Genomic DNA, 51,918 nt, shown 5'->3' with positions numbered 1-51,918 from the left:
CCCCGGTACAAAAAAGCCCAGCACCGAAGTGATCAACGCCGCCCACCCCAGCAGCTTGAAATGAATCATCAAACCCAGGTTCGAACGCACCTGGCATTCCCAGCGGCTGGCCTCATCAGCGCAGATGCCAACCCATTGCCCATCCTCCATGAAGCCATAGCGTGCGGCATAACTGGCGGCCAGCCATAACGGCAGGGCAATAAGCAGCAGGATCAACGGCAAACGACGGGACATGGGGCACTCCGATAGGCAAAAACGGCGCCCAGCTTAATCCCACGGCGGCCGTTAGCAAGGTGTTCGCACAGATATCTGTTCAACAAAGCATGGCAAAGTGTATCGTCTCGCTACTATTACCCCGATTCCGACGTTTTTTCCGACTTTTCGTGCCGAGTGCTGGCACTTCGGTGACAAGGCGGTGGTCATAGCCTGCGAACTTCATTCAGCCCGTTCCTCTTAGGGATTAAGTCATGCTCCGTTCCTTGCGCTGTGCTGCCTTGCTGGGCAGCCTATTTTTGAGTGCGTCAGCACTGGCCGTCGATATCGACCAAGCCAGCTATGGCTACCCTTTGACCAACCCGTTCGAAGCGACCATCGCCACCACACCTCCCGATCTGCGGCCAACCCTGCCGACCGATGACGAGATCACCCAGTCCGACTACACCCTGACGATGCGCCCCGAGCGCGAGTTCAGCCTGCCGGACAATTTCTGGGCGGTGAAGAAACTCACCTACCGCATTGCCAAGCAGGACCGTGCTGCGCCTTTGATCTTCCTGATCGCCGGCACCGGTGCACGCTTTGACAGCAGCATCAACGAATACCTGAAAAAGCTGTATTACCAGGCCGGCTACCATGTGGTGCAGCTGTCTTCGCCGACCAGCTTCGACTTCATCAGCGCCGCTTCGCGCTTCGCCACCCCGGGCATCACCCAGGAAGACGCCGAAGACATGTACCGCGTGATGCAAGCCGTACGCGCGCAGAACGCCTCGTTGCCCGTGACCGATTTCTACCTCACCGGCTACAGCCTGGGCGCCCTGGATGCGGCGTTTGTCAGCAAGCTGGATGAGACCCGCCGCAGCTTCAACTTCAAGAAAGTGCTGCTGCTCAACCCGCCGGTCAACCTCTACACCTCGATCACCAACCTCGACAAGCTGGTACAGACCGAGGTCAAGGGCATCAACAACAGCACCACCTTCTATGAGTTGGTGCTGAGCAAACTGACGCGTTACTTCCAGCAAAAAGGCTACATCGACCTCAACGATGCCCTGCTTTATGACTTCCAGCAGTCCAAGCAGCACCTGACCAACGAACAGATGGCCATGCTGATCGGCACCTCGTTCCGCTTCTCGGCCGCCGACATTGCCTTCACTTCGGACTTGATCAACCGACGTGGCCTGATTATTCCGCCCAAGTACCCGATTACCGAAGGCACCAGCCTCACGCCGTTCCTCAAGCGTGCCCTGCAGTGTGACTTCGACTGCTACCTCACCGAACAAGTGATCCCGATGTGGCGCGCGCGTTCCGATGGCGGCAGCCTGCTGCAACTGATCGACCAGGTCAGCCTCTACGCACTCAAGGACTACCTGCGCGACAGCCCGAAAATCGCCGTGATGCATAACGCCGACGACGTGATCCTCGGCCCTGGCGACCTGGGTTTCCTGCGTAAAACCTTCGGCGATCGCTTGACCGTCTACCCGCTGGGCGGCCACTGCGGCAACCTCAATTACCGCGTCAACGCCGACGCCATGCTGGAGTTCTTCCGTGGCTAAATATCTTCTGCTGCTCGCCGCACTGATGTGCGCGGGCGTGGCCAATGCCGACAACAGCAAGGCCCAAGAACCCGTCAAGGTCGATGCCGACGGCTTCAAGGAGCCGCTGACCAAGCTCAAGTTCAACCCAGGCTTGGACCAGCGCGAATTCGAGCGTTCCACGCTCACCGCGCTCAACGTCTACGACCCACTGGAGTCGTGGAACCGCCGCGTGTACCACTTCAACTATCGCTTCGACCAGTGGGTGTTCCTGCCGGTGGTGAACGGTTACCGCTATGTTACGCCGAGCTTTCTGCGCACCGGCGTGAGCAACTTCTTCAACAACCTGGGCGATGTGCCCAACCTGATGAACAGCTTGTTGCAGCTCAAGGGCCACCGCTCGCTGGAAACCACCGGGCGCCTGCTGGTCAACACCACCATTGGCATCGCGGGCCTGTGGGATCCGGCCACCGCCATGGGCCTGCCGCGCCAGAGCGAAGACTTCGGCCAGACCCTGGGCTTCTACGGTGTACCGGGTGGCGCCTACCTGATGCTGCCGATTTTCGGGCCGTCGAACCTGCGTGATACCGGCGGCCTGCTGGTGGACTACAGCGCCGAATCGCAGATCAACTTCCTCAACGTGTCTGAAGTCAGCTCCAACCATCCGGAAGTCTGGGCCCTGCGCGCCGTCGACAAGCGCTACCAGACCAGCTTCCGCTACGGCCAGATGAACTCGCCGTTCGAGTATGAGAAGGTGCGGTATATCTACACCGAATCGCGCAAGTTGCAGATCGCCGAGTAAACAGCAGCGATAAAAAAAAAGGCCATTCGATTGAATGGCCTTTTTTATGCCTGCGGTTTCACCCTCGCAGTGCTTTCCAACCTTTACCAGCCACGCTGACCACTGCCAGGACGACAGCGCCGGCAATGATCCCCGCCACCGCATTGAGCAGCGTTGGCATCAGCCACGCCAACGCGCCGGTGCTCTGGCTCACGGTTTCGATCCAGTGATGCACCACGGGCACGCCATGGGTGAGGATGCCACCACCGACCATGAACATCGCCGCCGTGCCGATCACCGACAAGCTCTTCATCATGTAGGGGGCCGCACTCAGAATCGCGCCGCCAATACTGCGCGCCACCTGGCCCGGCTTCTGCGTCAGCCACAGCCCCAGGTCGTCGAGCTTGACGATACCGGCCACCAATCCATATACGCCGATGGTCATGACAATGGCGATACCCGACAGCACGATCACCTGCTGCGTGAGCTGCGCGTCGGCGACGATGCCGAGGGTGATGGCAATGATTTCGGCGGAAAGAATAAAGTCGGTACGGATCGCGCCCTTGATCTTGTCTTTCTCGAACGCCACCAGATCGGTTGCCGGGTCGGCCACCGCTTCAGCCAACTGTGCGTGTTCGGCTTGATCTTCAGCCTTGCTGTGCAGGAATTTGTGCGCGAGTTTTTCGAAGCCCTCGAAACACAGGTAGGCGCCGCCGAGCATCAATAGCGGTATCACCGCCCAGGGTGCAAAGGCGCTGATCAACAGGGCCGTCGGCACCAGGATCAGCTTGTTGATAAACGAGCCCTTGGCCACCGCCCACACCACCGGGATTTCTCGCTCGGCGCGCACGCCGGAGACCTGCTGGGCGTTCAGTGCAAGGTCATCGCCCAGCACGCCCGATGTCTTCTTGGCGGCCATTTTGGTCATCAGCGCGACGTCATCGAGTACCGCCGCGATATCGTCAATCAACACCAACAAGCTGCTTCCTGCCATGAACCGGACTTCCGTTAGAGAGAGATGGCGCGAGCATAGCGCGGCGCAAGGCCTTGCGGGCAGATTGTTGAGGCTTGCGGATGGCCGGTGCTACCATGCGCAACCGCCTGTCATGGCAAGGAAACGTCTGGTTTATGAGCAGCATTCGCGAGCGCAACAAAGAAAAAATCCTGCGGGCGGCGAGCGAGGAGTTTGCCGACAAGGGCTTCGCCGCGACCAAAACCAGCGACATCGCCGCCAAGGCCGGGCTGCCCAAGCCCAACGTCTATTACTACTTCAAATCCAAGGACAACCTTTACCGCGAGGTGCTCGAAAGCATTATCGAGCCGATCCTGGCCGCCTCCACGCCGTTCAACCCCGAAGGCGAGCCCAAGGAAGTATTGAGCAACTATATCCGCTCCAAAATCCGCATCTCCCGCGACCTGCCGTTCGCCTCCAAGGTGTTCGCCAGCGAAATCATGCACGGCGCCCCACACCTGAGCACCGACCAGGTTGAACAGCTCAATGCCCAGGCCAAGCACAATATCGACTGCATCCAGAGCTGGGTTGACCGTGGCCTGATCGCAGCAATTGACCCCAACCACCTGATGTTCAGCATCTGGGCAGCCACCCAGACCTATGCCGATTTCGACTGGCAGATCTCGGCGGTAACCGGCAAGGCCAAGCTGGATGAGGCCGATTATGAGGCGGCGGCGCAGACGATTATTCGGTTGGTGCTCAAGGGGTGTGAGCCGGATTGATAGACCGCGGCGAGGCTATCGCAGGCAAGCCAGCTCCCACACGGATTTGCGCCGGACACAAAATGTAAAATGGTCACAATCCCCTGTGGGAGCGGGCTTGCCCGCGATAGCGCCCATCCAGACACATCCTGCTAAAAGCCCGCCGATCAGCCTTCGCCCCTCAGTCTAGCCTCTCAGAACACCATCTGAAGAGAGGCCACGGAATGCCTGATTTACCTGCTTCAAAACGCCTGCGCATCGGCCGCTATAACGAGTCCAACCGCATTTACCTGCTCACCACCAACACCCTTGAACGCGAGCCCATCTTCAGCGACTTCAGACTCGGCCGCCTGGTCGTACAACAATTCAGGATCGCCCAATATAAAGGGCTCGCAACATCATTGGCCTGGGTGGTAATGCCTGACCATTTCCATTGGCTTGTTTCTCTGGAGAAAGGTTCACTTGCCGACTTGATGCGACAAGTTAAATCCAAGAGCACCCGAGTGGTGAATGCGGTGGCTGGCCGTCAAGGTCGCCTCTGGCAACCGGACTTTCATGACTATGCCGTGCGTCGAGAGGAAAGCCTTGAGGGGATTGCACGTTACATCGTAGCCAGTCCACTCAGGGCCGGGCTGGTAAAGAAGTTTGGTGACTATCCGCTGTGGGATGCCATTTGGGTTTGACTGGAGACCGAGTCGACTGCATCGCAGGCAAGCCAGCTCCCACACTGATTGCACTCACACAGTTGAATTTGTGAACACCGCCAATGTGGGAGCTGGCTTGCCTGCGATAGCTTACTCACAGTCAGAACGATTCAAGCCGACACCCCCGCATCCGCCATCAACCCCACTCCTTCTATCGCCGTGATCGCACACTGCTCGTCAATATCGGACGTGTCCCCGCTGATCCCGATCGCGCCCAGCACCATGCCGCTCTGATCCCGAATCAATACCCCACCCGGCGCCGGCACGACGCTGCCCTGCCCCAGGCTGTTCAACGCCGCGATAAACGCCGGGCGCTGTTGGGCGTCCAGCGCCAGCAAACGTGAACCCTTGCCCAGGGCAATGGCGCCCCAGGCCTTGCCGATGGCGATTTGCGGGCGTAGCAGGCTGGCGCCGTCTTCGCGTTGCAGGGTGACCAGGTGGCCGCCGCTGTCGAGCACGGCGATGGTCAGTGGCGCAGCCGAAATGGTGCGGCCTGCAGTAAGGGCCTGGGTGGCCAGTTGGGTGGCGAGTTTCAAGGTTAAAGCGCTCATAGGTGCCGTCCTTATCTTGTTATGGGTAACGCGGTGAGGTCTGTTTGACCAGATGCTCGATCACACAAATAGAACACAATGATATTTGTTTTTGTATACAATATTTTCCAACAAAGGCTCCATACGTCGAAAAAAGCGCTTCCGACGAACGCAAAGGTCAGTTTACGAAAGGCATTGACCAACGCCGCTCGCCGTGAATACACTTTGGACAGACACCACTTGTATACAATTACAAAACGCAAGAGGCACCAAAACCATGAGCAAAATGAGAGCAATCGAAGCCGCCGTCCTGGTGATGCGCCGTGAAGGTGTGGATACCGCCTTCGGTATCCCAGGCGCCGCGATCAACCCGCTGTATTCGGCCTTGCAGAAGGTGGGTGGCATCGATCACGTCCTTGCTCGCCACGTTGAAGGCGCCTCGCACATGGCCGAGGGCTACACCCGCACCAAGGCCGGCAATATCGGCGTGTGCATCGGCACATCGGGCCCGGCGGGTACCGATATGGTCACCGGCCTGTACAGCGCCTCGGCCGACTCGATCCCGATCCTGTGCATTACCGGCCAAGCCCCCCGCGCCCGGATGCACAAGGAAGACTTCCAGGCCGTGGACATCACCAGCATCGTCAAGCCGGTGACCAAGTGGGCAACCACGGTGCTGGAACCCGGCCAAGTGCCCTACGCGTTCCAGAAAGCCTTCTATGAAATGCGCTCCGGCCGCCCCGGCCCGGTGTTGATCGACCTGCCGTTCGACGTACAGATGGCCGAGATCGAATTCGACATCGACGCCTACCAGCCGTTGCCTTTGGCCAAGCCGCTGGCGACCCGTGTGCAAGTGGAAAAAGCCCTGGCTCTGCTCGACGCAGCCGAACGCCCATTGCTGGTGAGCGGTGGCGGCGTGATCAACGCCGACGCCAGCGAGTTGCTGGTGGAGTTCGCTGAGCTGACCGGCATCCCGGTGATCCCGACCCTGATGGGCTGGGGCACTATCCCGGACGACCATCCGCTGATGGTGGGCATGGTCGGCCTGCAAACCTCGCACCGCTACGGCAACGCGACGATGCTCAAGTCAGACGTGGTGCTGGGCATCGGCAACCGCTGGGCCAACCGTCACACCGGTTCGGTAGAGGTGTACACCGAAGGCCGTAAATTCATTCATGTCGACATCGAACCGACCCAGATTGGCCGCGTGTTCACGCCGGACCTGGGCATCGTTTCCGACGCCGGCTCCGCGCTGACGATGTTCATTGAAGTGGCCCGCGAGTGGAAAGCCGCCGGCAAGCTCAAGGACCGCAGTGCCTGGTTGCATGACTGCCAACAACGCAAGGCCACCCTGCACCGCAAGACTCACTTCGACAACGTGCCGGTCAAGCCGCAACGCGTGTACGAAGAGATGAACCAGGTGTTCGGCAAAGACACCTGCTACGTCAGCACCATCGGCCTGTCGCAGATTGCCGGCGCGCAATTCTTGCATGTGTACAAGCCACGCCACTGGATCAACTGCGGCCAGGCTGGCCCACTGGGCTGGACCATTCCCGCGGCACTGGGCGTGGTCAAGGCCGATCCGAGCCGCAAAGTGGTGGCCTTGTCGGGCGACTATGACTTCCAGTTCATGATCGAAGAACTGGCGGTGGGTGCACAGTTCAAGCTGCCGTACATCCATGTGGTAGTGAACAACTCATACCTGGGCCTGATCCGCCAGGCCCAGCGTGGGTTCGAGATGGACTACTGCGTGCAGCTGTCCTTCGACAACCTCAACGCCCCCGAACTCAACGGCTATGGCGTCGACCATGTGGCGGTTGCCGAGGGCTTGGGCTGCAAGGCCCTGCGTGTGTTCGAGCCAGGCCAGATCCAACCAGCCTTGCGCCGCGCCCAAGAGATGATCGAAGAATTCAAGGTGCCGGTGATCGTTGAGATTATTCTGGAACGGGTGACCAATATTTCCATGGGCACCGAGATCAACGCCGTCAATGAATTCGAAGACCTGGCCCTGGTCGGCAACGACGCGCCGACTGCCATTTCCCTGCTCGATTAAGGAGAACCCTATGCCGCGCTTTGCTGCCAACCTGTCCATGCTGTTTACCGAACAGGATTTCCTTGCCCGCTTCAAAGCGGCTGCCGATGCCGGCTTCCAGGGCGTGGAGTACCTGTTCCCGTATGAGTTCAGCTCTGCCGACATCAAGGCGCAGTTGGACGCCAACGGCCTGACCCAGGTGTTGTTCAACCTGCCTGCCGGAGACTGGGCCAAGGGCGAGCGCGGCCTGGCTTGCCACCCGGACCGGGTCGAGGAGTTCCGTGCCGGGGTCAAACTGGCAATCGCCTATGCCCAGGTCTTGGGCAACACCCAGGTCAATTGCCTGGCGGGAATCCGGCCACAAGGCGTTGATGACGAGACCGTGGAAAAGACCTTTGTCGCCAACCTCAAGTACGCCGCCGAGAAGCTGCAAGCGGCGGGTATCAAGCTGGTGATGGAGATGATCAACACCCGCGACATTCCCGGCTTCTACCTCAACAACACGGCGCAGGCCCTGTCGATTCGCGAGCAAGTGGGCAGCGCCAATCTGTTCCTGCAATACGACATCTACCACATGCAAATCATGGAAGGTGACCTGGCGCGGACCATGGCGGCGCACCTGGGCGAGATCAATCACATTCAGCTGGCGGACAACCCTGGGCGCAACGAACCAGGTACCGGCGAGATCAACTACCGCTTCCTGTTCGAGCATCTGGACCGCATTGGTTACGCGGGTTGGGTCGGCTGTGAGTACAAGCCGTTGACCACTACCGAGGCGGGTTTGGGTTGGCTCAAAACCCACAACGCCATCTGACACAACACAAAACAAAACAATGTGGGAGCTGGCTTGCCTGCGATGCAGACACCTCGCTGTATCAGGCATACGGGGGTGATGCCATCGCAGGCAAGCCAGCGCCCACACTAAAAGAGGTTTTTGATCATGGCTAAAATCGGATTTATCGGCACCGGCATCATGGGCCACCCCATGGCCGCCAACCTGCAGAAAGCAGGCCATCAACTGTTTCTCTCCGAACATCACGGCAAGGCTCCGGCTGAACTGATCAGCGCCGGCGCCGTGGCGCTGGCCAACCCGCAACAAGTGGCCCAGGAAGCCGAGTTCATCATCGTCATGGTGCCCGACACCCCACAAGTCGATGACGTGCTGTTTCGCGCCGACGGCGTGGCTGCGGGCCTGTCACCGAACAAGGTGGTGATCGACATGAGTTCGATCTCCCCTACTGCCACCAAAGCATTCGCCGCCAAGGTCAACCAGGCCGGCGCGCAGTACCTGGACGCCCCGGTGTCCGGTGGTGAAGTCGGTGCCAAGGCCGGCACCTTGAGCATTATGGTCGGTGGCGAACCGCAGACCTTCGAACGCGCGTTGCCGCTGTTCCAGAGCATGGGCAAAAACATCACCCTGGTAGGCGGCAATGGCGATGGCCAGACCGCCAAGGTGGCCAACCAGATCATCGTCGCGCTGAACATCCAGGCGGTGGCCGAAGCGTTGCTGTTCGCCTCCAAAAACGGCGCCGACCCGGCCAAAGTGCGTGAAGCGCTGATGGGTGGCTTTGCATCGTCCAAGATCCTGGAAGTGCACGGCGAGCGCATGATCAAGGGCACCTTCGATCCGGGTTTCCGCATCAACCTGCACCAGAAGGACCTGAACCTGGCGCTGGCCGGTGCCAAGGAACTGGGGATCAACCTGCCGAACACCGCCGGCACCCAGCAAGTGTTCAGCACCTGCACGGCAATTGGCGGCGGCAACTGGGACCACTCGGCGCTGATCAAGGGCCTGGAGCATATGGCGAATTTCTCGATTCGCGATAAATAACCCACACCGCTGATCGTTCCCACGCTCCGCGTGGGAATGCCTCTTGTGACGCTCCGCGTCACGCTTTGGGCGCAGAGCGTCCCGGACTGCATTCTCACGCAGAGCGTGGGAACGATCGCTGCACCTCTAATAACAAGAATCCCCCGGGAGCCCGCTTATGTCGGTCGATCCGCAACACCTGCTTCGCGAGCTGTTTGCCACAGCCATCGATGCCGCCCACCCCCGGCAAGTCCTTGAACCCTACCTGCCTGCCGACCGCAGTGGCCGTGTGATCGTGATCGGCGCCGGTAAAGCCGCGGCCGCCATGGCATTGGTCGTCGAAGATTGTTGGCAGGGCGAAGTCTCGGGCTTGGTGGTCACCCGCTACGGCCATGGCGCGCCATGCAAAAAAATCGAAGTGGTCGAAGCCGCCCATCCGGTGCCGGATGCGGCCGGCCTGGCCGTGGCCCAGCGCGTGCTGGAACTGATCAGCCATCTGAGTGAAGACGACCGTGTGATCTTCCTGCTCTCCGGCGGTGGCTCGGCATTACTGGCCCTGCCCGCCGAGGGCATCACCCTGGCGGACAAACAAGCCATCAACAAAGCCCTGCTTAAATCCGGCGCCACCATTGGCGAGATGAATTGCGTGCGCAAGCACCTCTCGGCGATCAAGGGCGGTCGGTTGGCCAAGGCTGCGTGGCCGGCCACGGTGTACACCTACGCGATCTCCGATGTACCGGGCGACCAGGCCACGGTGATTGCCTCGGGCCCGACCGTCGGTGACCCTAGCACCTCGCAACAGGCCCTAGCGATCCTCAAGCGTTACCACATCGACACCCCCGCTTCGGTGCGCAGTTGGTTGCAGAACCCGGCCTCGGAAACCGTCAAGCCTGGCGATCCGGTGCTTGCCCGCAGCCACTTCCAATTGATCGCCCGCCCGCAGCAATCCCTGGAAGCGGTGGCGGTCAAAGTGCGCCGGGCCGGTTTCAGCCCGCTGATCCTCGGTGACCTGGAAGGCGAAGCCCGCGATGTGGCCAAGGTACACGCCGGCATCGCCCGGCAGATCGTGCAGCACGGCCAGCCACTGGCGGCGCCGTGCGTGATTCTGTCGGGGGGCGAAACCACCGTCACTGTACGCGGCGACGGTCGTGGCGGGCGCAATGCGGAATTCCTCTTGAGCCTCACCGATAGTCTCAAGGGCCTGCCCGGCGTGTACGCCCTGGCCGGCGATACCGATGGCATCGACGGTTCAGAAGACAACGCCGGCGCGATCATGACCCCCTGCAGCTACCGCCGTGCCGAAGCCCTGGGCTTGTCGGCCAGTGATGAGCTGGACAACAACAACGGCTACGGCTATTTCGCCGCCCTGGGCGACTTGATCGTCACCGAGCCGACGCGCACCAACGTCAACGACTTCCGCGCCATCCTGATCCTCGAGACTGCCAACCATGACGCCTGACAAGAAGGTCAAAATCCTCGCCACCCTGGGCCCGGCCACCGACGGTATCGACGACATCCGAGAGCTGGTGGAGTCCGGGGTAAATATCTTCCGTCTCAACTTCAGCCACGGCGACCACGCCGACCATGCCCAGCGCTACCAGTGGATTCGCCAGGTCGAGCGCCAGCTCAACTACCCGCTCGGTATCCTCATGGACCTGCAAGGGCCGAAGCTGCGGGTGGGACGCTTTGCCGAGGGCAAGGTGCAGCTCGTACGCGGCCAGGCCCTGCGCCTGGACCTGGATGAAACCCTGGGCGACCAACGCCGGGTCAACCTGCCCCACCCGGAAATCATCGCGGCCCTGGAGCCGGGCATGGACCTGCTGCTCGACGACGGCAAGCTGCGCCTGCGCGTAATCACCAAGCATGCCGATGCCATCGACACCACCGTGCTCAATGGCGGCGAACTGTCTGACCGCAAAGGTGTGAACGTCCCCCAAGCGCTGTTGGAACTGAGCCCACTCACCACCAAGGACCGCCGCGACCTGAGCTTCGGCCTGGAGCTGGGTGTGGACTGGGTGGCGCTGTCGTTTGTGCAGCGCCCGGAAGACATCCGCGAAGCCCGCGAGCTGATCGGCGATAAAGCATTTTTGATGGCCAAGATCGAAAAGCCTTCGGCGGTGCAACGGTTGCGTGAAATCGCCGAACTGAGTGACGCGATCATGGTGGCCCGGGGTGATCTGGGCGTGGAAGTGCCGGCCGAGAGCGTGCCGCAGATCCAGAAAGACATCATCAGCACCTGCCGCCAACTGGGTAAGCCGGTGGTGGTGGCCACGCAGATGCTCGAATCCATGCGCTTCTCGCCGGCACCCACCCGCGCCGAAGTCACCGATGTCGCCAACGCGGTGGCCGAAGGTGCAGATGCGGTGATGCTGTCGGCCGAAACCGCCTCGGGCGAGTACCCGCTGGAAGCGGTGCAGATGATGAGCAAGATCATCCGCCAGGTGGAAAACGGCCCGGACTACCAGGCACAGCTGGATGTCAGCCGGCCCAAGGCAGATGCCACGGTGTCGGACGCCATCAGCTGCGCGATCCGCCGCATCAGCAGCATCCTGCCGGTGGCGGTGCTGGTGAACTACAGCGAGTCCGGCAGTTCCAGCTTGCGCGCGGCGCGGGAGCGGCCCGTGGCGCCGATCCTCAACCTCACACCCAACCTGTCCACGGCGCGGCGCCTGAGCGTGGCGTGGGGCGTGCACTCGGTGGTCAATGATCGGCTGCGCCAGGTGGATGAGGTGTGTTCCACCGCACTGGAAATTGCCCAGGCCCAGGGCATGGCGCAGCGTGGCGATACCTTGGTGATTACCGCAGGGGTGCCGTTCGGGCAGCCGGGGTCCACCAATTCGCTGCGTATAGAGACGCTGATTTAGCGCCTGTCAGGGCCTCATCGCGGGCAAGCCCGGCTCCCACCTTTGATCGAGTTTGCATGTCGAACATCAATCAAATGTGGGAGCTGGCTTGCCTGCGATGAGGGCAACTCGGTCTTATTGACTCAACCCAAATGCACAACCCAACCTGCCCCGACTGGGCCGAAGCCCTGCTCAACGGCTTCAGCCAAATCTTCCTGCAGCGCCACCCGCTGTGCGGCCTGCTGTGCCTGCTGGCGATCCTGATCGGTGCCCCTGCCTTGCTTGGCGGTGCCTTGCTGGGGGGCGTCGCAGGGTTGCTCACGGCCCAGCGCCGGGGGTATCCCAAGGCCGAGCGCCAGGCCGGGCTGTATAGCTACAACGGCGTATTGCTGGGCCTGTTGATCAGCCAGCACTTTGCCTGGTCGGCGCTGGTGCCGCCGCTGATCCTGGCGTGCGGCGGCTTGAGTGCCATCCTCACTCGGCACTGGTTGAAACACGCGACCCAACCCCTGGATTTGCCAGCGTACACCGCGCCCTTTGTTGGCCTGGGCTGGTTGCTGCTCGGCCAGGCCCCGGAGAACACCCTTGCGCTGAGCGAGCCCGACACTGTCGCTGTACTGGCAGCACCCTTCACCGGCCTTGGGCAAATCATGCTGCTGGATCAGCCCCTGGCGGGTGTGCTGATCGCCCTGGGCTTGCTGCTGGCCGACCGTCGCGCCGTCGCGTGGGCCTTGGGCGGCGCCACTCTCGGCATGCTGGCCGGCCTGTGGTTGAACGACCCCACTGGCGCCCTGCTCGGCCTGCATAGCTATAACCCCGCGCTGGCCGCGCTGGCCCTGTGCTCGTCGCGTCGCCAGCCTTGGTTGCCACTGCTGGGTATCGGCCTGGCCATCCTGCTCACCCCTGGCTTTTGCGGCCTGCACCTGCCCGCGCTGACCGCGCCATTTATTCTCGCGTGCTGGCTGGTGCGCGCCGGTCAGCGAATGCTGCACAAGCCTCACATGGACAGCCCGTTCGAATCGCCCTAGGCTTGCTCGATATTCGTTTCAGGCAGGGTTTATGGACAGCAACAACGACTGGCGCCAGCGCCTCTACATCATGGTGTTCCAAAGCGACACCGTCGCCGGGCGGCGCTTTGACGGCATCCTGCTGCTGATCATCCTCGCCAGCCTGGTGATCGTGATGCTCGACAGCATCGACACAATCCATCAGAACTACGCCGACGTGCTGGCCTATATCGAGTGGGGCTTCACGCTGATCTTCGCCATCGAGTACGGCCTGCGCCTGTATTGCTCGCCCAAGCCGCTGCGCTATGCCTTCAGCTTTTATGGCTTGGTGGACCTGCTCGCCATCGTCCCCGGCATCCTCGCGCTGTACTACAGCGACGCCCAGTATCTGCTGATCATCCGCATCATCCGGATGCTGCGCATCTTCCGCGTGCTCAAGCTCAGCCCGTATCTCAAGCAGGCCAACTACCTGATGGCGGCGCTGCGCGGCAGCAAGCAGAAGATCGTGGTGTTCCTGGTCAGCGTGTGCACCCTGGTGACGGTGTTCGGCACCTTGATGTACGTGATCGAAGGCCCGGAACATGGCTTTACCAGTATCCCCAAGGGCATCTACTGGGCGATCGTCACCCTGACCACCGTGGGCTTCGGCGATATCGTGCCCAAGACGCCCCTGGGCCAGGTGATTTCTTCGCTGGTGATGATCACCGGTTACTCGATCATCGCCGTGCCGACGGGTATTTTTACCGCTGAACTGGCAAGTGCCATGCGCGGCGAACAGCTGCATACCGACTGCCCAGTGTGCAAGAAGGACAGCCATGAACCCAACGCCGCGTTTTGCGCGCGCTGTGGCAGCAATCTGTTTCGAAAACTGGAATAAGCAAAGTTCGTTTTAATCTTTAAAGCTCTATGCAGGCCCGGCTATAGTCGCTGGCAAATTGCCTCCCTCTTCTCGAACAACAAGGAATGAGCAGTGAAAAAAATCCTCAGCGCCTCTCTACTTGCCGCCGGCCTGGCCTTGGCGGGCTCCGCCCAGGCAGCGACCACCCTGCTCAACGTCTCCTACGACGTGATGCGCGACTTCTACAAGGACTACAACGCCGCTTTCCAGAAGCACTGGGCAGCCGAGCATCCGGACGACAAGCTGACGCTGCAGATGTCCTTCGGCGGCTCCAGCAAACAGGCGCGCTCAGTGATCGACGGCCTGCCCGCCGACGTGATCACCATGAACATGGCTACCGATATCAATGCCCTGGTCGACAACGGCAAGCTGGTGCCGGACAACTGGGTGACACGCCTGCCGAACAACAGTGCGCCATTCACCTCAGCCACGGTGTTTATTGTGCGCAAAGGTAACCCCAAGGCGTTGAAAGACTGGCCCGACCTGCTCAAGGACGGCGTGCAGGTAATCGTGCCCAACCCTAAGACCTCGGGTAACGGCCGCTACACCTATCTGTCGGCCTGGGGTTACGTGCTGAAGAACGGCGGCGATGAAGAAAAGGCCAAGACCTTCGTTGGCAAGTTGTTCAAGCAAGCGCCAGTGCTGGACACCGGTGGCCGCGCCGCCACCACAACCTTCATGACCAACCAGATTGGCGACGTGCTGGTGACCTTTGAAAACGAAGCAGAAATGATCGCCCGCGAGTTTGGCCGTGATCAGTTCGAAGTGGTCTATCCAAGCGTTTCCGCCGAGGCCGAACCGCCGGTGTCGGTGGTGGATAAAGTGGTCGAGAAAAAAGGCACCCGTGCGGTGGCTGAGGACTACCTCAAGTATCTGTGGTCGCCCGAGGGCCAGGAAATTGCGGCCAACAACTACCTGCGCCCACGGGACCCTAAGGTGCTGGCCAAGTACACCGACCGGTTCCCCAAGGTGGACTTCCTGTCGGTGGAGAAGACCTTCGGCGACTGGCGCACAGTGCAAAAGACCCATTTCAATGATGGCGGGGTGTTTGACCAGATCTACTCTGGCCAATAACCCATCTGACTGAATCAACTCGGTCAAACCTGTGGGAGCTGGCTTGCCTGCCAAAGCGGTCTATCAGTCATATTTCTGGTGACTGGTGCACCGCCATCGCAGGCAAGCCAGCTCCCACTTTTTTGCGTAGGGCAGATGTGTCTGAATGTATCATCAGCCGGCATAAGTGATATCACCACAACCAGCCTACTCACTTGAGAGCCTTGTCTTTACTCTCTCACGCCATCGTCCTTCGCCTTTATGAGTACACCATGAACGCAACCTCTCACGCTGCAGGCACCATGACCCGGGGCATGGTCATGCTGTTCGCGTTTTGCTGCGGCGCCATCGTCGCCAATATCTACTATGCGCAACCGATCATCGAGTTGATTGCCCCGGACATTGGCCTGACGCCGGCAATGGCCAGCCTGATCGTGTCCCTCACGCAAATCGGCTATGCCCTGGGCCTGTTTTTCCTGGTGCCTCTGGGCGACCTGCTGGAAAACCGCAAGCTGATGATCGCCACCACCGTCGTGGCGATCGCCAGCCTGTTGGGTGCGGCGTTTATCGAACAGCCGAATCTGTTCTTGCTGGTGTCGCTGCTGATCGGTTTCAGTTCCGTCTCGGTGCAGATCCTGATTCCGCTGGCCGCACACCTGGCGCCGGCCGAATCCCGGGGCCGGGTGGTCGGCAGCATCATGGGCGGCCTGCTGCTGGGCATCCTGCTGGCACGGCCGGTGTCGAGCGTGGTGGCCGACCACTTCGGTTGGCGTACGATGTTCATGGCGGCCGCCGCACTGATGGCGTTTATCAGCGTGGTGCTGATGCTGACAATCCCCAAGCGCCAGCCCGATCACAGTGCCAGCTACGGCCAGTTGCTGCGCTCCCTGGGCACCCTGTTGCGTGAGCAACCGCTGTTGCGCCAGCGGGCGTTCTACCAGGGTTGCATGTTCGCTGCCTTCAGCCTGTTCTGGACTGCCGTACCACTGGAACTGGCGCGTAACCACGGCCTGAGCCAAAGCGAGATCGCACTGTTTGCCCTGGTCGGTGCCCTTGGCGCCATCGCCGCGCCCATGGCCGGTCGCCTGGCCGATGCCGGCCATACCCACCGCGCCTCGTTGCTGGCGATGCTGTTTGGCGCGCTGAGTTTCCTGCCGGCGTTGGTACACCCGCTCTACAGCGTGATCGGCCTGGCAGTCACCGGTGTGGTTCTGGACTTCTGCGTGCAGATGAATATGGTCCTCGGCCAGCGCGCCATCTACGCCCTCGATGCCAACAGCCGCAGCCGCCTGAACGCGCTGTACATGACCAGCATTTTTATCGGCGGTGCGTTCGGTTCGGCGATTGCCAGCAGCGTGTATGAACATGGCGGCTGGTTGGCCGTCATGCTGGTGGGCAGCGCATTTGCGCTGGTGGCCTTGCTGCGCTTCCTGAGCGCGTCACGTAAAGCCGCGTTGGCCACTGCCCAAGCGTCCTGACGGGGCCTTCGGCTCATAAAAACGTTTCACAACGCACAAAGGGGCGGGACTTAATCAACCATTGAGTAAGTCCCGCCCCGCGTTGCGTCAAACAATCGTGCCCCCTGCCGCCCCTGTATAGTGCTCAACGAAGTTCAACGCTATCTTGCCGTCGCGTGCCATTTGCGACAGGTCGATCTTGTCTTCTCCGTATTGAAGTCCACCAACAAGTCGGCATGGGTGCGTATTGAGAATATGAGCTCCGTCTCCGGGTTTTATCTGAGCGCTGGCATTACCCATGCACTACTGGGTCAGGTGTTCACGCTGTGCCCGTGCTCCAGGCAACACAGCAAGCGTTCGACGGTATGCGCCAACGGGCCGGAATTATCCAATACGAACAACCCCGCGCCATGACCGGCAATCAATTCGGCAGTGAACCGCGCATTGCGCGCGAGGCGCTCCTCGATATCCGCCAATGACTCCCGTCCACGCGCAATCAGACGCTGGCGCAGCACCGCTTGGTCCACCGTCAGCAGCAATACCAGCAAGGTCGGATAACGCTCACGGGTTTGCGCCAGGTGCGCACGGGAACCGTTGACCAGAACGTCGTCCCCCGCGGCCAGCCAACCGTCGATTTCCCTGGGGATGCCGTAGGACAAGCCATTAGCCTGCCAGCTCAAGGCAAATGCGCCCTCGGCCTCCATGGCCGCAAACTGCTCGGGGCTCACACCTTGCGCCGCTTCGCCCACCGCCTCCGCGGACCGAGTGATCACCCGTCGCACCATGCGGCACCCACGCTCAACCAGACGTGGGCGTGCGGCATCCAGCAGACTGTCTTTGCCCGAACCCGATGGCCCGATGAGATAGATCAACCTGCCTGCCATTAAAAACCCTCTTCGCTTGTCCCCAGACAGGTGCATCCCCGGGACCACTGCGCAGCGCCTGGTTTGCACCCGGGCGGCCACGTCGTAATAGTCGTAGGAAAGTATACCTAGCAATCCTTCCCACGCCAGGCCAGCGATAGCCACATCACTACAGCGCACTGCGCATTCGGCGCATGCGTCGGGCTTTAATTGCTTGGCCCTACCGTGATCTACACAGTGCGTTTGAAAGCCATGAAAAAGGCGACCCTCAGGCCTAATGCCAGTCAGTTAAGAGCTAGAGCAGACAACCAGTGACTTGTGGCGAGGGAGCTTGCTCCCGCTGGACTGCGTAGCAGTCCCATTTTTGGGGCCGCTTCGCGCCCCAGCGGGAGCAAGCTCCCTCGCCACAGTTACCGATTCTGTCTTAACTGACTGGCATTAACCCTCAGGCCGCCTTTTGTCATTGCGCGTACTGCTTGCTCAACCCCGGCGGCACGCCTTGCACGTTGGTCTCTTCCCATGGCCCGTTGGGGCTGATGGAGCGGCTCCAGCCGTTGCTCCAACGGTAGTAAGTGCGCTGGCGGTAGAAGGTGTCAGGCTGATCGTCGAGCACGTACACCTGCATCTTGCCGTCCCAGTGGCTGGCGGCGCCCGGCGGTGGGGCAAAGGTCGGCGACTTGCTTGGCAGGGGTTTGGCCGGTGGCGTCACCGGGCCGGAAGGTTTGGTGCTGGGCTTGGTGTTCGGCTGGGTCGAGGGGCCAGACGGTGGAATAGTCGGGCCGGTCGGCGCCGGAGGTGGGCGGTGGACCGCACAGGCGCTCAGGCCGAGTACCAGGCTGAGCAAGGTGATGCGTGCAAATGCGGTCATGGGTGTGTCCTCAGAATTACTGGTCCGGAGTGTCGATGGTCAGTTGCTGCAACGCAGTGGTGCTGCTGGCCAACGGTTGGCTGCGGCCGATCCATTCGCCAGTGGTCGGTTGGCCGGCCCGGGATATGCGCGCAACCAGTTGGACTTCGGGGAAGTTGGACAGTTTCAACTGCGGCATCATCGCGTCGGCATCGCCCAGTTCGACGGTGACCGGCAATGCGTCGACGGTCACACGCTTGGCAGCCAAGGGCGCCGGGGGGCCGTTTACGGCGCGGGCAAAGATGAACACGCTGTCGCCTGGCAGGACGTTGGCCTTCACTTCGGCAGATAAGTCCACCCGCACGGTCAGTAGCGCCTTGGGCGCCTGGGCGACGCTGCCACCGCTCTCCTTGAGCTTCTCTGCCGCGCGATCAATCCCGCCTTGCAGGGCGACACGGGAATTGTCTTCTGGCGGCAGTTGCGCGAGCAGGCGGTTCCAGTAGTCGATGGCTTCCTGATAACGCTGGCCCTCAAAGGCAGCGATACCCAACAGGCCAAGACTGGTGACTTCCTTGGGATCGAGCTTCAAGGCTTCGTCGGTCAGCGCCTGAACCTGAGGCGACCATTGTTTGTTGTCAGCAAAGTACTGCGCCTGGGCCCATTGCCCGAGCAGTTCCGGTTGGCGCCCGGCCAACGCAACCGTACGTTCAAAGACTTTGGCGGCATCGCCGGCACGGTCTTGGGCCATATAGGCGCGCCCAAGGAAGTACAAACCTTCTGCCGAATCCGGTTGTGCAGCGGCGGCGCGTTCCAGGCGGCGGGTCATGTCGGCCATGGACACCGGCGGTTGGGAAAACTCACGGGTCAGTTCAACCTTGTCGCTCGCGCCATAATGCAGGTACAGCGCAACGCCCAGCACAGGCACCAGAAACGCCGCCAAAAACGGCAGCGGTTTGCCTAACCGCGATTCGCGGGGCTTTTCCACACCTTCAGTGTCGGCCAGCAACTCACGGGCCGCTTCGGCGCGGCCGGTGTCGAGTTGCGCGGTATTCAACACACCTTCGTCCTGCTGCGCTTGCAGCTCGGCGACGCGTTCCTGGTACAGCGCCACGTTCAACGCGGTGCGATCCTCTTCACGCTGGGCACGACGGCCACGCAACACAGGGATCAACAGGAAACTCAGGGCAATCAGTAGCAGCAAACCGGCTGCGAGCCAGAAATCAATCATCAGTCTTGGTGTCCAGCAATTGGTCGAGGCGTTTACGCTCTTCAGGGGACAGCGCATCGGCGCCATCAATCGGTGCGACACGGCGCCGACGCACGATCACGGCCATTACCACCACGCCGGCCAGCAACAGCCCGGCCGGGCCAAACCACAGCAGCGCGGTCTTGCCGGTGAGTGCCGGTTTGTAGCGTACGAAATCACCGTAGCGGTCGACCATGAAGTCGATGATCTGCTGGTCGTCCTTGCCCTCCCCCAGCATGCGGAAAATCTCTCTGCGCAGGTCGGTGGCGATCGGGGCGTTGGAGTCGGCGATGTCCTGGTTCTGGCATTTGGGGCAGCGCAGTTCCTTGGTCAGGTCGCGGAAACGCTCACGCTGCGCGTCGTTGGCGAATTCATAGGTGTCGATGGCGGCGTGGGCCACGCCGGCCAGGCCCAGGGCTAAAACGGCAGCGGTCAACCAACGCTTCATGGCTTGGCCTCATCGACCAGGGCCTGGTACTTGGCGGCCAGTTGCTCACGCCACACCGTTTCGTCGATCACGCCGACGAACTTGTCGCGGATCACACCTTTGGCGTCGATGAAGAAAGTTTCCGGCGCGCCGTACACACCCAGATTCAATCCCAGGTTGCCGTCTTCGTCGCGGATATCCAGCTGGTACGGGTTATGAAACTCCGCCAACCACTTCACGGCCGCCGCATTGTCGTCCTTGTAGTTGATGCCGTAGATCACCACACCCTTCTCGGCCAGCTTGTTCAACACCGGGTGTTCGACGCGGCAAGAGATGCACCAGGTGGCCCACACGTTGACCAGCGCCGGCTTGCCCTGCAAGTCTGCCTGGGTCAGGGTCTTGTCACCCTGCACCGTTGGCAGGTTGAAGGCGGGGAACGGCTTGCCGATCATCGCCGAAGGCAGCTCGGCAGGGTCCAGGTACAACCCGCGATACAGGAACACCGCCACCAGCAGGAACAACGCCAGCGGCACAACCATCAACCAACGCTTCATACCGCAGCTCCCGAAAGGCCAAGCGCTTCACGCACCCGGCTCTTGACCTTGACCCGATAGCGCCGGTCCAGCGCTGCGAGCAACCCGCCGAACCCGGTGAGCAAACCGCCGAACCAGATCCAGCGCACGAAGGGTTTGACATGCACGCGCACGGCCCAGGCCCCGTCGCCCAAGGGTTCACCGAGGGCCACATACAGGTCACGGGTGAAACCGGCGTCGATACCAGCCTCGGTCATCATCGAACTCTGCACGGTGTACAGGCGTTTCTCCGGGTGCAGCACGGCGATTTCCTTGCCATTGCGCACTACGCGCACCGTGCCTTTGTCGGAAGTGAAGTTCGGCCCTTCGAAGTGCTTGGCACCTTCGAAGATGAAGTGGTAACCGGCCAGGTCCATGGACTCGCCCGGCGCCAGGCGCAGGTCGCGCTCGGCGCTGTTCTGGCTGGACAGCACTACCCCAAGGGCGCACACCGCGATACCAATGTGAGCGATCTGCATGCCCCAGTAGCTGCGGGTCAGGGTGGGCAGGCCCTTGAGCAAACCCTTGTGGCGCGTTTTGTCGACGATGTCCCGCGCCCCCGCGAGCAACACCCAGGCTGCCAGCAGGAACGTCGCGAGTACCGCCCAATTGAAGTCGCCGTAGGCAAACCCGGCGATCACCGCCAGGGCCACGCTGCCGAGCAGCACCGGCATCAGCATGCCCGCCAGCCATTTCACCGGGGTGTCTTTCCAGCGCACCAGCACGCCGACCGCCATCACCACCATCAACAGGCCCATCAGCGGGATGAACAACGCATTGAAGTACGGCGGCCCCACGGACAGCTTGGCGCCGCTCAAGGCGTCCAGCACCAGCGGGTAGAGGGTGCCGAGCAGGATCATCGACGCGGCTACCACCAGCACCAGGTTATTGCCCAGCAACAGGGTTTCCCGCGACCACAGGTTGAAACCGACCTGGCTCTTGACCACCGGCGCGCGCAAGGCAAACAAGGTGAGCGAGCCGCCGACGACAAACAGCAGGAAGATCAGGATGAACACGCCGCGCTCAGGGTCTGAGGCAAACGCATGCACCGAGGTCAGCACGCCCGAGCGCACCAGGAAAGTGCCGAGCAGGCTGAGGGAAAACGCCGCGATGGCGAGCAGTACCGTCCAGCTCTTGAACACGCCACGTTTTTCGGTGACGGCCAGGGAGTGAATCAGCGCGGTACCCACCAGCCACGGCATGAAGGAGGCGTTTTCCACTGGGTCCCAGAACCACCAGCCGCCCCAGCCGAGTTCGTAGTAGGCCCACCATGAGCCCAGGGTGATACCGATACCGAGGAAGGCCCAGGCAACGATGGTCCATGGCCGTGACCAGCGCGCCCAGGCGGCGTCGAGACGACCGCCGAGCAAGGCGGCGATGGCAAACGCGAAGGCCACGGAGAACCCCACATAACCCATGTAGAGCATCGGCGGGTGCACGATCAGGCCGATATCCTGCAGCAACGGGTTGAGGTCGTGACCGTCCACCGGGATCTGCGGCAGGATGCGGGTGAACGGGTTGGAGGTCATGATCAGGAACAGCAGGAAGCCGATGCTGATCATGCCCATCACCGCCAGCACCCGCGCCAGCATCACTTGCGGCAATTGGCGCGAGAACACCGAGACGGCGAAGGTCCAGCCGCCGAGGATCAAGGCCCACAACAGCAATGAACCTTCGTGGGCACCCCACACGGCGCTGAACTTGTAGTACCAGGGCAAAGCGCTGTTGGAGTTGTTGGCAACGTAGGCGACCGAAAAATCGTCGGTCATGAAGGCGTAGGTCAGGCACCCAAAGGCGAACAGCAAGAAGGCAAACTGGCCCCAGGCGGCCGGCTGCGCCAGGCTCATCCACAGGCGGTCGCCGCGCCAGGCACCAAGCAAGGGCACCACGGCCTGGACCACGGCAAAGCACAGCGCGAGGATCATCGCCAACTGGCCCAGCTCCGGAATAAACAGTGCGAACGTCATGGCTCAGCCCTCCTTGACTGGGGTGGCGGGAGCGGTTTGGCCGCTGTCTTTCAAGGCTTTGGTGACCTCGGGCGGCATGTATTTTTCATCGTGCTTGGCCAGCACTTCGTCAGCCACTACCACGCCATCGGCGTTGAGCTTGCCCAGGGCGACAATGCCCTGGCCTTCCCGGAACAGGTCCGGGAGGATGCCGCGATAGGTGATGGTCACGGCCTTGTTGAAATCGGTGACGACGAAGGTCACGTCCAACGAATCGCCGGAACGCTTCAACGAGCCCTGCTCCACCATGCCGCCAGCGCGGATGCGCGTATCGACCGGTGCCTCGCCATTGGCGATCTGGGTGGGCGTGTAGAACAGGTTGATGTTCTGCTGCAGGGCGCTCAGGGCCAGGGTCACGGCAATGCCGACGCCGGCCAGGATGGCAAGGATGATCAACAGACGCTTTCTACGCAGCGGATTCACTTTTCGGTCTCCCGGCGCAGACGTCGCGCCTCTTGTTGCAGGTAACGCTTGCGGGCCAGGATCGGCGCGGCGACGTTGAGGGCCAGCACCGCCAGGCAGATGCCATAGGCCGTCCAGACATACAGGGCGTGGTGGCCCATGGCGAGAAAATCGCTGAAAGAAGCAAAACTCATCCACGTGCTCCCAGGCAATTTTGCACTTCGACTTTCACCCAACTGGTACGGGCTTCACGCTTGAGCACTTCAAGGCGCATGCGCAGCAGCAATACGGCGCCGAAGAAACAGTAGAAGCCCAGCACCATCAACAGCAACGGCGCCCACATCTCCACGGGCATCGCCGGTTTTTCGGTGAGGGTGAAGGTGGCGCCCTGGTGCAGGGTGTTCCACCACTCCACCGAGTACTTGATGATCGGGATGTTGATCACGCCGACAATCGCCAGCACCGCGCAAGCCTTGGCGGCGCTGTCACGGTTGCTGATGGCGTTGCCCAGGGCAATCAGGCCGAAATACAGGAACAGCAGGATCAGCATCGAGGTCAGGCGCGCATCCCACACCCACCACGAGCCCCAGGTCGGTTTGCCCCAGATCGCACCGGTCACCAGTGCCACGGCGGTCATCCATGCACCGATCGGCGCGGCGCATTGCAGGGCCACGTCGGCCAGCTTCATCTTCCATACCAGGCCGACGATGCCACACACCGCCAGCATCACATAGCAGGACTGGGCCAGCATCGCGGCAGGTACGTGGATATAGATGATGCGAAAGCTATTGCCTTGCTGATAGTCCGGCGGCGCAAAGGCCAGGCCCCAGACCAGGCCGATGCCGATCAGCAGGATAGCGGCGATACTCAACCACGGCAGCAGCTTGCCACTGATGCCATAAAACCATTTGGGCGAGCCGAGCTTGTGAAACCAGGTCCAGTTCATTGCTGTTTCCATCACGGTGCTTTTCGTCGTGGCGAAAAGCTCAGGGTCTTTACTGACTCAGCGTCATTGACGCCGGGTCAGACCTCATTATTCACCGACGCTGATTTTCAGGCCGGCGGCTATAGCAAAAGGTGTCAGGGTTACCGCCAGGGCGGTCAGGCTACCCAGCCACAAGAGGTAACCGGTCGCCGGCATACCCATGAGCGCGGCTTGCAACGCGCCACTGCCCAGGATCAACACCGGGATATACAGAGGCAGAATCAACAGGGCCAGCAACAGCCCGCCACGCTTCAAGCCGACCGTCAACGCTGCGCCCACCGCCCCCAACAGGCTGAGCACCGGCGTGCCGAGTAACAAAGACAGGAGCAGCACCGGCAGGCATTCAACGGGCAACCCAAGCATCATGGCAAGCAGTGGCGAGAGCAAGACTAGCGCCAAGCCGGAAAAAACCCAGTGTGCCAGCACCTTGGCTAGTACCAGAAGTGGCAACGGGTGCGACGAAAGGACCCACTGCTCCAGGGAACCGTCTTCGAAATCACTGCGAAACAGCCCGTCCAGCGAGAGCAGAACCGATAAAAGCGCGGCGACCCACACCAGTCCTGGGGACAAGGTTTGCAACAGTTTAGTCTCCGGGCCAACCGCCAGCGGGAACAGCGCGATCACGATGGCAAAGAACACCAGCGGGTTGGCCAGTTCGGCGGGGCGACGGCACAACAGCCGGGCTTCGCGGGCGACCAACAGGGCGAACACACTCATAGCGACCACCGCCCCAGGTCCAGCTCACGGTAGCCAGCAGGCATACGCGCCAAGGTGTGGTGGGTGGTGAGCACCACCAGGCCGCCTTGCTCGCAGTGCTGGGCCAGGTGTGCTTCGAGTTGAACCACGCCTTGTTTGTCGAGGGCGGTGAAAGGTTCGTCGAGAATCCACAACGGCGGGCCGGGCAAGTACAAGCGGGCCAAGGCCACGCGGCGCTGCTGGCCGGCGGACAGGGTGTGGCAGGGAACGTCCTCAAAGCCCTTGAGGCCCACCGCGGCCAGGGCCTGCCAGATGGCGTCACGGGAAGCAGGATGATGCAGGGCGCTGAGCCAACTGAGGTTTTCTTCAGCAGTGAGTACGTCTTTGATGCCGGCGGCGTGGCCGATCCAGATCAGGTTGCGCGCCAGGTCGCTACGCTGTTCGTTCAAGGGCTTGCCGTTGAGATGCACCACGCCGGCCGTCGGCTGCATCAGCCCGGCCAGCAGGCGCAGCAGGCTGGTCTTGCCGCTGCCATTGGGGCCACTGATTTGCACCATGTCCCCACCCGTCAGCCGCAGGTCGAGTTGCTCGAACAGCAGGCGCAGGTCGCGTTCACAGGCAAGCGCTACGGCTTCAAGAAGAGGGCTGGTCAAAAGATCGCGGGCCTTTACGGTTCAAGTCGGCGGTGCAGCGGCCGTTATAGAGAGATGCACAATAACGGCTTTGGCGACCGATTTTAGAGAGCTGGATCAAATAGTTGTGAGGTTTTTACCGCTCTCTTTGCAGACGGGCGGCATTATACATGCGATGCCCTACTCTAAAGAGGGCAATTTCCCCAGAGACGATGCGCACGATGACCGGCGAGATCAACCTTCCTCCACTGCCGCCAACCTTCGCACCCGGGCCCACTCCGCTGCCTGGGGCCGGCGCATTGCTCAAACTGCTGGAGCCGCAGGCCGGGTTGATCGACCCGGGGAAAACCGTGAACGCTGAGGTCATCGCGCTTAAACAAGGCGGCGAGGCCTTTCAGTTATTGCTCAAACTGACCCTCGCCGGCGGTCGCCAGACGCTGGTGCAGGCCAGCAGCTCCCAGCCCTTGCCCCTGGGCAGCAATGTGGCGGTGAGCCAGACGCCTGCGGGCAACCTGGCCATTACCTTGCAGCAAGCCATGAGTGCCAACGTGGCCGCCCTCACCCGCCTCGACACTAACCAAATGCCGGTAGGTACGTTGTTGCAAGCCAAGGTGCTGACCACGCAGATGCTGCCCCAGGGCACGGCGCAACCGGCGATCTATCGCTCGCTGGTGAGTGTGCTCAATAACGCCCTGGCCGGTGCCACCCTGACCCTGGAAAGCCCTCAGCCGCTGAGGGTGGGCAGCTTGCTCAGCGCCGTGGTGCAGAACGCGCAGACCCTGAACTTCGTACCGCTAAGCGGCCTGAAGGACCAACTGGCCGTGACGCAGCAACTTGCCATTCAGCAAAGTCGCCAAGGCTCGCTGGATGCGGTGTTCACCGCCTTGCAAAACCTGCCCCGTGGCGACAGCACATCGGCCGAACTGCGGGCCGCCGCCGAGCGATTGTTGGCGGCCTTGCCCGATCTGGCACAGGTCAGCAATCCCAAGGTGCTGGCCCAGGTAGTGCAGAACAGCGGCGCCTTTCTGGAAGCCAAACTGCTCGCCGGCCAGAACCCGCAAATCCCACCGTTGGACATGAAAGGCGCGCTGTTACGCCTGGTCGCAGACCTGCTGCCCGCCCTGCCCGCCAGCACCAACCTGAATGCGATCCTCGCCGCCAATACCCTGGCCCAGGTGTTGCCGCACTTTGTGCGCAGCCCGCTGAACACCCTCGGCCAGGTCGGCGCCCGGCAGATACCCGCCGGCTTCCCGCTGCCCGAAAGACTGATGGCAAAACTGGAAGGTGAAGGCGACCTGGAAAACCTGCTACGCCTGGCCGCCGGGGCGATCTCGCGCTTGCAGAGCCATCAACTGTCGAGCCTGGAACAGACCGGCACCACCGCCGACGGACGCCTGCAAACGACCTGGCAGTTGGAGATTCCCATGCGCACCCTGCAAGACATCGTGCCGTTGCAGGTCAAGTTCCAACGCGAGGAGCCCGCGCCAGACAAGGACCAGCCCGAGCGCAAGGATAAAAAAGACCCGAAACAAATGCTTTGGCGCGTCGAACTGGCCTTTGACATGGAGCCGCTGGGGCCGTTGCAAGTTCAGGCGCAGCTGTCCCAAGGCAAACTGTCCAGCCAGCTATGGGCCAGCCGCCCTTTCACGGCCAGCCTGATCGAAAGCCACTTGGGCAGCCTGCGTGAGCGCCTGGTTTCATCCGGGCTCAACGTCGGCGACCTGGATTGCCACCTGGGCACCCCGCCACGCGGGCCAAAAACCGGACTGGAGCAACGCTGGGTGGACGAAACCGCATGAGAAACGCCGACCCGCCCCGCCAAGCCATCGCCCTCAAGTACGACGGCCAACAGGCCCCTACTCTGACAGCCAAAGGCGATGATGCCCTGGCCGAAGCCATCCTCAAGCTGGCACGGGAGAATGAAGTACCGATCTATGAAAACGCCGAGTTGGTGAAGCTGCTGGCGCGCATGGAACTGGGGGACAGCATTCCGGAAGAGTTGTACCGCACGATTGCCGAGATCATTGCGTTTGCCTGGACGTTGAAGGGCAAGCTCCCGGCCGGCTACGACCCGGAGGCGGGGCCGGTGGAGCGGGATGTCACTGAGCAGGGTGACGATTACTGATTGCTCATAGGGCACATACACATCCAAATGTGGGAGCCGGCTTGGCTGCGATAGCCATCGGTACCTACACAACTTCGGCGCGACGCTGGATCTGTGGCGAGGGAGCTTGCTCCCGTGACGGCCTACCAACCGACGCAAATCTCCCTGACGCACCACGATCCAAATGTGGGAGCGCGGGGCGGCAGGTAAATAAGCGTCGGCTGGTCGGTCGTCACGGGAGCGAGCTCCCTCGCCACAGGTTTTGCGTCGTTCAGAGGTTGTGTAAATACCTATGGCTATCGCAGGCCAACCAGCTCCCACATTTTTAGCGCGCGGTCAGTTAAGGACTTCGCTCAAAGGAATGAAGTTGACCCGGTCGCCGATGGCCAGCGTGGTCCCTTCCAGCACCTCCACAAAGCCTTCAGCCCACGCCGCACTGCGCAGCACCCCGGAGCTTTGGTTGCGGTAGATGATCGCCTTGCCCTGTTCGATCCGCCCGCGCAGGTACTCGCGGCGGTTGCCGGGCTTGGGCCAGACGAACCCTGCCGGCACTTCGAAGCGCAGCGGCTGCACCTCCTGCACCCCTTGACGGCGCAGCAGATACGGGCGCGCCAGCAGCGCAAAAGTCACCAGGGTCGAGGCCGGGTTTCCCGGCAGGCCGATCACCGGCACGCCACGAAAATGCCCGAAGGTCAGCGGCTTGCCCGGTTTGATCGCCAGCTTCCACAGCGCCAGTTCACCCTCTTCCCGCAAGGCAATGCCGAGGAAGTCCGCTTCGCCCACCGACACACCGCCGGTCGAGAGGATCAGGTCAACGCTGCCCAGCCCCGCCAGGCGCGCGCGGGTCTGTTCCAGGTCATCCGGAAGGATCCCGGCATCGATCACTTCGCAGCCCATGCGCACCAGCCAACTGCACAGCACGCGGCGGTTGCTGTTGTAGATCTGCCCAGGGCCGAGCGGCAACCCTGGCTCGATCAGTTCGTCGCCGGTCGACAACACGGCCACGCGTACGCGCCGCACCACCTCGAGTCGATCACGTCCAAGAGACGCGGCCAAACCGAGTTCGATAGGGCCCAGGCGGGTGCCGGCACTGAGTACGGTCTCACCGACCGTGGTCTCTTGGCCCTGAGGCCGGATGTTGTCGCCCATCTGCAATGGCTCGGTGAAACTCACGCGCTGGTCGGTATGCACCACGGCGTTTTCCTGCATCTGCACGCAGTCAGCGCCTTGGGGCACCGGCGCGCCGGTAAAGATGCGTGCACAGGTGCCGGCCGCCAAGGGTTCAGGGGCAGTGCCGGCGAAAATCCGCTGGCTCACCACCAAGGGCTCGCCGGTCCAGTCCGCCAGGCGCACGGCGTAGCCGTCCATGGCACTGTTGGGCCACGGTGGCAGGTCGAGTGTGGAGATCAGGTCCAGGGCCAATACCCGGCCATCACACTCAGCCAGAGGCAGTACTTCCTGCTCGCGGATCGGCGCGGCGGCGGCCATGTCGAGCAAACGCTGCAGGGCTGCTTCCACCGGCATCAGGGCGCCGGTCTTGCCGGGCTTATCCACGGGATTCACAAGGTTCGGCCAGCTTCAGATGCGGAACGAAGTTGCATGGGCGGTGACGGTTATCCAACTGCTCGGCGAGGATGCCGTCCCAACCGGTGCGCACGGCATTGGTGGACCCTGGCAGGCAGCACACAAGAGTGCCATTGGCCAACCCCGCCAAGGCGCGCGATTGCACGGTGGAGGTGCCGATATCGGCCACGGAGATCTGGCGGAACAGCTCGCCAAAACCATCGACCTGCTTGTCGAGCAGGCAGCTCACCGCTTCAGGGGTACTGTCGCGACCGGTGAAGCCGGTGCCGCCGGTAATCAGCACCACCTGCACCACGTCTTCGGCGATCCAGTGGGCCACCTGGGCGCGAATCTTGTAAAGGTCGTCCTTGAGCAGCACGCGCTCGGCCAGGCGGTGGCCGGCGGCGGCAAGACGATCGACGAAGACCTGGCCGGAGGTGTCGGTCTCCAGGGTGCGGGTGTCGCTGACCGTCAATACAGCAATATTCAGGGGTACAAAGGGCGCATCGGCCTTGGCTTTCATGGCACGGTCCGGTTGTCGAAGGAACAGCCCGATGTTATATCACAGGCCCCTGTTTCCCTGCCGCAGCGCAACCACCATGACGTTTGAATTTTCTTCCCTGCCGTGTTCGATCCTGTTGCTGGCCGGTGGTCGCGGCCAACGCATGGGCGGGCAGGACAAAGGGCTGCTGGAATGGCAAGGCCAGCCCTTGATCGCCCACCTGCACCAGTTGGCCCGGCCGCTCACCGATGACCTGATCATCTCGTGCAACCGCAACCATGAACGCTACGCGCTCTATGCCGACCAACAGGTGAGCGATGACAACCCGGGCTTCCCCGGCCCGCTGGCAGGTATCCGTGCAGGACTCTTCGCCGCACGCCATGAGCATCTGCTGATATTGCCTTGCGATGTGCCGCAGATCGATGCGCGACTGCTCGCCGACCTGCGTGCGACCGCACGACGCAATCGGCAGCTACCGGTGATGGTGCGCCAGGGTGACTTCTGGGAACCCTTGCTGTGCGTCATCCCCACTCGCCTGAAAAACCAGGTGGAACAGGCGTGGCAAGCGGGGGAGCGCAGCCCGCGCAAGCTGTGGCTGCAACTGGGTGCCGTGGCGCTGGAATGTCCGGCCGATGACCCGCGCCTGGCCAATCTTAATACGCCCGAGCTGTTGCACCCCGGGGCTGGCATGTCAGAATGAACCCTGCACAAGGAACTTTGCCGGCGTCCCGTACGTCACAAGGTCAGCAATTTAAAAGTATTCTCTCGGAGACAAACTCATGACTCAACGGACCATCGCCGCTCTCATGCTTGCACTGGGCCTCGCCACCCTCGCCGGTTGCGCTTCGCCAACAGTGATCACCCTGAATGACGGTCGCGAAATCCAGGCCGTCGACACCCCGAAGTACGATGAAGATTCGGGCTTCTACGAATTCGAACAACTGGACGGCAAGCACACCCGTATCAATAAAGATCAGGTTCGCACCGTTAAAGACCTGTAAGCCTCAGCGCTTGCACACAAGGCCCGCCTCGCGCGGGCCTTGTTGTTCCTGGGGTTTACCAGTCCAGGGTGATCTGGCTGCGAAAACTGCGTTGTTCACCGCTTACCGGGTCGATAAAACGCACGCCCTGGGCCAGTAGCTTGAGTGGCTTGGCGTAATCGTCCTCGGCATCCTTGATCACTTCGGGGTAGAACGGGTCATTACAGATGCTCGCCCCGAGCGCCGTCATATGCACGCGCAGCTGGTGCTTCTTGCCGGTCACCGGGAACAGGCCGTAGCGCCATAGATCAGCGTTTTTCTCGCGCACCTCTACCGCCGTCTCGGTGTTGCTGGCACCCGGCCCTTCCTGCATGCGAAAGAAAGGTTCACCATCCACCAAACGGCTTTTGTGCACCAACGGGAAGCTGAGGTGCGGCAAGGCCGGAGCGATGGCTTCGTAGAATTTGTCGATACGTCGCGTGGGAAACAATTGCTGATAGGCCGAACGGCTGTGCGGGTTGGCGGAGAACAGCACCAACCCCGCCGTATGTCGGTCGATGCGATGCAGGGGCACCAGGGCGGGATTGTCCAGGCGCCGGATCAAGCGTCGCAACAAGGTGTGCTCGACGTACTCGCCAGCGGGTGTCACTGGCAGGAAATGCGGTTTGTCCGCCACCACCAGGTGCTCATCCGCGTACAGGATGTTTTCCAGCACCGGAATCACTTTCTCGTTGGGCACTTCGCGAAAGTAATAGATGCACAAGCCTTCCTTGTAGCCCAGGCCCAGGCTGATCGGGCTGCCATTGACATCCAGCACCCGGCCGCGGGCAATGCGGTCCAACCATTGTTCGCGGCCGATGGCCGGAAAGTGTGCGCACAGGCAATCGAGCACCGTCACCCAGGAGCCCGGCGGCAAGTACAGGGTGCTGGCTTGGTGCTGGGAGGGGGAAAAAATGGAAGTGGACATGCCGACGCTCAAAGCCTGGAAAACAGGCGGGCATTATCGCCCATGGCGCGCGATTGCCTAGGGCCTATCTCAGGCATTGGCCAGTTGAGCTCGCAGCACTGGCGAGGCGCTTGCCGCCTCGGTGAATTCCTTGAGCCAGCGCAGCACGTCCACCGCTTCCCAACGACCCGGGTCATACAACGCGTAGAGCAAGCCCTGATAACCCACCACATCCAGCTGCTTGTGATAACCGGCGCGCTGGAACAGCGCCTCGATTTCCGCGAAGCAGGTGTTGAAATGCACTTTGTTAAACGGCGTCTTGCCTTCCGTGACCAGGCCATCGAGGCGCAGTTCGTTCACCGCGTCACGCACCACATCGGCGGACATGCGATTGACGCTGCTTTTAAGTTGTTCAACATTCACCACGGGCGTTCCCTCTATTCAATCGCTGTACGAATATACAGTAACTTAATATTTGGAAAGCCGCCATCGCATAAATCTCAGCGCAGGAAGGTAACCACCTGCGCGGTGTCGAACGGCCAGTCCAGTTCCGCCCCGGTGTCCGTGCGGCGAAGCACCGGAATCCGCAGGCCGTAGACGTCTGTCAGGTCCTCCGGATCGGCGATATCCACCAACTCCACCAACAACCCGTGCTCGACGAGCGGCATGACTTCGGCTTCGGCAATCTCACACAGATGGCAACCCAGGGTGCCGAACAGCTGGCATTCAGGAAGCATGATGAAAGGACTCGAACAAGAAACGAACGTCCATTCTAATCCCAACAAGCCCCTGTAGGAGCGAGCTTGCTCGCGAAAAACTCCCGCGCGCCGCGTTCACTCAGGAACCCCGCGTTATCGTTGACGTTTTTCGCGAGCAAGCTCGCTCCTACGGTGCAAAAAGCCTGATCCAGATCACCATGGCCTATAACTGATTCAGCGATTCTTGCGGCTTTTTGCCGCTCGCCCTGCAACGGAGATGCCTGTGTTCGCCAACCTGCTGATTATTCTGGCCTCATCCCTGGTGGTGATTGCACTGTTTCGCCGGCTGCAGCTGCCGCCCGTGCTGGGCTACCTGTGCGTAGGCCTGGCAGTGGGCCCCACCGCGCTGGACTGGGTCAATGACAACGAAGACCTGCCGGACCTGGCCGAGATGGGTGTGGTGTTCCTGCTGTTTTCCCTGGGGCTTGAGTTTTCCCTGTCGAGAATGTTGGCGCTGCGCAGCGTGGTATTTGGCCTGGGCAGCCTGCAAGTGCTGGGGTGCGGGGCATTGCTGGGCGCGTTATTGATGAGCTTTGGCCTCGCACCTGGCGTCGCGTTGTTACTGGGCGCAGGGCTGGCGTTATCGTCCACCGCCATTGTCAGCAAGGAGTTGACCAGCCTGGGTGAAGTCTTCAGCAGTCATGGGCAGAATGCGATCGGCGTGTTGCTGTTCCAGGATGTCGTAGCGGTGTTGCTGCTGACATTGGTACCGGTATTTGCCGGCAGCAGCGACCAAGCCTGGTACTGGGCGCTGCCGCTGACCTTGGGCAAGACCGTGGTGCTGTTCGTGGGCCTGTTGTTCGCCAGCCGATGGTTGCTACCGCGCCTGTTCCGTGAAGTCGCCGCGTCTCATTCGGCGGAACTGTTTGTGCTGCTGGCGCTGGTGATTGTCTTGCTCACCGCCTGGCTCACCCACCTGCTGGGCCTGTCCCCTGCCCTCGGTGCATTCCTGGCCGGCATGCTGCTGGGGGAAAGTCATTACCGACACCAGATCGAAGCCGATATCCGCCCGTTTCGCGACATCCTGCTGGGGCTGTTTTTTGTCAGCATCGGCATGCTCATCGATCTGCAGTTGTTCGTCAGCCACAGCCTGTTGATCCTCGGTCTGACGCTCACGCTGATGCTGGTCAAAGGCAGCGTCGTCGCGGCGCTGGTCAAGTGGCGTAACAGTGACACCGAAACGGCCTGGCGCAGCGGTCTGGCGCTGGCCCAGGGCGGCGAGTTCTGTTTTGCGCTGATGGCGCAGATGCAGCAGAGCCGGTTGATTCCCGATGAGTTCAACGGTTTGTTACTGGCCGCCACCTTCTGCTCGATGCTGCTGACACCGCTGCTGTTACGTGCGGCACCGGCCATCGCGCTGCGCCTGCATCGCAAGCCCAACCAGCAAGTGCAACTGGAACACATCACCGCGCTCAACGCTCAATTGCACGGACACGTGGTGATTTGCGGGTATGGCCGGGTAGGCCAGTCCATCGGGCGCTTTATGCGCCGCGAACAACAGGCGTTTATCGCCCTGGATGATGACCCCGAACGGGTGCAGGAAGCCGCCACCGAGGACAGCAGTGTGCATTATGGCGACTGCCGCCGTGGTGCATTGCTCAGCGCCGTCGGCCTGGAACGGGCGCGGTTGGCGGTGATCGCGGTGGACAACAGCGATGTCGCCCTGGTGGTGCTCAAGGAGGCGCGGCAGATCAACCCAGACGTGCCGATCCTGGTGCGCACACGCGATGACAGCCAGTTGGCTGAACTCAAGGCCGCGGGCGCCAGCGAGGTGGTGCCCGAGTTGCTGGAGTCGAGCCTGATGCTCGCCTCCCACGCCCTGATCCTGCTGGGCCTGCCGGACCAACAGGTGCAGGCGCGAGTGAATGAAGTACGGCGCAACCACTATCGCCTGCTGCACGGTTTCTACCCACCGCCACACACTGACGAAGACGCGCCGATCAGTCCTGACTGACCGCGCCGATCTTGTGGATCGACAGGTCCGCACCGTAATACTCCTGTTCCTGGCTCAAGCGCAGCCCTTGCACGCGCTTGATCACGCCGTACACCAGCAAGCCGCCGCCAAATGCTACCGCCACGCCCAGCCCGGTGCCGATCAACTGGCTGATCAGGCTCACGCCGCCCAGCCCACCCAGGGCCGCCTGCCCAAAGATGCCGCAGGCAATGCCACCCCACACGCCACACAAGCCATGCAACGGCCACACGCCCAGCACGTCGTCGATCTTCCAGCGCGCCTGGGCAGCGATGAAGCACCACACGAACAAGCCGCCAGCGACCACGCCCGTGACCAGCGCGCCCACCGGATGCATGAGGTCGGAACCGGCGCAGATTGCCACCAACCCGGCCAAAGGACCGTTGTGCAGAAAACCGGGATCGTTACGGCCAATTACCAGGGCAGCCACGGTGCCGCCGACCATGGCCATCAGCGAATTGACGGCCACCAGACCACTGACGCCATTGAGGGTTTGCGCGCTCATCACGTTAAAGCCGAACCAGCCCACGATCAGAATCCACGAGCCCAGCGCCAGGAAAGGAATGCTCGACGGCGCAAACGCCACCAGGCGCCCTTCACGATAACGCCCATTGCGCGGGCCCAGCAGCAACACCGCCGCCAGCGCCAGCCAGCCGCCCATGGCGTGAACCACCACGGAACCGGCAAAGTCGTGGAAGCTGGCGCCAAAGGTTGCGAGCAGCCATGCTTGCAGGCCAAGGTTGCCGTTCCATACCAGGCCTTCGAAGAACGGGTAGATAAACGCCACGATCAGCGCGGTGGCACACAGCTGCGGGGCAAACTTCGCACGCTCGGCAATCCCGCCGGAAATAATTGCCGGAATCGCCGCGGCAAACGTCAGCAGGAAGAAAAACTTCACCAAGCCGTAGCCATGATCGGCGCTGATCACCGCGGCCGGTTGCAGGAAGCTCACACCGTAGGAGATCCAATAGCCTATAAAGAAATAGGCCAGCGTTGAAATCGCGAAATCACTGAGGATTTTCGACAAGGCGTTGACTTGGTTCTTCTGCCGTACCGTGCCAACTTCAAGGAAGGCAAAGCCGGCGTGCATGGCCAGCACCATGACCGCGCCAATCAGAATGAACAAGGTATTGGAGCTGTGGACGAGGGTGTCCACCGCGCTTTGCAAGTTTTCCATGGAGGTTGGCAGGCCTGCATCAAGGCAAAAAGCACCAAAGCGGTTCAAGCCAGGGTTTAGCGCACTAAATTGGCACCGCCGGCTCCGCCTTTCTTCAGAGGGCGTGAACCGCTTTAGCGCAGCGATCAACACAACAGGCCGTTGCCGAAAGGGTTTTTCCGCGAAATTAAGTGATTTAGGGTAAGGTTTTCCAAGGTTTTCACCTCGACCGCCCGGATTCAGCGCAGGCTCCAAGGCCTGCGCACCAAGGCAAAGCAAAAGCTGTACCACACAATTGCAATGAACCTTCAGCGAACGCCGCGACTCGAAACCACACGTACAGATCAGCTACCCACGGAGATAACCATGGCCGGTAAAACAGCAAAGACTGCTCAAGAGATACTGATGGAAGATTTTCAAACCCTGGTCAGCGATACCGAAAAGCTACTGGACGACACTGCCGTGCTGGCCGGTGACCAGGCTGACGAGTTGCGCACCAAGATCCACGAGAGCCTGCTCAAGGCCCGCGAGACCCTGCAACTGACCGAAGACTCATTGCGCGAGCGCGGCCAGGCGGCGATCACCGCCACCGAAGACTACGTGCAAGCCAACCCATGGCAGTCAGTCGGCATTGCTGCCGGCGTAGGCTTTTTGATCGGTCTATTGGCTACAAGGCGCTAACCATGTCTATCGGCGAATCCAGCTCATCCACGAGCGCACATTCCTCAGCAAGCGGTTCAACTTCCCGACGCCTGGGCGCAGCTGTGCTGGGCTTGCTGCACAGTCATGTCGAGTTGTTCGGCATTGAATTACAAGAGCAAAAGGCCCGTACCGTCAGCCTTTTGCTGTTTGCCGGCCTGGCGTTGGTGTTTGCCCTGCTGTTGCTGGTGGGGTTGTCGACGCTGGTGATGATCCTGGTGTGGGACACGGGCTATCGCCTGACCGGCATCATCTGCCTCTGCGTGTTCTACAGCCTGGCCGCTGCGTTCTGCGGTGTGCGCTTGAAGGCGGCGGTATTCGATGAGTCCACGCCCTTCCACGCCACGCTCGAAGAACTGGCCAATGACCGGGAGCGCCTGCTGCCATGAGCATGACTGAGATCCCGCAAAATACTTCTCGCCGGGAAATGCGCAAAGCCTTGATTCGCCTGCGCATGGAAATGCACCGCCAGGAAATCCGTCATGAGTCCCAACAACTCATGGCGCCCCTGCACAAAATGCGCAACATGCGCCACAACTGGCAGGACAGCCTGGGCATCAAGCACGCGCCGTTGTGGGGCGTGGCGGCGGTTACGCTGATGGGCTTCTTTACCGGCAAGGGCGCCAAGGGCGGCAGTATCAGCAGCATCACGCGCCTGGTGCGGCTGGGTGCCGGCTTGATCCCCCTGATCAAGTTGGCCATGCAAGGCTCTTCGCGCAAAAGCTGACCCTCGTGAGCCGATGACCGCAATGACCAGACACCTGCTGGTCATTGCGGTTTTTTGCGCTGCCTGTTAATTGATACCGACGCGGCCGACCGCTGGATTCGCCTGCCCTTGAAGGCCGAACCGGGAAGCTGGAACTGTCATTCACACTACGGAGAGCCTGCGCCTTGGATTGGCCCACCCTGCTAACCCGCGAACGTCTTGGAAAACCCCTGCACAGCCCTGAAGAACTGGGCCGCAGCCCCTTCCACAAAGATCACGACCGCATTATTTTCTCCGGCGCATTCCGGCGCCTGGGACGCAAGACCCAAGTGCATCCGGTTTCGAGCAACGACCATATCCACACACGCTTGACCCACTCCCTGGAAGTCAGCTGCGTGGGGCGCTCACTCGGTATGCGCGTGGGCGAAACCCTGCGCAGCGCCCTGCCCGACTGGTGCGACCCCAGCGACCTGGGCATGGTGGTGCAATCGGCCTGCCTGGCCCATGACATCGGCAACCCGCCATTCGGGCATTCCGGCGAAGACGCCATTCGCCACTGGTTCCAACAGGCCGCCGGGCGAGGTTGGCTGGATGGCATGAGCAGCGCCGAACGCAATGACTTCCTTAACTTCGAAGGCAATGCCCAGGGCTTTCGGGTACTCACCCAACTTGAATACCACCAGTTCGACGGCGGCACGCGGCTGACCTACGCCACCTTGGGCACGTACCTCAAATACCCCTGGACTGCCCGTCACGCCGACTCGCTGGGCTACAAGAAACACAAGTTCGGCTGTTACCAGAGCGAGTTGCCAATTCTTGAGCAGATCGCCCACAAGCTTGGCTTGCCCCAGTTAGAGGAACAACGGTGGGCGCGTCACCCGCTCGTCTACCTGATGGAGGCAGCCGACGACATCTGCTACGCGTTGATCGACCTGGAAGATGGCCTGGAAATGGAGCTTCTGCAGTACAGCGAAGTGGAGTCGTTGTTGCTCGACCTGGTCGGTGATGACCTGCCACAAACCTATCGCCAGCTGGGCCCATTGGACTCTCGCCGACGCAAGCTGGCGATCCTGCGTGGCAAAGCCATCGAGCACCTGACCAATGCGGCTGCGCAGGCGTTTGTCGAACAGCAGGACGCCCTGCTGGCCGGCACGCTGCAGGGAGACCTGGTGGAGCATATGCACGGCCCGGCAAAGCGCTGCGTGCTGGATGCCAAAGACATGGCGCGCAAGAAAATTTTCCAGGACAAGCGCAAGACATTGCATGAAATCGGCGCTTACACCACCTTGGAAATCCTGCTGAACGCGTTCTGCGGCGCGGCCCTTGAACAACATGGCGGGCGAACACCGTCGTTCAAGAATCGGCGCATTCTCGATTTGCTGGGCAACAGCGCGCCGGACCCCGCCTGGCCACTGCACGCCTCGTTCCTGCGAATGATCGACTTCATTGCCGGTATGACCGACAGCTACGCCACCGAAATGGCACGGGAAATGACTGGGCGTTCCAGCCCTCAGTAACGCTTGCATCCGACCGCCTGTTCCCTGAAACGAATTGCCCTACGATGGGAACAGAGCGGACTGATCGAATTCGTACAAGCATCCGAAGAATAATCACGCGTTCCCAACCGACCGAGCAATTCTACTGCCCCCATCGACGCTTGCCTCACTGTGTGCTTTCTATGCCCAGATACTCTCTTCGTATTCTTTTGGTGGAGGATCACCCGTTTCAACTTCTGGCCACCCAATGCCTGCTCAACAACTTCGGCTTCGATCAACTGACTGCGGTGGAAAACGCAGAGCAGGCCATACGCACAATGAGCCAGTCCGAACATCCCTTTGACCTGATGTTGTGCGACCAATGCCTGCCCGACCTGCCCGGACTTGAACTAGTGGAAATCGCCAGCCGTCGGCGCTTCATTACCAGCGCTATTCTGTTAAGCGGGTTACCCACGCCAGAACTGATGAGCCTGACAAAACAAGCCTCGCAACGAAGTCTTCCGCTTCTTGGCTATTTATCAAAACCGTTGAACAAGGACGAACTTGAAAGGTTAATCGGCTTAACTTTTACCCCCCCTACGTAGGACTTTAAACATCTTCTTCGACGAAATACGCTACGAAGCCCGCCGTAAAAACTCAAGCCTATCACCATGCCACGATTGCGCTCGAAGCGCTCACATGCTCTGTCACGACTACCCATCAACTTGTAGGCGTATACCTTTTTAATTGTAGGAACTTTCCTGTTTTGCATCTACTGCTCGTGCGCTTCATGCCGTGCCCTTATCTTCTGAGCTAATGTGCCCGCTTTATTTGCACCTGCATGGAATGTGATTATGAACTCAGTTTTTATTATCGATGACCACCCCGTTATCCGGCTTGCTATTCGAATGTTGCTGGAGCACGAAGGTTACAAGGTCGTCGGCGAAACAGACAACGGGTGCGATGCCATACAAATGGTCCGTGAGTGCCTTCCAGACTTGGTGATTCTGGATATCAGCATCCCGAAACTCGACGGTCTCGAGGTGCTCTGCCGATTCAATGCCATGAACACCTCCATGAAGACCCTGGTGCTCACGGCCCAGTGCCCAACGCTATTTGCTACGCGGTGCATGCGCTCGGGCGCCGAAGGCTACGTGTGCAAGGAGGGTGACCTGAGCGAATTGCTGAGCGCCATTCGCGCTGTCCTGTCCGGCTACAACTACTTCCCCAGCCAGGCTTTGAGTGGCCCCGGAGCCGAAGGCATGGATGTCCAGGAGCTGGAACTGTTCAAGTCAGTTAATGACCGAGAGTTGATGGTCCTGCAACTTTTTGCGCAAGGTCGCACTAACAAGGAAATTGCCAAAGGTATGTTTTTAAGTAACAAGACGGTCAGTACTTATAAAAAGAGACTCATGCAGAAACTCAAAGCCAAATCCTTGGTAGAACTCATCGAGATGGCAAAACGAAACGCGCTAGTGTGAGAAAGCGGATGCCCAGGCGTATAAAGGACTATCTGATTATATTAAGTGCCGGTTTGTACTTCAGCACTACCGTGCTGGCGGAGCACCAAACCAGCCCGGAACGTTTCACCCTCTTGAGTCGTGCGGGAGCTGTTCAACTGGACACTCATTTTGACAAGGCCCAGCGCCAGTGGCTGCAGAACAAACGTGAACTCACGCTGGGGACATCCACACCTGATTACCCGCCCTTCGACCTCACTTCCAGCGGCCATGACTACGAAGGCCTTACCGCCGACTACGCAGGATTACTGGCCAAGGCACTCTCCCTGCCAATCAATGTGATGCGCTACCCCTCCCGAGCGGCGGCCATTCGTGCCCTGGAAGCCGGGGAAATTGACCTGCTGGGCTCCTCAAACGGGTTTGAAGCTGCGACGCCAAATCTTATCCTCTCCGAACCCTATGCCGTGGACCAGCCGGTGCTGGTCACGCGCGAGGGAGAAACCCGCAGCCTCAGCGAAGGCCTCGATGGGCTGCGCCTGAGCCTTGTCTATCACTACCTGCCGCTCAACGAGGTGGAAAAGCTGTACCCCAAGGCGAGCATCCGCGCCTACCCGTCCTATCAGAATGCCTTGAATGCAGTGGCCTTCGACCAGGCGGATGTGTTTCTCGGTGACACCATTTCCACCCATTACATGATCAACAAGGGCTATCTCAAGAACATTCGCATGGCCAACTTCGGCAAGCATGAAGCTTATGGCTTCAGTTTTGCCATGCGCCAGGACAACCGGATGCTACTCAGCATTGTCGATTCAGTCCTGGCCTCGGTGCCCATCAACGAAAGGGACAGTATTGCCAAGCGCTGGAGCGCCGGCAGCGACATCCTGCTGACCGACAAGAAGCTGCAACTGACCCAGCGCGAAGAGCGCTGGCTCAAAGAGCATCCGGTGGTCACCGTGGTCGTCAACGAAACTTTCGCGCCCCTGACGTTCTTCGATGCAGACGGCAACTTTCGCGGCATCACCGCCGACTTGCTGGAGTTGATTCGCTTGCGCACCGGCCTGCGTTTTTCGGTGCAGCGCGGGCGCGATGTCAGCGCGATGATCGACCAGGTCGCGACCCAGAAAGTCGATATGATCGGTGCCATCGTGCCCAGCAACGAACGAGATTCGCAGCTTAATTTCAGCCGCCCCTACCTGGAAAACTCCTATGTATTGTTGACACGCAGAGAGCAAGGTGCCCCCTCGAACATGGAGCAGATGGCAGGAAAGCGTCTGGCAATCACCCGAGGCAACCCACTGGCCGCGACCTTGAGCAAAGACTTCCCGCAGGTTCAACTGGTGGAAACCAGTGATACGTTCAGAGCATCGGAGCTGCTAGCACAGGGACAAGTGGATGGGGCAGTGAATACCTTGGTGATCGCCAACTATTTCCTGTCATCCCAGGTCTTCCAGGATAAATTGCAAATAAGCGCCAGCATCGGCACGACCCCAGCGACCTTCTCTCTTGCTACCTCGCGCCAAGCCACGGAATTGAGCTCGATACTCGACAAGGCGCTGCTCAGCATTGCCCCGGATGAAATGGGCGTAATCAACAGTCGCTGGCGTGGCTACACCGCCGCATCGGACAGCTACTGGCGTAATTACCATCAACTGATCGCGCGAATCATCATCGGCACCGGGCTGTTGCTGTTGATATCCCTAGCCTGGAACGCCTACATGCGTCGCCAGATCAAGCATCGAAAAATGGCCGAACGTGCCCTCAACGATCAGTTCGAGTTCATGCGTGCACTGGTCAATGAGACGCCCCATCCGATCTACGTGCGCGACCGCAATGGGTTGTTGCAGACCTGTAACGACAGCTACCTGCAGGTGTTCGACGTCAAGCGCGAAGAGGTGATCGGCAAAAGCGTGACCCAGATGACCATGGCGCTGGCGTCGGAGGCAGCCCAGTATCATGCTGACTATCTGCGTGTGGTGGCCGAGGGTAACCCGCTGATCCTCGATCGCAGCCTGCATATCCACGACAAGAAACTGACCATCTATCACTGGATCCTTCCCTACCGCGACTCTACGGGTGAAGTCCAGGGCATCATCGGTGGCTGGATCGATATCAGTGACCGACGCCAGCTATTCGATGAACTCCGCGCTGCCAAGGAGCGCGCCGACGAAGCCAACCGCGCCAAGAGCACGTTCCTGGCTACCATGAGCCACGAGATTCGTACCCCGATGAACGCTGTGATCGGCATGCTCGAACTGACGCTCAAGCGCGCCGACCAAGGACACCTTGACCGTCCGGCGATCGAGGTGGCGTACAACTCGGCCAGAGACCTGCTGGAGCTGATCGGTGACATTCTCGACATCGCGCGTATCGAGTCCGGCCGCCTCAGCCTGGCGCCGGAGCGCGTCAACCTGCGGGAGGTAATTGAATCAGTGGTGCGCGTCTTCGACGGTCTCGCACGGCAGAAAACCCTCAGCCTGCTGCTGGAGTTCAAACCCGACCTGAACGATATCGAGGTGCTGATAGACCCGCTGCGCTTCAAGCAGGTGCTATCGAACCTTGTGAGCAACGCGATCAAGTTCACCGAACAAGGGCAGGTCAAGATCAAGGTCGAGCTGCAGCCTACCCAGGCCCCGGAGCAGATCGAGCTGAAACTGGTGGTGGAAGACACCGGCATCGGCATCAGCCGGGATGACCAACAGCGCCTGTTCGAACCCTTTGCCCAGGCGGACAACTCCGGGCAACTGGCGCGCAGTGGCGCGGGCCTGGGTCTGGTGATCTGCCGCAGCCTGTGCGCGATGATGGGCGGCCAATTGAGCCTGAGCAGCGTGCCCATGGTCGGCACCCAGGTGCACGTCAACCTGAGCATGCCTCGCCTGCAAGCGATCCAGGCGGTGGGTGAACACACGCCGCCAACGCCGGCCACCGCACGGGTGCTTAACGTACTGGTGGTAGACGACCATCCGGCGAATCGCCTGCTGATGTGCCAGCAATTGGGCTACCTGGGGCATAAATTCATCGCTGCCGAGCACGGAGCCGCAGGGTTCCAGGCCTGGCGTAAAGAGCATTTCGACCTGGTAATTGCCGACTGCAACATGCCCATCATGAATGGCTACGAACTGAGTCGTTCAATCCGTGAATATGAGCAACGCGAACAATTGGTGCCCTGCGTGGTACTGGGCTTTACCGCCAACGCCCAGCCGGAGGAAAGGCAACGGTGCGTGCAAGCCGGCATGGATGACTGCCTGTTCAAACCCATCAGCCTTACCGTATTAGAGCGCCAACTGGCACATATCGCCCCTGAAACCGTGCCCCAACGGCTGGACCTCGAATGCCTGGAAGCGCTGACCGGCGGTGATCCACAGTTGAGTCGACGCTTGCTGGAGGAGCTGCTGAGCAGCAGCCTTCACGACCGCAAGGTCCTTATCGAACTGCGGGATCGACACGCGCCCCCCTCGGACATCATTGAGCAAGCCCACAAGATCAAGGGTGCCGCCCGCATCGTTCAAGCCCATTCGTTGGCGGGGCAATGCGAAGCCTTGGAGCAAACCTGTTCTCGCAATGAGGAGTGGGCCGTGATCGAAAGCGGCATCAGGGCCCTGGAACAGCTCATGCTGGAATTGGAGAAGATGCTGCGGGTTCAACTCAATGAACTGCAAGCCCAATAGCACCAAAGCCCGTCGTGGCGGGAGCGAGCAAATGCGCTCCTACCGCGACCAGCATAAGTACCCACCGCTTCAGCAGTCGGTCAACTGCAGGAAAATCTCCGCCAGCCGCTCAATCCCCTCCTGGTCCTGAGGGGTAAAGCGGCCCAGCAATGGGCTGTCGAGGTCAAGGACACCAATCAGTTGGCCGTCCTTGACCAATGGCACCACCAATTCACTGTTCGAAGCGCTGTCGCAGGCGATATGGCCTGGGAACGCGTGCACGTCCTCCACGCGCTGGGTTTTCCGTGAGGCCGCAGCCGCACCACACACGCCGCGACCAAACGGAATGCGCACACAGGCGATCTGCCCCTGAAAGGGCCCAAGCACCAGCTCTTCGTTACGATTGAGATAAAAGCCAGCCCAGTTCAAGTCATCCAACTGGTTGAACAGGAACGCGGAAAACTGCGCACTGTTGGCAATAAAATCGCGCTCATCAGCCAGCAATGACTCCAGTTGCGCGCAGAGCATGGCATAGCCATCAAGGCCGCTGCCGGCCTGTTGTAAATCGATCATGGTTGACGTTCCAGCAATTTAAGACCCACCCAGTAACGGGCGAATTGATAGGCGCACCGGCCATTGCGGTTGCCGCGCCCAGTGGCCCAACGCACCGCGAGAACGTCAAGCTGCTCATCGCGCTGCCACTGCAAGCCGGCCTTGCTGGCCAACTCACCGATCCAGTGTTCCACCACATCCAGGAAATGCTCCTGGGTAAAGGGGTAGAACGACAACCACAAGCCAAAACGATCCGATAAGGCAATCTTGTCTTCAACCGCCTCGCTCGGGTGCAATTCGCCGTCCACGCGTTTCCAGTTGTCATTGTCGCTCTGGTTTTCCGGCACAAGGTGGCGACGGTTGGACGTGGCGTACAGCAGCACGTTTTCCGGCGCCTGTTCCAGGGAACCATCCAGCACGCTCTTGAGCACGCGATAGTCACCTTCGCCGGCCTCGAACGATAGGTCATCGCAAAACAAAATGAAGCGTTGTGGTAGCTTGACCAGTTGCTCGACCACCCGCGGCAGGTCAGCCAGGTGGTCACGCTCGATCTCGATAAGACGCAGGCCGGCGTTGGCGTGCTGGGCGAGCAAGGCCCGGACCATGGAAGACTTGCCGGTGCCACGCGAACCCCATAACAGGGCGTGGTTGGCGGGTAACCCATCAAGGAACTGTTGGGTGTTGCGCGCCAGTTGTTCACGTTGTTTGTCGACACCGATCAGGTCCGACAGGCGCATGTCCAGGCTCACTTCCAACGGTAACAGGAAGCCATTGCGACCTTCGCGCTGCCAGCGGGCGGCCAGGCATTGGTGCCAGTCGATCGCCTGGCGTGGGGCGGGTAACAACGGTTCCAGGCGAGCCAGCACCGCATCGGCGCGCTCAAGAAAGGCATTCAATCGAGAATCCACAGCTATTCCTCTGGCAACTTCTTGCAAAAGATGGCGTATTGGCAACCCTGCGGCAAACTGTAGGGCTGCATCAAACAAACGATTCATGCCGGGCGAGCCAAAGCTTGTGGATGTTCAGCTATGCTTGCCGGGCGAAGGGAAACGCTAAGTGGTTCAACACTCGATGGATATCAAGTTCGCCCACCGCTTGTCTTATAAACAAGCCAGATTGACTGTGCTGGTCGGTTTCGTCTTGGGAACCCTGCTCAGTCTGATCCAAATCGGCATTGATTATGCCAGTGAAGACGCATCCATCAACCGTGAAATACGCTCACTGATTGAAATCAGCCATAACCCGGCGTCAAGAATCGCCTACAACATCGATGCCGAACTCGCCCAGGAACTGACCTTGGGCCTGCTGCACTCCCCCGCCATCATCCGCGCGCAGTTGATCGACAACAATGGCGTGGTGCTGGCCGACGTCAACCGTCCGCGCAAGGAAAGCAACTATCGGCCGGTCAGCGATTTTCTGTTTGGTGCCAATCGCCAATTCGAAGACCGACTGTTTCTCAGCCATATGCCCAACGACTCCCTTGGTGTGTTACGCCTGGACGTCGATACTTATGCCTTTGGCAGCCGTTTCCTGCATCGCGCCGAGATCACTCTGCTCAACGGCTTCGCCCGCAGCCTGCTGCTCACCGGGATTTTGCTCGGCCTGTTCTACGTAATGCTCACCCAACCGCTGGTGCGCATTATCCGCGAGCTGAGCACACGCAAACAGGCGCGCCTGGATTGCCCACCGGGGCATGAACACGATGAAATCGGCGTGCTGGTCAGCGTCGCCAACCAACAATTCGAAAACATGGAAACCGAGATCCAGCAACGGCGCCATGCCGAAGATCGCCTCACGGAGTATTTGGGGCAACTGGAAAATATCGTTTCTGCGCGCACCCTCGAACTCAAGGCCAGCAACCAACGCTTGAGCCAGTCCAACGATGAGCTGGAGGCGGCGAAAATGACTGCGCTGGGCATGGCTCAGGCACGGGCAGCATTCCTGGCCAATATGAGCCATGAAATTCGTACGCCGCTCAATGGGTTGCTGGGCATGATTGCCCTCTCACTGGATAGCCCGCTGACCGCCGAACAGCGCCAGCAACTGTCCATTGCCCATGACTCAGGCAAAGTGCTGGTGGAGTTGCTCAACGATATTCTTGACCTGTCCAAGTTCGATGCCGGCCAGCTGGAACTGGAGCATATCCCGTTCGACCTGGGCTCATTGGTGGAAGATACCGCCAACCTGCTCTCGCAAAATGCCGCTCCGAGCGTGGAGCTGACCTGCCTGATCGACCCGCAATTTCCCGCCCAGGTGGTCGGCGACCCTACCCGTGTGCGGCAGATCGTCAGCAACTTGCTCTCCAACGCCTTGAAGTTCACCCGCTTTGGCCGCGTCGATGTGCGTCTGCGCGCCCTAGAAGGCCGGGTCAGCATTGAAGTGTGCGATACCGGCATTGGCATCGCCCAGGAAGCCCAAGTGAAAATCTTCCAGCCGTTCACCCAGGCCGGCGCTGGCATTACCCGCCAGTTTGGCGGGACGGGATTGGGCCTGGCGTTGACTCACAACCTGTGCGAAGCCATGCAAGGCCGCTTGAGTATCAGCTCGGAGGTGGGCTTTGGCAGCCAGTTCTGCGCCGACCTCCCACTGCCCGCGCATTTGCCTGCCATGCGCTATGCACCGCTCACGGGCGAGGTGATCGCCATCACCAACGCCGGCGGCGGGCTGACGGAGCTGCTCACCACGCTATTGCCCTCTTGGGGGCTGACCCCGCGCTGCTATTCCCAGGACGATAATTTGAGCGGGCTGGCGCCCGACCTGTTGATCACCGACTGCCCTGAATGCTTGTTCCGATTGCGCCCGGGCATCAGCGCGCCGATTCTGCTGGTTACCGCCTATGGCAACTTTTTGCCCAGCGAAGAAGTCACGGCCCTGGCGCCGCTGCAGCAACAAGCGCGCCCATTGAGCCGCAACGCGCTGTACCAGATCCTGCAACGCAACCTGCGCAGCGGCGCGCAACTGGTGCTCGACCCGGTCCAGATAGAAACCGCACCGCTTGCGCACCGCGCGCGCATCCTGCTGGTGGAGGACAACGCGGTCAATCAACTGGTGGCCAAGGGCATGCTCAGCAAGCTCGGGTGTGAGGTAATCGTCGCGGCCCATGGCGGCGAAGCCCTCAAGCTTCTGGAGGACCAGCGCTTCGACTTGGTGTTGATGGACTGCAACATGCCTGTGATGGATGGCTATGAGGCCAGCCGACAAATTCGCCGGAGCGGGCGTTGGCCGGACTTGCCCATTGTTGCCTTGACCGCCAACGCGATGGCCGAAGAACGCGAGCGTTGCCGGGCCGCTGGAATGAACGATTACCTGGCCAAGCCGTTTCGCCGTGAAGAACTCAACGCCTTACTGGAACTGTGGGTACCGAAGACAACCAGCCTCTGATGGGTACCCGCAATATTGCGGTCATTTGAGCAGGGCTTCAATCTCCTGGGTCAAGTCCTGAGGCTTGGTGGTTGGCGCAAAACGCTTGACCTGCTTGCCATCACGGCCAATGAGAAACTTGGTGAAGTTCCACTTGATGTTCTTGGAACCCAGCAGCCCCGGGGCCTGTTTTTTCAACTGCACAAACAACGGGTGGGCATCGCTGCCATTGACGTCGATTTTCTTGAACAGCGGAAAACTGACGCCGAAGTTCAGCTCGCAGAACTCGGATATCGCGCCTTCATTGCCGGGTTCCTGCTTGCCGAACTGGTTGCAGGGAAAGCCGAGCACCACCAGGCCCTGGTCCTTGTATTGCTGCCAAAGTTGCTCGAGGCCCTTGTACTGCGGTGTGAAGCCGCATTTGCTCGCGGTGTTGACCACCAGAATGGCCTTGCCGGCAAAGTCGGCCAAGGTCTTTTGCTCACCCTTGATGGTGGTGCAAGGGATGCTCAGCAGGGAGTCGCTCATGGCAATGCCTCAAGTCAGGGAAAGAAGAGCCTTATTTGTAGGAGCGAGCTTGCTCGCGAAAAACTATCAGACGCCGCGTTCATTCAGGAAACCCGCCGTATCGTTGACGTTTTTCGCGAGCAAGCTCGCTCCTACAGGGACCATGCAAGCCTAGCGCGGCACCAGCTCCAGGCATACCGAATTGATGCAGTAGCGCAGGCCCGTCGGCGGTGGGCCGTCCGGGAACACATGCCCCAAGTGTGCATCACACTTGGCGCAGGTGACTTCGGTGCGAATCATGCCGTGGCTGACATCGCGGATCTCGACCATCGCGCTGTCGGCGATCGGCTCATAGAAACTGGGCCAGCCACAGCCGGAATCAAACTTCGCCTTGGAATCGAACAGCGGCTCGTTGCAGCAGATGCAGTGGTAGACGCCGTCGGTCTTGGTGGCGTTGTACTTGCCGCTGAACGGTCGCTCGGTACCCTTGAGACGGCACACGTTGTACTGCTCCGGATCGAGCATCGCCTTCCATTCATCTACAGTTTTCTGCAACTTATCCATCGGTACACCTCGGCAACTGAAAAACCCTGATCTGTGTCTTTTCCATGGATCAGGCGGCACGTATGATTGCGCCTATTCAAAACGCCAGTCTGGCACCCGCGCCATCGGCATTCAAACGTATTTATGGGTGCGGGCCGTGCAGGCTTCACCCTACGGTAGTGCCTACGCCGTCGGGATCGTTCATTTTCAGGATCACATCGCCATGCAGGTCAGCAAATCGAACAAGCTCGCCAACGTCTGCTATGACATTCGCGGCCCGGTGCTCAAGCACGCCAAACGCCTGGAAGAGGAAGGCCATCGCATCCTCAAGCTGAACATTGGCAACCCGGCGCCGTTTGGTTTCGAAGCGCCGGACGAAATCCTTCAGGATGTGATCCGCAACCTGCCGACCGCCCAGGGTTACAGCGACTCCAAGGGCCTGTTCAGCGCGCGCAAGGCGGTGATGCAGTACTACCAGCAGAAGCAGGTCGAAGGCGTCGGCATCGAGGACATCTACCTGGGCAACGGCGTGTCCGAGCTGATCGTGATGTCCATGCAGGCGTTGCTCAACAATGGCGATGAAGTCCTGGTGCCAGCCCCGGATTACCCGCTGTGGACCGCCGCCGTGACCTTGGCGGGCGGCCACCCGGTGCATTACCTGTGTGATGAGGGCGCCGACTGGTTCCCGGACCTGGCCGACATCAAGGCCAAGATCACGCCCAACACCAAGGCCCTGGTGATCATCAACCCGAACAACCCCACTGGCGCCGTGTACTCCAGGGAAGTATTGCTGGGCATGCTGGAACTGGCGCGTCAGCACAACCTGGTGGTGTTCTCCGACGAGATCTACGACAAGATCCTCTACGATGACGCCGTGCATATCTGCACCGCCTCCCTGGCCCCGGACCTGCTGTGCCTGACCTTCAATGGCCTGTCCAAGTCCTACCGCGTGGCGGGTTTCCGCTCCGGCTGGATCGCCATCTCCGGCCCCAAGCACAATGCGCAAAGCTACATCGAAGGCATCGACATGCTGGCCAACATGCGCCTGTGCGCCAACGTACCGAGCCAGCACGCGATCCAGACCGCCCTCGGCGGCTACCAGAGCATCAACGACCTGATCCTGCCCCAAGGTCGCCTGCTGGAGCAACGTAACCGCACCTGGGAGCTGCTCAACGCTATCCCCGGCGTGAGCTGTGTGAAGCCCATGGGCGCGCTTTACGCGTTCCCGCGGATCGACCCGAAAGTCTGCCCGATCCTCAACGACGAGAAGTTCGTGCTCGACCTGCTGCTGTCAGAAAAACTGCTGGTCGTGCAAGGTACCGCCTTCAACTGGCCATGGCCGGATCACTTCCGCGTGGTGACATTGCCACGTGTGGATGACCTGGAGATGGCGATTGGTCGCATCGGTAACTTCCTGAAGTCCTATCGCCAGTAAGGCAATTGACGCTGTACGACTCACAAAGGGTCGTACAGCGATTATCTGGCAACACTTCTGTGTCACTTACTTGCGGTTGTACTTCATTTGGCCCCTGCCTATGACGTGACCCCTATAATCACGGGGCGACAGGGTAGCATCGGGTCGAGCAAGGCTGACAATACAGGTCGGAAAATCCCTTCAAGGCCCTACGCCAACGGTGTAGGACACAGTTTGAAATAGTCCCCCGGTTGAATCACCCCATGCCGCACCTTATATACCCCGCAGTGAGCGACATATTAAGCATGAGGAGAATTCTACAACCATGATGCGCATCCTGCTGTTCTTGGCCACTAACCTGGCAGTCGTACTGATTGCCAGCGTCACCCTGAGCCTTTTTGGCTTCAACGGGTTCATGGCGGCCAATGGGGTTGATCTGAACCTCAATCAGCTGCTGATTTTCTGTGCAGTCTTTGGTTTTGCCGGTTCGCTGTTCTCGCTGTTCATCTCCAAGTGGATGGCAAAGATGAGCACCAGCACCCAGATCATCACGCAACCACGCACTCGCCATGAACAATGGCTGATGCAAACCGTGGAGCAGTTGTCTCAAGAAGCAGGCATCAAAATGCCCGAAGTCGGGATTTTCCCGGCTTATGAGGCCAACGCCTTTGCGACCGGCTGGAACAAGAACGACGCGCTGGTGGCCGTGAGCCAGGGCCTGCTGGAGCGGTTTTCGCCCGACGAAGTCAAGGCGGTGCTGGCCCACGAGATCGGTCACGTGGCTAACGGTGACATGGTCACCCTGGCGCTGGTACAGGGCGTGGTGAACACCTTCGTGATGTTCTTTGCGCGGATCATCGGCAACTTCGTCGACAAGGTCATCTTCAAGAACGAAGAAGGCCGTGGTATTGCCTACTTCGTGGCGACCATTTTCGCCGAGCTGGTCCTGGGCTTCCTGGCCAGCGCCATCGTGATGTGGTTCTCGCGCAAACGCGAGTTCCGCGCAGATGAAGCCGGCGCACGCCTGGCGGGCACCAGCGCAATGATCGGCGCGCTGCAACGCTTGCGCTCCGAACAGGGCCTGCCGGTGCATATGCCCGACAGCCTGACCGCCTTCGGCATCAACGGCGGCATCAAGCAGGGCCTGGCTCGCCTGTTCATGAGCCACCCGCCGCTGGAAGAGCGGATTGACGCACTGCGTCGCCGGGGCTGATAGCCGGATGACTCAACAAGGGGGCGATCTGATCGCCCCTTTTTTGTGCCTGCTGATTTCACCGCTCTCTGTAGGAGCGAGCTTGCTCGCGAAAAACTCGCAGGCGCCGCGTTCATTTAGCAAGCACGCGTTATCGTTGACGTCTTTCGCGAGCAAGAACTAGGCGTCCCCCTCGCTCCTTCAAAAGGAAAAACCCTTTTAGCGCCTGGTCAGCCGATAAGCACGCTCTTCAAGGCGAGTAACACCGTCCTGCAGGAACTTTCCGCTCTCCCTCAGGATGTCCCGCTCCTCCAGCCGCTCCAACGCCCAATGCAGTGCAAATAGCACCTGCACTTCCTCGTCCGTGACAGCAAAGGGTGGTCCGGCCTTCTGCCCTCGGTCGTAATCGAGGGTAATCAGCAAACCCTGGCAGCCTGAGGGCAGCAAGGCATTCAGGTGCTCTGCGTATTGCGCGCGCATCAGTGGCGGCAATGCTATCAACGCTGCGCGGTCATAAACGGCGCTGCAACCGGCCAGCGCCCCGGCATCGAGGCTAAAGAAATCGCCACACCACAGCTCGATCATGCTGGCCTGGTAGACCTTGAAGGCGCCCTGCTGACTGATGTGCGGCACAAGCTCCTGCTCGCTGAAGAACGCCTCAACCGCCTGCTCCGACAGCTCCACGCCCATTACCGGGTACCCCTGGCTCTTGAGCCATACCAAGTCCAGGCTTTTGCCACACAACGGTACCAGCACCTTTGCCCCCTCGGGCAACCCCAGCACGGGCCAGTGCCGTTGCAAATAGGGATTGACCTCGCGCTGATGGAAGCCGATCTGATTGCTCGCCCAGCGGTCCTGCCAAAATTCAGGCTGCATGAATCACTCCGAAAATTCGATCAAAAGGCGCTAAAACTTATATTAGATTTAGATTGATGATCTGATTGAAGATGACTCCATCTTAACCCTCAGGACCCTGCTCATGCTCCCCAGCCTGTTTATCTCCCACGGCTCGCCCATGCTGGCCTTGCAACCCGGTGCCAGCGGTCCTGCGCTGCAGCGCCTGGCTGCCGAACTGCCACGGCCCAAAGCCATTGTGGTGGTGTCGGCGCATTGGGAAAGCCCGGACCTGCTGGTCA

Annotated in this window: 53 protein-coding genes and 1 pseudogene (1 of these 54 cut by a window edge); 29 read left to right on the top strand and 25 right to left on the bottom strand. The window is 60.5% G+C overall.

Translation table 11 applies throughout. The features are described from left to right. Window positions 1–234, bottom strand: a pseudogene (locus tag GIV26_RS17765) (hypothetical protein); the annotation flags it as partial. 233 nt (window positions 235–467) lie between these two features. Between GIV26_RS17765 and GIV26_RS17760 the strand changes: the two are divergent. Both GIV26_RS17760 and GIV26_RS17755 read left to right on the top strand, forming a co-directional pair. Continuing rightward, window positions 468–1,766, top strand: a complete 1,299-nt coding sequence (locus tag GIV26_RS17760) for a serine/threonine protein kinase (protein WP_032892643.1) — start codon at window positions 468–470, stop codon at window positions 1,764–1,766. Next, window positions 1,759–2,547 (top strand): MlaA family lipoprotein, encoded by a 789-nt coding sequence (locus GIV26_RS17755; RefSeq protein WP_003189993.1) that lies wholly within the window; start codon window positions 1,759–1,761, stop codon window positions 2,545–2,547. Before GIV26_RS17760 ends, GIV26_RS17755 begins: the two co-directional genes overlap by 8 nt. A 58-nt stretch (window positions 2,548–2,605) precedes the next feature. Here GIV26_RS17755 and GIV26_RS17750 read toward each other — a convergent pair whose 3' ends face one another. Next, a complete protein-coding gene (locus tag GIV26_RS17750; protein WP_034127188.1) occupies window positions 2,606–3,520 on the bottom strand; it encodes a DUF808 domain-containing protein in 915 nt (304 codons plus the stop codon). A gap of 134 nt (window positions 3,521–3,654) precedes the next feature. On the opposite strand from GIV26_RS17750, the gene GIV26_RS17745 reads away from it, so the two are divergent. Next, window positions 3,655–4,260, top strand: a complete 606-nt coding sequence (locus GIV26_RS17745; RefSeq protein ID WP_014717721.1) for a TetR/AcrR family transcriptional regulator — start codon at window positions 3,655–3,657, stop codon at window positions 4,258–4,260. 203 nt (window positions 4,261–4,463) lie between these two features. Beyond that, window positions 4,464–4,922, top strand: coding sequence for an REP-associated tyrosine transposase (locus GIV26_RS17740; protein WP_236281681.1), 459 nt, complete (start codon window positions 4,464–4,466; stop codon window positions 4,920–4,922). A 131-nt stretch (window positions 4,923–5,053) separates the two neighbouring features. Here GIV26_RS17740 and GIV26_RS17735 read toward each other — a convergent pair whose 3' ends face one another. Beyond that, complete coding sequence (locus GIV26_RS17735; protein WP_020302584.1) at window positions 5,054–5,494, bottom strand: GlcG/HbpS family heme-binding protein; 441 nt, start codon at window positions 5,492–5,494, stop codon at window positions 5,054–5,056. A 256-nt stretch (window positions 5,495–5,750) separates the two neighbouring features. Between GIV26_RS17735 and gcl the strand changes: the two genes are divergently transcribed. The 9 genes from gcl (at window position 5,751) to GIV26_RS17690 (ending at window position 16,594) form a co-directional block, all read left to right on the top strand. Next, on the top strand, window positions 5,751–7,526 hold the full coding sequence (gene gcl / locus GIV26_RS17730) for a glyoxylate carboligase (protein ID WP_003189987.1): 1,776 nt from the start codon (window positions 5,751–5,753) through the stop codon (window positions 7,524–7,526). Between the two features lie 10 nt (window positions 7,527–7,536). Next, window positions 7,537–8,319, top strand: a complete 783-nt coding sequence (gene hyi, locus GIV26_RS17725) for a hydroxypyruvate isomerase (RefSeq protein ID WP_014717718.1) — start codon at window positions 7,537–7,539, stop codon at window positions 8,317–8,319. Window positions 8,320–8,445: 126 nt separating this feature from the next. Further along, window positions 8,446–9,336, top strand: coding sequence for a 2-hydroxy-3-oxopropionate reductase (locus GIV26_RS17720; protein WP_236281679.1), 891 nt, complete (start codon window positions 8,446–8,448; stop codon window positions 9,334–9,336). A gap of 157 nt (window positions 9,337–9,493) precedes the next feature. Continuing rightward, on the top strand, window positions 9,494–10,774 hold the full coding sequence (locus GIV26_RS17715) for a glycerate kinase type-2 family protein (protein WP_198862254.1): 1,281 nt from the start codon (window positions 9,494–9,496) through the stop codon (window positions 10,772–10,774). Continuing rightward, complete coding sequence (gene pyk, locus GIV26_RS17710; protein ID WP_236281677.1) at window positions 10,764–12,179, top strand: pyruvate kinase; 1,416 nt, start codon at window positions 10,764–10,766, stop codon at window positions 12,177–12,179. The genes GIV26_RS17715 and pyk overlap by 11 nt, the downstream gene beginning before the upstream one ends. A gap of 131 nt (window positions 12,180–12,310) precedes the next feature. Next, the gene (locus GIV26_RS17705) at window positions 12,311–13,186 is read left to right on the top strand and encodes an urea transporter (RefSeq protein WP_054920108.1); all 876 of its coding nucleotides are present in this window, start codon (window positions 12,311–12,313) and stop codon (window positions 13,184–13,186) included. Window positions 13,187–13,217: 31 nt separating this feature from the next. Next, complete coding sequence (locus GIV26_RS17700; protein WP_014717713.1) at window positions 13,218–14,042, top strand: ion transporter; 825 nt, start codon at window positions 13,218–13,220, stop codon at window positions 14,040–14,042. A 93-nt stretch (window positions 14,043–14,135) separates the two neighbouring features. Beyond that, the gene (locus GIV26_RS17695) at window positions 14,136–15,137 is read left to right on the top strand and encodes a sulfate ABC transporter substrate-binding protein (RefSeq protein WP_186608073.1); all 1,002 of its coding nucleotides are present in this window, start codon (window positions 14,136–14,138) and stop codon (window positions 15,135–15,137) included. Between the two features lie 251 nt (window positions 15,138–15,388). Next, a complete protein-coding gene (locus tag GIV26_RS17690) occupies window positions 15,389–16,594 on the top strand; it encodes an MFS transporter (protein WP_236281675.1) in 1,206 nt (401 codons plus the stop codon). Window positions 16,595–16,884: 290 nt separating this feature from the next. Here the strand turns inward: GIV26_RS17690 and phnN are convergent, their stop codons facing one another. The 11 genes from phnN to ccmA form a co-directional block, all read right to left on the bottom strand. Next, window positions 16,885–17,457, bottom strand: coding sequence for a phosphonate metabolism protein/1,5-bisphosphokinase (PRPP-forming) PhnN (phnN, locus tag GIV26_RS17685; RefSeq protein ID WP_089042701.1), 573 nt, complete (start codon window positions 17,455–17,457; stop codon window positions 16,885–16,887). Window positions 17,458–17,896: 439 nt separating this feature from the next. Continuing rightward, entirely contained in the window at window positions 17,897–18,304 is a 408-nt protein-coding gene (locus tag GIV26_RS17680) for a lipoprotein (protein WP_034127179.1), read from the bottom strand. 16 nt (window positions 18,305–18,320) lie between these two features. Beyond that, a complete protein-coding gene (gene ccmI / locus GIV26_RS17675) occupies window positions 18,321–19,511 on the bottom strand; it encodes a c-type cytochrome biogenesis protein CcmI (protein WP_054920117.1) in 1,191 nt (396 codons plus the stop codon). Continuing rightward, window positions 19,504–19,977 (bottom strand): cytochrome c-type biogenesis protein, encoded by a 474-nt coding sequence (locus GIV26_RS17670; RefSeq protein WP_020301388.1) that lies wholly within the window; start codon window positions 19,975–19,977, stop codon window positions 19,504–19,506. Before GIV26_RS17670 ends, ccmI begins: the two co-directional genes overlap by 8 nt. Further along, on the bottom strand, window positions 19,974–20,510 hold the full coding sequence (locus GIV26_RS17665; RefSeq protein ID WP_089042699.1) for a DsbE family thiol:disulfide interchange protein: 537 nt from the start codon (window positions 20,508–20,510) through the stop codon (window positions 19,974–19,976). Before GIV26_RS17665 ends, GIV26_RS17670 begins: the two co-directional genes overlap by 4 nt. Further along, the gene (locus tag GIV26_RS17660; protein ID WP_057976693.1) at window positions 20,507–22,495 is read right to left on the bottom strand and encodes a heme lyase CcmF/NrfE family subunit; all 1,989 of its coding nucleotides are present in this window, start codon (window positions 22,493–22,495) and stop codon (window positions 20,507–20,509) included. Before GIV26_RS17660 ends, GIV26_RS17665 begins: the two co-directional genes overlap by 4 nt. A gap of 3 nt (window positions 22,496–22,498) precedes the next feature. Continuing rightward, window positions 22,499–22,957: a cytochrome c maturation protein CcmE gene (gene ccmE, locus GIV26_RS17655; RefSeq protein WP_014717703.1), complete on the bottom strand. Its 459-nt coding sequence runs from the start codon at window positions 22,955–22,957 to the stop codon at window positions 22,499–22,501. Then, complete coding sequence (gene ccmD, locus GIV26_RS17650; protein ID WP_034127174.1) at window positions 22,954–23,130, bottom strand: heme exporter protein CcmD; 177 nt, start codon at window positions 23,128–23,130, stop codon at window positions 22,954–22,956. Before ccmD ends, ccmE begins: the two co-directional genes overlap by 4 nt. Beyond that, window positions 23,127–23,882, bottom strand: coding sequence for a heme ABC transporter permease (locus GIV26_RS17645; protein ID WP_198862250.1), 756 nt, complete (start codon window positions 23,880–23,882; stop codon window positions 23,127–23,129). The genes ccmD and GIV26_RS17645 overlap by 4 nt, the downstream gene beginning before the upstream one ends. Before the next feature lie 87 nt (window positions 23,883–23,969). Then, on the bottom strand, window positions 23,970–24,638 hold the full coding sequence (ccmB, locus tag GIV26_RS17640; protein WP_014717701.1) for a heme exporter protein CcmB: 669 nt from the start codon (window positions 24,636–24,638) through the stop codon (window positions 23,970–23,972). After that, window positions 24,635–25,270: a cytochrome c biogenesis heme-transporting ATPase CcmA gene (gene ccmA, locus GIV26_RS17635; protein ID WP_236281673.1), complete on the bottom strand. Its 636-nt coding sequence runs from the start codon at window positions 25,268–25,270 to the stop codon at window positions 24,635–24,637. Before ccmA ends, ccmB begins: the two co-directional genes overlap by 4 nt. 200 nt (window positions 25,271–25,470) lie before the next feature. On the opposite strand from ccmA, the gene fliK reads away from it, so the two are divergent. Continuing rightward, window positions 25,471–27,048: a flagellar hook-length control protein FliK gene (gene fliK, locus GIV26_RS17630; RefSeq protein WP_236281671.1), complete on the top strand. Its 1,578-nt coding sequence runs from the start codon at window positions 25,471–25,473 to the stop codon at window positions 27,046–27,048. After that, a complete protein-coding gene (locus GIV26_RS17625; RefSeq protein ID WP_236281669.1) occupies window positions 27,045–27,374 on the top strand; it encodes an EscU/YscU/HrcU family type III secretion system export apparatus switch protein in 330 nt (109 codons plus the stop codon). The genes fliK and GIV26_RS17625 overlap by 4 nt, the downstream gene beginning before the upstream one ends. A 315-nt stretch (window positions 27,375–27,689) precedes the next feature. Here GIV26_RS17625 and GIV26_RS17620 read toward each other — a convergent pair whose 3' ends face one another. Both GIV26_RS17620 and moaB read right to left on the bottom strand, forming a co-directional pair. Then, window positions 27,690–28,916, bottom strand: a complete 1,227-nt coding sequence (locus tag GIV26_RS17620) for a molybdopterin molybdotransferase MoeA (protein WP_057976687.1) — start codon at window positions 28,914–28,916, stop codon at window positions 27,690–27,692. Continuing rightward, a complete protein-coding gene (moaB, locus tag GIV26_RS17615; protein ID WP_034127168.1) occupies window positions 28,900–29,439 on the bottom strand; it encodes a molybdenum cofactor biosynthesis protein B in 540 nt (179 codons plus the stop codon). Before moaB ends, GIV26_RS17620 begins: the two co-directional genes overlap by 17 nt. Before the next feature lie 76 nt (window positions 29,440–29,515). Here moaB and mobA point away from each other — a divergent pair, with 76 nt between their 5' ends. Both mobA and GIV26_RS17605 read left to right on the top strand, forming a co-directional pair. Then, complete coding sequence (mobA, locus tag GIV26_RS17610; RefSeq protein WP_057976736.1) at window positions 29,516–30,118, top strand: molybdenum cofactor guanylyltransferase MobA; 603 nt, start codon at window positions 29,516–29,518, stop codon at window positions 30,116–30,118. A gap of 79 nt (window positions 30,119–30,197) precedes the next feature. Continuing rightward, window positions 30,198–30,419 carry a YgdI/YgdR family lipoprotein gene (locus GIV26_RS17605; RefSeq protein WP_003189935.1) on the top strand — a complete coding sequence of 74 codons (222 nt, stop codon included), beginning with the start codon at window positions 30,198–30,200 and terminating at the stop codon, window positions 30,417–30,419. A 55-nt stretch (window positions 30,420–30,474) separates the two neighbouring features. On the opposite strand, the gene GIV26_RS17600 is transcribed toward GIV26_RS17605, so the two are convergent. The 3 genes from GIV26_RS17600 to GIV26_RS17590 all read right to left on the bottom strand — a co-directional run bounded on the left by GIV26_RS17600 (window position 30,475) and on the right by GIV26_RS17590 (window position 32,081). Further along, window positions 30,475–31,365, bottom strand: a complete 891-nt coding sequence (locus GIV26_RS17600; RefSeq protein ID WP_054897890.1) for a pseudouridine synthase — start codon at window positions 31,363–31,365, stop codon at window positions 30,475–30,477. A 69-nt stretch (window positions 31,366–31,434) separates the two neighbouring features. Further along, entirely contained in the window at window positions 31,435–31,770 is a 336-nt protein-coding gene (locus tag GIV26_RS17595) for a transcriptional regulator (RefSeq protein WP_236281667.1), read from the bottom strand. Between the two features lie 74 nt (window positions 31,771–31,844). Beyond that, complete coding sequence (locus tag GIV26_RS17590) at window positions 31,845–32,081, bottom strand: glutaredoxin family protein (protein WP_034127166.1); 237 nt, start codon at window positions 32,079–32,081, stop codon at window positions 31,845–31,847. 238 nt (window positions 32,082–32,319) lie between these two features. Between GIV26_RS17590 and GIV26_RS17585 the strand changes: the two genes are divergently transcribed. Beyond that, window positions 32,320–34,056, top strand: coding sequence for a cation:proton antiporter (locus GIV26_RS17585; protein ID WP_034127165.1), 1,737 nt, complete (start codon window positions 32,320–32,322; stop codon window positions 34,054–34,056). On the opposite strand, the gene GIV26_RS17580 is transcribed toward GIV26_RS17585, so the two are convergent. Beyond that, window positions 34,043–35,251, bottom strand: coding sequence for an ammonium transporter (locus tag GIV26_RS17580; protein WP_054897892.1), 1,209 nt, complete (start codon window positions 35,249–35,251; stop codon window positions 34,043–34,045). The two genes, GIV26_RS17585 and GIV26_RS17580, sit on opposite strands and share 14 nt — an antisense overlap. A gap of 345 nt (window positions 35,252–35,596) precedes the next feature. On the opposite strand from GIV26_RS17580, the gene GIV26_RS17575 reads away from it, so the two are divergent. The 7 genes from GIV26_RS17575 to GIV26_RS17545 all read left to right on the top strand — a co-directional run bounded on the left by GIV26_RS17575 (window position 35,597) and on the right by GIV26_RS17545 (window position 43,235). Then, window positions 35,597–35,911, top strand: a complete 315-nt coding sequence (locus GIV26_RS17575; RefSeq protein ID WP_003189926.1) for a DUF883 family protein — start codon at window positions 35,597–35,599, stop codon at window positions 35,909–35,911. A gap of 2 nt (window positions 35,912–35,913) precedes the next feature. Continuing rightward, window positions 35,914–36,318: a phage holin family protein gene (locus tag GIV26_RS17570; RefSeq protein WP_005786473.1), complete on the top strand. Its 405-nt coding sequence runs from the start codon at window positions 35,914–35,916 to the stop codon at window positions 36,316–36,318. After that, complete coding sequence (locus GIV26_RS17565; protein WP_034127163.1) at window positions 36,315–36,656, top strand: hypothetical protein; 342 nt, start codon at window positions 36,315–36,317, stop codon at window positions 36,654–36,656. The genes GIV26_RS17570 and GIV26_RS17565 overlap by 4 nt, the downstream gene beginning before the upstream one ends. A gap of 164 nt (window positions 36,657–36,820) precedes the next feature. Next, window positions 36,821–38,152: a deoxyguanosinetriphosphate triphosphohydrolase gene (locus GIV26_RS17560; RefSeq protein WP_034127162.1), complete on the top strand. Its 1,332-nt coding sequence runs from the start codon at window positions 36,821–36,823 to the stop codon at window positions 38,150–38,152. 161 nt (window positions 38,153–38,313) lie between these two features. Next, window positions 38,314–38,715: a response regulator gene (locus GIV26_RS17555; protein ID WP_236281665.1), complete on the top strand. Its 402-nt coding sequence runs from the start codon at window positions 38,314–38,316 to the stop codon at window positions 38,713–38,715. Window positions 38,716–38,964: 249 nt separating this feature from the next. Further along, a complete protein-coding gene (locus GIV26_RS17550) occupies window positions 38,965–39,591 on the top strand; it encodes a response regulator transcription factor (protein WP_034127160.1) in 627 nt (208 codons plus the stop codon). Window positions 39,592–39,599: 8 nt separating this feature from the next. Then, entirely contained in the window at window positions 39,600–43,235 is a 3,636-nt protein-coding gene (locus tag GIV26_RS17545; protein ID WP_236281663.1) for a transporter substrate-binding domain-containing protein, read from the top strand. Window positions 43,236–43,304: 69 nt separating this feature from the next. Here the strand turns inward: GIV26_RS17545 and GIV26_RS17540 are convergent, their stop codons facing one another. Continuing rightward, complete coding sequence (locus GIV26_RS17540) at window positions 43,305–43,787, bottom strand: GAF domain-containing protein (RefSeq protein WP_054897893.1); 483 nt, start codon at window positions 43,785–43,787, stop codon at window positions 43,305–43,307. Then, window positions 43,784–44,674 (bottom strand): ATP-binding protein, encoded by an 891-nt coding sequence (locus GIV26_RS17535; RefSeq protein WP_034127157.1) that lies wholly within the window; start codon window positions 44,672–44,674, stop codon window positions 43,784–43,786. The genes GIV26_RS17540 and GIV26_RS17535 overlap by 4 nt, the downstream gene beginning before the upstream one ends. A gap of 163 nt (window positions 44,675–44,837) precedes the next feature. Between GIV26_RS17535 and GIV26_RS17530 the strand changes: the two genes are divergently transcribed. Further along, window positions 44,838–47,147 (top strand): hybrid sensor histidine kinase/response regulator, encoded by a 2,310-nt coding sequence (locus tag GIV26_RS17530; protein WP_236281683.1) that lies wholly within the window; start codon window positions 44,838–44,840, stop codon window positions 47,145–47,147. A 21-nt stretch (window positions 47,148–47,168) separates the two neighbouring features. On the opposite strand, the gene GIV26_RS17525 is transcribed toward GIV26_RS17530, so the two are convergent. Further along, window positions 47,169–47,654, bottom strand: coding sequence for a glutathione peroxidase (locus GIV26_RS17525; protein ID WP_034127155.1), 486 nt, complete (start codon window positions 47,652–47,654; stop codon window positions 47,169–47,171). Window positions 47,655–47,804: 150 nt separating this feature from the next. Beyond that, window positions 47,805–48,197: a peptide-methionine (R)-S-oxide reductase MsrB gene (gene msrB, locus GIV26_RS17520; protein ID WP_034127154.1), complete on the bottom strand. Its 393-nt coding sequence runs from the start codon at window positions 48,195–48,197 to the stop codon at window positions 47,805–47,807. A gap of 202 nt (window positions 48,198–48,399) precedes the next feature. Here msrB and GIV26_RS17515 point away from each other — a divergent pair, with 202 nt between their 5' ends. Next, entirely contained in the window at window positions 48,400–49,611 is a 1,212-nt protein-coding gene (locus GIV26_RS17515; RefSeq protein WP_044273990.1) for a pyridoxal phosphate-dependent aminotransferase, read from the top strand. Between the two features lie 304 nt (window positions 49,612–49,915). After that, window positions 49,916–50,803: a protease HtpX gene (htpX, locus tag GIV26_RS17510; RefSeq protein WP_003189904.1), complete on the top strand. Its 888-nt coding sequence runs from the start codon at window positions 49,916–49,918 to the stop codon at window positions 50,801–50,803. A 198-nt stretch (window positions 50,804–51,001) separates the two neighbouring features. On the opposite strand, the gene GIV26_RS17505 is transcribed toward htpX, so the two are convergent. Further along, window positions 51,002–51,658 (bottom strand): thiopurine S-methyltransferase, encoded by a 657-nt coding sequence (locus GIV26_RS17505; RefSeq protein ID WP_236281661.1) that lies wholly within the window; start codon window positions 51,656–51,658, stop codon window positions 51,002–51,004. Window positions 51,659–51,761: 103 nt separating this feature from the next. On the opposite strand from GIV26_RS17505, the gene GIV26_RS17500 reads away from it, so the two are divergent. Beyond that, window positions 51,762–51,918 carry the beginning of a DODA-type extradiol aromatic ring-opening family dioxygenase gene (locus tag GIV26_RS17500; RefSeq protein ID WP_057976653.1) on the top strand. The gene runs 611 nt beyond the window's last position, so 157 of the gene's 768 nt are visible here — the first part of the coding sequence; it begins with the start codon at window positions 51,762–51,764; its stop codon lies beyond the right edge, outside the window.

Source organism: Pseudomonas sp. PA-1-3F (assembly GCF_021609665.1).
Classification (GTDB): Bacteria; Pseudomonadota; Gammaproteobacteria; order Pseudomonadales; family Pseudomonadaceae; genus Aquipseudomonas; species Aquipseudomonas paracarnis.
The sequence above is the reverse complement of the archived record's forward strand: the minus strand, read 5'-3'. Positions and strand labels throughout refer to the sequence as shown.

What these genes read in the sequence shown, in the direction of transcription:
- pyk (WP_236281677.1), top strand. Translation starts at nt 10,764, where the DNA reads ATGACGCCTGACAAGAAGGTCAAAATCCTCGCCACCCTGGGCCCGGCC.
- GIV26_RS17580 (WP_054897892.1), bottom strand. Translation starts at nt 35,251, where the DNA reads ATGGAAAACTTGCAAAGCGCGGTGGACACCCTCGTCCACAGCTCCAAT.
- ccmD (WP_034127174.1), bottom strand. Translation starts at nt 23,130, where the DNA reads ATGAGTTTTGCTTCTTTCAGCGATTTTCTCGCCATGGGCCACCACGCC.
- GIV26_RS17540 (WP_054897893.1), bottom strand. Translation starts at nt 43,787, where the DNA reads ATGATCGATTTACAACAGGCCGGCAGCGGCCTTGATGGCTATGCCATG.
- ccmI (WP_054920117.1), bottom strand. Translation starts at nt 19,511, where the DNA reads ATGATTGATTTCTGGCTCGCAGCCGGTTTGCTGCTACTGATTGCCCTG.
- GIV26_RS17550 (WP_034127160.1), top strand. Translation starts at nt 38,965, where the DNA reads ATGAACTCAGTTTTTATTATCGATGACCACCCCGTTATCCGGCTTGCT.
- GIV26_RS17515 (WP_044273990.1), top strand. Translation starts at nt 48,400, where the DNA reads ATGCAGGTCAGCAAATCGAACAAGCTCGCCAACGTCTGCTATGACATT.
- msrB (WP_034127154.1), bottom strand. Translation starts at nt 48,197, where the DNA reads ATGGATAAGTTGCAGAAAACTGTAGATGAATGGAAGGCGATGCTCGAT.
- GIV26_RS17645 (WP_198862250.1), bottom strand. Translation starts at nt 23,882, where the DNA reads ATGAACTGGACCTGGTTTCACAAGCTCGGCTCGCCCAAATGGTTTTAT.
- gcl (WP_003189987.1), top strand. Translation starts at nt 5,751, where the DNA reads ATGAGCAAAATGAGAGCAATCGAAGCCGCCGTCCTGGTGATGCGCCGT.
- GIV26_RS17525 (WP_034127155.1), bottom strand. Translation starts at nt 47,654, where the DNA reads ATGAGCGACTCCCTGCTGAGCATCCCTTGCACCACCATCAAGGGTGAG.
- fliK (WP_236281671.1), top strand. Translation starts at nt 25,471, where the DNA reads ATGACCGGCGAGATCAACCTTCCTCCACTGCCGCCAACCTTCGCACCC.
- GIV26_RS17705 (WP_054920108.1), top strand. Translation starts at nt 12,311, where the DNA reads ATGCACAACCCAACCTGCCCCGACTGGGCCGAAGCCCTGCTCAACGGC.
- GIV26_RS17660 (WP_057976693.1), bottom strand. Translation starts at nt 22,495, where the DNA reads ATGACGTTCGCACTGTTTATTCCGGAGCTGGGCCAGTTGGCGATGATC.
- phnN (WP_089042701.1), bottom strand. Translation starts at nt 17,457, where the DNA reads ATGGCAGGCAGGTTGATCTATCTCATCGGGCCATCGGGTTCGGGCAAA.
- GIV26_RS17760 (WP_032892643.1), top strand. Translation starts at nt 468, where the DNA reads ATGCTCCGTTCCTTGCGCTGTGCTGCCTTGCTGGGCAGCCTATTTTTG.
- ccmB (WP_014717701.1), bottom strand. Translation starts at nt 24,638, where the DNA reads ATGAGTGTGTTCGCCCTGTTGGTCGCCCGCGAAGCCCGGCTGTTGTGC.
- GIV26_RS17545 (WP_236281663.1), top strand. Translation starts at nt 39,600, where the DNA reads ATGCCCAGGCGTATAAAGGACTATCTGATTATATTAAGTGCCGGTTTG.
- GIV26_RS17680 (WP_034127179.1), bottom strand. Translation starts at nt 18,304, where the DNA reads ATGACCGCATTTGCACGCATCACCTTGCTCAGCCTGGTACTCGGCCTG.
- GIV26_RS17625 (WP_236281669.1), top strand. Translation starts at nt 27,045, where the DNA reads ATGAGAAACGCCGACCCGCCCCGCCAAGCCATCGCCCTCAAGTACGAC.
- GIV26_RS17665 (WP_089042699.1), bottom strand. Translation starts at nt 20,510, where the DNA reads ATGAAGCGTTGGTTGATGGTTGTGCCGCTGGCGTTGTTCCTGCTGGTG.
- GIV26_RS17715 (WP_198862254.1), top strand. Translation starts at nt 9,494, where the DNA reads ATGTCGGTCGATCCGCAACACCTGCTTCGCGAGCTGTTTGCCACAGCC.
- GIV26_RS17670 (WP_020301388.1), bottom strand. Translation starts at nt 19,977, where the DNA reads ATGAAGCGTTGGTTGACCGCTGCCGTTTTAGCCCTGGGCCTGGCCGGC.
- GIV26_RS17740 (WP_236281681.1), top strand. Translation starts at nt 4,464, where the DNA reads ATGCCTGATTTACCTGCTTCAAAACGCCTGCGCATCGGCCGCTATAAC.
- GIV26_RS17565 (WP_034127163.1), top strand. Translation starts at nt 36,315, where the DNA reads ATGAGCATGACTGAGATCCCGCAAAATACTTCTCGCCGGGAAATGCGC.
- GIV26_RS17530 (WP_236281683.1), top strand. Translation starts at nt 44,838, where the DNA reads ATGGATATCAAGTTCGCCCACCGCTTGTCTTATAAACAAGCCAGATTG.
- GIV26_RS17505 (WP_236281661.1), bottom strand. Translation starts at nt 51,658, where the DNA reads ATGCAGCCTGAATTTTGGCAGGACCGCTGGGCGAGCAATCAGATCGGC.
- GIV26_RS17555 (WP_236281665.1), top strand. Translation starts at nt 38,314, where the DNA reads ATGCCCAGATACTCTCTTCGTATTCTTTTGGTGGAGGATCACCCGTTT.
- GIV26_RS17570 (WP_005786473.1), top strand. Translation starts at nt 35,914, where the DNA reads ATGTCTATCGGCGAATCCAGCTCATCCACGAGCGCACATTCCTCAGCA.
- GIV26_RS17605 (WP_003189935.1), top strand. Translation starts at nt 30,198, where the DNA reads ATGACTCAACGGACCATCGCCGCTCTCATGCTTGCACTGGGCCTCGCC.
- GIV26_RS17585 (WP_034127165.1), top strand. Translation starts at nt 32,320, where the DNA reads ATGCCTGTGTTCGCCAACCTGCTGATTATTCTGGCCTCATCCCTGGTG.
- GIV26_RS17600 (WP_054897890.1), bottom strand. Translation starts at nt 31,365, where the DNA reads ATGTCCACTTCCATTTTTTCCCCCTCCCAGCACCAAGCCAGCACCCTG.
- GIV26_RS17575 (WP_003189926.1), top strand. Translation starts at nt 35,597, where the DNA reads ATGGCCGGTAAAACAGCAAAGACTGCTCAAGAGATACTGATGGAAGAT.
- GIV26_RS17735 (WP_020302584.1), bottom strand. Translation starts at nt 5,494, where the DNA reads ATGAGCGCTTTAACCTTGAAACTCGCCACCCAACTGGCCACCCAGGCC.
- GIV26_RS17750 (WP_034127188.1), bottom strand. Translation starts at nt 3,520, where the DNA reads ATGGCAGGAAGCAGCTTGTTGGTGTTGATTGACGATATCGCGGCGGTA.
- mobA (WP_057976736.1), top strand. Translation starts at nt 29,516, where the DNA reads ATGACGTTTGAATTTTCTTCCCTGCCGTGTTCGATCCTGTTGCTGGCC.
- htpX (WP_003189904.1), top strand. Translation starts at nt 49,916, where the DNA reads ATGATGCGCATCCTGCTGTTCTTGGCCACTAACCTGGCAGTCGTACTG.
- GIV26_RS17590 (WP_034127166.1), bottom strand. Translation starts at nt 32,081, where the DNA reads ATGCTTCCTGAATGCCAGCTGTTCGGCACCCTGGGTTGCCATCTGTGT.
- GIV26_RS17690 (WP_236281675.1), top strand. Translation starts at nt 15,389, where the DNA reads ATGAACGCAACCTCTCACGCTGCAGGCACCATGACCCGGGGCATGGTC.
- moaB (WP_034127168.1), bottom strand. Translation starts at nt 29,439, where the DNA reads ATGAAAGCCAAGGCCGATGCGCCCTTTGTACCCCTGAATATTGCTGTA.
- GIV26_RS17720 (WP_236281679.1), top strand. Translation starts at nt 8,446, where the DNA reads ATGGCTAAAATCGGATTTATCGGCACCGGCATCATGGGCCACCCCATG.
- GIV26_RS17745 (WP_014717721.1), top strand. Translation starts at nt 3,655, where the DNA reads ATGAGCAGCATTCGCGAGCGCAACAAAGAAAAAATCCTGCGGGCGGCG.
- hyi (WP_014717718.1), top strand. Translation starts at nt 7,537, where the DNA reads ATGCCGCGCTTTGCTGCCAACCTGTCCATGCTGTTTACCGAACAGGAT.
- GIV26_RS17700 (WP_014717713.1), top strand. Translation starts at nt 13,218, where the DNA reads ATGGACAGCAACAACGACTGGCGCCAGCGCCTCTACATCATGGTGTTC.